This window comes from Streptomyces sp. NPDC020489 (genome assembly GCF_044386545.1).
Classification (GTDB): Bacteria; Actinomycetota; Actinomycetes; order Streptomycetales; family Streptomycetaceae; genus Streptomyces.
On the sequence record NZ_JBIRUZ010000009.1, the window covers coordinates 227,751 to 283,556 of the forward strand.

Genomic DNA, 55,806 nt, shown 5'->3' on the forward strand with positions numbered 1-55,806 from the left:
GATCTCCCGCACCGCCGCGCCCGCCGCGACGAGCCGCTCGACGGCCGCCTCGTACGCCTCGGCCCAGCCCTCGTCCAGTTCGCCTAGCTGGTCGCGCGGCGGGACCGCGATCCGCCACGGGCCCGGCGGGCGGCGGGGAAGAGCCGGTGGTGTGCCGGTCGCCATGTGGGACAAGGCCTGCTCGGCCTCCGGCAGGGTGCGCGCGAAGACCGTCACACAGTCCAGGGAGGCGCAGGCCGGGACGACACCGGCGGTCGGGACCAGACCCCGGGTCGGCTTGAGACCGACGATGCCGTTGAAGGCGGCCGGCACCCGGCCGGAGCCCGCGGTGTCGGTGCCGAGGGCGAGGTCGACGATGCCGAGCGCCACCGCGACGGCCGAGCCGGAGCTGGAGCCGCCGCTGACCCGGGCGGGGTCGTGGGCGTTGCGGACGGCGCCGTGGGGTGAGCGCGTGCCGACCAGGCCGGTCGCGAACTGGTCCAGGTTCGTGGTGCCCAGCACGATCGCCCCCGCCGCGCGGAGACCGGCGACCGCCGGTGCGTCGGCCACCGGCGCGTAGGCGTACGCCGGACAGCCCGCGGTGGTCGGCAGCCCCGCGACGTCGATGTTCCCCTTGACGGCGAGCAGGCGGCCGGCGAGGGGGAGCCGCTCACCGGCGGCGACCCGCTCGTCCATGGTCCGTGCCTCGGCCTCGACCTCCGCCCGGGGGCGCAGGTCGATCCAGATCTCGGGGCGGTCCACGGCGTCGAGCCGGGCATGGGCGGCGCGGACACGCTGTACTGCGGACATCACTGACTCCTCGGGGCCGGGGCCAGGACGAGCAGTGCCGTCCCCGCCTCCACCTGGTCGCCGGGTCTGGCCAGGACCTGCGCCACCACGCCGGCGATCGGCGCGGGCACCCTGGACTCCATCTTCATCGCCTCCAGCGCGAGGAGCGGCTGGCCGGCCGCGACCTGGTCGCCGGGCGACACGTTCACCTGCCACACGGACGCGGCGAACTCGGCCTCGACGAGCCGTCCGCCCGGCGGGACCGTCACCTCGGCGGGGGAAGCGGCCGGGGCCGCGACCGCCTCGGCCCGCGCGAACTCGCCCGCCGCCTCCCACGCGTCCCGCTCCGCGGCGAACGCCACCTGCTGGCGTGCCTGGAACTCCGCTATGGACTCGGCGTGTTCGGCGAGGAAGGCCTGGTGCTCGGCGAGCGAGAAGGTGCCCTCCTCGATACGCGGCACGAACCGGCCGGACGTGATGTCGGCGCGCAGTTCCAGGAGTTCGTCCGCGCCCACCGGATACCACCGGACGCGGTCGAAGAAGCGCAGCAGCCAGGGCGAGCCCGGCTCGAACGCGCCGCGCTGCTGCCAGGGCGACCACACCTGGGTCGTACGGCCCACGAACTGGTAGCCGCCGGGGCCTTCCATGCCGTAGACGCACAGGTACGCCCCGCCGATGCCGACCGAGTTCTCGGCCGTCCAGGTGCGGGCCGGGTTGTACTTGGTGGTCACCAGGCGGTGCCGGGGGTCGAGGGGGGTGGCGACGGGGGCGCCCAGGTAGACGTCGCCGAGGCCCAGGACGAGGTACTCCGCGTCGAAGACCGTGCGGTAGACGTCGGTCACCGACTCCAGGCCGTTGACGCGGCGGATGAACTCGATGTTCCAGGGGCACCAGGGTGCGTCGTCCCGTACCCCGGCCATGTAGCGGGCGATGGCCTCGCGGGTCGCCGGGTCGTCCCAGGACAGGGGGAGGTGCACCGTGCGGGAGGGGACGACGAGCGCGTCGCTCGGGGGGAGGGAGGCGGTGATCTCCCGCACGGTGGCGAGGAGTTCGTGCTGCGGCAGCCGCGCCGGGTCCGTCCGGATCTGGAGGGAGCGGATGCCGGGGGTGAGGTCGGTGACGCCGTCCAGGCAGGCGTCGGCCACCGCTTCCCCCAGGGCGTGGACGCGCATGCGCAGGGCCAGGTCGAGTTGCATGGGCCCGAACTCGACCAGCAGGTTGTCGTCGCCGCTGCGGCGGTAGGTCACGTCGCCGTCGCGGGCGAGGATGCCGCCGTCCACGATCGCCGGGCGCGCCGAGCCGTCGGCCGTCACCGGGACGAAGCGCACCGTGTCGCCCGGTCGCAGCTGGCCCAGCTTCCAGCGCTCGGAGCTGAGCACGGTCGCCGGGCACACGAACCCGCCGAGCGAGGGACCGTCCGGGCCGAGCAGCACCGGCATGTCGCCGGTGTAGTCGACGGCGCCCACCGAGTACGGGGTGTCGTGGATGTTGGACGGGTGCAGGCCCGCCTCACCGCCGTCGGTGCGGGCCCAGCGGGGTGTGGGGCCGACCAGGCGGACCCCGGTGCGGGCCGAGTTGAAGTGGACCTTCCAGTCGGCGGCGTAGAAGTCCCGGATGTCGTCCTCGGTGAAGAACTCCGGTGCGGCGTGCGGGCCTTCCACGGCACCGAGGTGCCAGGTCCGGGTGAAGCGGGGCGGGTCGGCGACCGGCGTCCCCTCGGTCACGGTCCCGCCGTGCAGGACGTCCCCGGTCCGCAGGGCGCGCCCGCCGTGTCCGCCGAAGCGGCCCAGGGTGAAGGTGGCCGCACTGCCGAGGTAGGCGGGGACGTCGAGGCCACCGGCGAACAACACATAGGTGCGCAGGCCGAGTTCGGCAGGGGCCCCGATCTCCAGGACCGAGCCGGCGGGTACGGTCACCGGGCGCCACCGGCCGACCGCGACACCGTCCACGGTGACCGGCGCCGGGGCTCCGGTCACGCACACGGTGGTGGCGTGGCTGAACCTCAACGTCGGCCCCTGGAGGGTGCATTCGAGCCCCGGCGCGCCCTCGTCGTTGCCGAGTGCCCGGTTGCCGAGCCGGAAGGACAGGTCGTCCATCGGGCCGCTCGGGGGCACGCCGACCTGCCAGTACCCGGTGCGGCCCGGCCAGGCCTGCACGGTGGTGAGGGTGCCGCCGGAAGTGACCTCGATCCGCGGGGTGGGGTCGTGGACCTCGGCGAGGGTGGCCGTCGAGTGGGTCGCCCCGGTGAGGCGGGGGTCGGCGAGGGCGGCCCTGAGCAGGCCCAGGTTGGTCTCGATGCCGTCCACGCGGGTGCGGGTCAGCGCCTCGTCGAGCCGGCGGAGCGCGTGCGCGCGGTCCGGGCCGTGGGCGACGATCTTCGCGAGCATCGGGTCGTAGGCGGCGGTCACCTCGGTGCCGGTCTCCACCCAGCCGTCGACCCGCACCCCCGACGGGAACTCCACCCGCGTCAACAGACCAGCGCTGGGCCGGTGTTCGCGCGAGGGGTCCTCGGCGTAGAGGCGGGCCTCGACGGCGTGGCCGCGGGGCGGTCCCGGCTCGCGTACGACGTCCGGTTCACCGAGGGCCAGCCGGAGCATCCAGGCGACCAGGTCGACGCCGTAGATCTCCTCGGTGACGGGGTGCTCCACCTGGAGGCGGGTGTTGACCTCCAGGAAGTAGGCCTCCTCGCGGGCGGTGTCGTAGACGAACTCGACGGTTCCCGCGGACCGGTAGCGGACCGAGGCGCACAAGTCGCGTGCCCCGGCCGCGAGTCGGTGGCGCACGGCCGCGGGCAGACCCGGTGCCGGGGCCTCCTCCAGCACCTTCTGGTTGCGGCGCTGGAGCGAGCAGTCGCGGTCGCCGAGGGTGACGACCCCGCCCTCCCCGTCGCCGAAGACCTGCACCTCCACATGGCGGGCGTGCTCCACGAGCCGCTCCAGGAAGACGCCCGTGGAGGAGAAGGAGGCGGCGGCGACGCGCTGCACGCGCTCCCAGGCGTCGGCCAGTTCGGCGTCGGAGCGACAGGCCGACATGCCGATGCCGCCGCCACCGCCGGTGGCCTTGAGCATGACGGGGTAGCCGATCGCCCGGGCGGCCTCCAGCGCCTCCGCGACCGACCCCAGCAGTCCCGTCCCCGGCGCCGGGGGCACCCCTGCCGCCTCGGCCGCCGCACGTGCCGTGTGCTTGCTGCCGAACAGCTCCAGCTGCTCCGGCGTCGGGCCCACGAACACGATCCCGGCCGCCTCGCAGCGCCGAGCGAACCCCGCGTCCTCCGACAGGAAGCCGTACCCGGGGTGAACGGCCCCCGCCCCGGTGTCCTTGGCCGCCCTGAGCACCAGCTCGGCGTCCAGGTACGACTCCTTCGCGGGCGCGGGGCCCAGCCGCACGGCCTGGTCCGCGAGCCGCACATGGGGGGCCGAGCGGTCCGGGTCGGAGTACACCGCGACCGTGCGCAGGCCCAGTTCGCGGGCGGTGCGGATGATCCGTACCGCGATCTCGCCCCGGTTGGCGACGAGCAGCGTGTCGAAGGTCATGCGCCCGCCCCGGTGATCGTGATCTCCACCGCCGTCGGGTCGAAGCCGTTGCAGGGGTTGTTGATCTGGGGGCAGTTGGAGACGAGGACCAGCACATCGCGCTCGGCGCGCAGGGTCAGCCGCAGGCCGGGGGCCGAGATGCCGTCGACGATGCCGAGGGTGCCGTCCTTCTCCACGGGGACGTTCATGTACCAGTTGACGTTGGAGACCAGGTCGCGCTTGCCCAGGCCGTGACGGGCGCCCTCGGCCAGGAAGTTGTCCACGCACGCGTGCTGCGACCAGGTGTGGTGGCCGTACCGCAGGGTGTTGGACTCCTTGGAGCAGGCGCCGCCGACCGTGTCGTGGCGGCCCACCTCGTCGTCGAGCACGGTCATCAGCGGGGTGTGCTCGTTCGACATCAGCACGCTGCCGGTGGTCAGGAAGAGGTTGCCCCCCGCCTGGACGGTGTCGGGCGCGCTGTAGCGCACGGCGGTGTCGTGGGCGTCGTAGACGAGGAAGTCGACGGCCTGGTTGCCGTGCAGATCGGTGAGGGTGAGGGTGTGGCCGGCCGGGACGACGGCGGACCAGGCCCCGCGGGCGGGGACGACGGTCGTGCTCATGCGAGCCCCCTGGCGGCGAGGAGTTCGGCGGTGTTGAGGAAGGCGCGGCGGCCTTCCGGGGTGGCGTTCCACAGCGGGTCCTCGGGCCCGGTGGGCGCCGCGCGCCAGGCCAGCACCTCCAGCGGGGTGCTGACGTAGTCGGGGCGCGGGTCGACCGGGTGCGGCACGTTGGCGATCAGTACGGTGACGTCCTGCTCGGCGCGCAGGGTGACGGCGGCGCCGGGTCCGGCCGAGCCGGTGAAGTCCAGGGCGCCGTCCTCGTGGATCCGCACGCCCTGGAAGAAGGAGAGCGACGGCGGCAGGTCGCGCGGCTCCAGGCCGTTCTTCGCGGCCGCCAGCTTCAGCAGTTCCCGTCCGGCGGGGGAGCCGGACTGCGGGGCGCCGTCGCCGTACCGCTCGGTGTTGCGGGCCAGCGTGGAGGTGCCGCACAGGGCGTCATGGCGGCCGGAGGTGTCGGCCACCAGGGAGGCGAGGACGCGGCCCTGGTCGGACAGGAGCAGGACGCCCTCACCCAGATAGGCGTTCCACTGCACCTTCACCGTGTCGGCCACGTTCAGCCGCTCCCAGGGCCGGTCCGCCGCGTACAGCAGCAGATGGGCGCAGGCGTCGCCGCGCAGGTCGGTCAGGCGCAGGGCGGTGCCGCGGGCCAGCACCCGGTGCGTGTAGTTGCCGCCCGCCACCGTCTCCGCCCACACCAGCCGGCCGGCCTCGGCGGGCGGTTCGGGCCAGTCGGCCGCCGGGACGACGGGCATCGCCTCCACGCGGGCGCCCTCCTGGGCGCGGGCGTGATCGCGGGCTCCGTACGTGGTCTGTGTCGCCATCGCGGACCTCCGGCTCCGGTGCTGTTTCTGTCGTGCGACAGAAATTAGGAGCGGGGTGGGTCGTGGCGGTTGCCCGGGCATTGCGGGGTGGTTACCGGCCCCTCACCCGGGCCGACCGGTACTTCCCGAAGATCATCGGGCGGGTCGCTGTGCGAGGATCGGCGCATGGCAACGACGGGTGGGCGGCGGGTCGGCAGACCGCGCGCGGCACAGCGGCCGGACAGCGGGCTGGAGCCGCGCGCCGAACTGCTCGCGGCAGCCGCCGAGTTGTTCACCACCCGCGGCTACGCGGCCACCACCACCCGGGCCGTCGCCGAACGCGCGGGCATGCGCCAGGCCTCGATGTACCACTACGTCTCCGGCAAGGAGGAACTGCTCGCCCGGCTGCTGGAGTCCACGGTCACCCCGTCCCTCGGCTACGCCCGGGAACTCCTCGCCGACGGCACGGCCCCGGCCGAGGACCGGCTGTGGGAGCTGTGCCGTGCGGACGTGGAGCTGCTGTGCGGCGGGCCGCACAACCTCGGCGGCCTCTATCTGCTGCCCGAGGTGCGCGCCGAGCGCTTCGCCGGGTTCCATGCCGTGCGCGCCGAACTCAAGGACGCCTACCGGCAGTTGTTCGCCGCCACGGAGGCCGGGAGTGCGCTCGCGAAGAGCGAGCTGGAACTCCGTACCGACCTGGTCTTCGGGCTGATCGAAGGCGTCATCCTGGTCCACCGCTCCGAGCCCGACCGTCCGGTGTCGGTGTTTGCGGAAGCCACCGCGGACGCGGCCCTGCGGATCGCAGGGGTCTGACCAGGACCCTCGTTCACCCGTCACGGTGAGTGGTCCTCGCATGGGTGTACGTCGTGACGCACCGTGTGCGAACGAAGCCTCAGCGTGTAAATGGAGTTGAGAGTACTCCTGTCCCGGGGGCGATTTCAGGGGCTTGCTGAATATGACACAGCGATGATCCGGTCGGACTAAGCTCGCCCGCAGCGCACCGAGTTGAGATGTATTCGTGCGCTTGTTCCCTATGTATGCGCATCCAAACCGATTTGTTTTCCGAGGCCCTTACATGGTGAGTGTTCAATCCCCACCCGGACGCCGTGAACTCCCCTACGCGCGCGTGCTCCTGCTCCCGGCGATAGCGATGGCCGCGGCCACCGGAGCCGCAGCCGCCCTGGTGCCGGAGCCGGCCCGGACGGCCGTCGCCTGGTGCGGCGCCGTCGCCACGCTCCTGGTCCTCGCGACGGCTTCCGAAGTGGTGCGCCGCGGCCGGGCCCTGCGCCACCTGCGGGCCGAGCATGCCCGTAACACTGCGTATCTGGAACGCCGGGTCGCCTCCCACGAGGAGGAGATGCTCCGCCTCGCCAAGGAGATCGCGCCCGCCGCGATCTACCGGTTGCGATGCGGAAATTCCCCCGGGGAGGTGATTCGCGGACTGGGCGACATCGACCCCTCGTACCGCGAACTCCCCGAGTCGCAGGTGCGCCTGCTCAAGACGATGCTCGAGATCATCGATCACGAGGAAGCCCTCCGCGACTCCTCGCAGCGCTCCTTCGTCAGCATCGCCCGCCGCGTCCAGGCGATCGTGCACCAGCAGAACAAGGAACTCCGCGAGATGGAGGAGGACCACGGCCGCAACCCCGAGGTCTTCGACGACCTGCTGCGCATCGACCACGGCACCGCGCTGATCGGCCGCCTCGCCGACTCCATCTCCGTCCTCGGCGGCGGCCGCCCCGGCCGGCAGTGGCCCGACCCCGTCCCGCTGTACAGCGTGCTGCGCGGCGGCATGTCCCGCATCCTGGAGTACCGCCGCATCAAGCTGGACTCCATCGCGCACGTCAACATCCGCGGCATCTCCGTCGAGCCGGTCATCCACGCCGTCGCGGAGCTCCTGGACAACGCCACCCGCTACTCGCCACCGCAGACCAAGGTCCACGTCACCGCCAGCGAGGTGCAGACCGGCGTCGCCATCGAGATCGAGGACGCCGGCGTCAGCTTCAGCGAGGAGGCCCGCGCCAAGGCCGAGGGCATGCTGGAGCGCGCCAAGGCCGGCGTCGACCTCCAGGTCCTCGGCGACTCCCCGCGCCTGGGCCTGGCGGTCGTGGGCCGCCTGTGCACGCAGTTCAACATGCAGGTCTCGCTGCGCTCCTCGGCGTACGGCGGTGTCCGCGCCGTCCTCGTCGTGCCGCGCGAGATGATGACCAGCGATCCGGCCCCTGGACTCGCCCACGGCATCGGCGCCGCCGCCGTGCCCAAGACCGAAGGTGCGCTCGAAGGTCCCAAGCGCGCACCCAAGAAGCGCCGCCCCACCAGCCCCCGCATCCCGGCATCCGTGTCCATGGAGGACGACGTCCCCGAGGTGACCGAGTGGACGGCGAACGGGCTGCCGCAGCGCCGCAGTCGGGTCAAGACCCCGCTCAGCCAGCGGATCGCCGAGCAGGCGGCCATCGAGAAGGCCGAGCGGGAGGGCAGGCCGACCATCTGGTCGACCCCCGCCCCCGAACCCGAGCCGGAGAAGGACGAACCCGAACCCGGACTGTGGGTCGAGGCCTTCTGGAACGGGCTCAAGGGCGGCCCCGACCCGACCGCACCCACCCAGACGACCACCGAGCCGGTCCGCACCGAGGCCGACGACGAGAGGGACCACACGTGATCCAGCAGCGAGCCAACTTCGACTGGATGCTCAAGGATCTCGCCGACGGGGTACCGGGCATCGAGATGATCGTGGTGCTCTCCGCCGACGGCCTGCGCATCGCTCGCTACGGAGGCGACCCCGACGCCGCCGACCGCGTCGCCGCGGCCTGCGCGGGACTGCAGAGCCTCGCCCACGCCGTCGCCCAGGAGATCCCGGACAGCGACGGCCGGATGAAGATGGTCATCATCGAGATCAACGGCGGCTACTTCTACCTGATGGCCGCGGGCGCCAACGCCTATCTCGCCGTCCTGTCCGACGTGGTCGCCGAACCGGGACTGATGAGCAACCGGATGCGCGACCTCGTCGTCAGGATCGGCGCCCATCTGACCAGTCCGCCCAGGCGCAACGGGCAGACCGTATGACTCCTCCGCAACGCCGGCGGCGATTTCCCACGAAAGAAGAACCGCCCCCGAAACCCGTGGGCGAGGGCGATGGCAAGCGCCCCCCGGAACGGCTGTACGTGGTGGCCGGACCGGACGGCGAACGGGCCGACCTCGACCTGGTCGCGTTAATCGTGGCGCGCGCCGACGCGCCGCCCTCCGCCACGCCCGAGCAGACGGCGATCCTCCGGCTCAGCACGGCCCCGATCTCGGTCGCCGAGCTCTCCGCCTATCTGAGCCTGCCGTTCAGCGTGATGACCACCCTGCTCACCGAGATGCTGACGGCCGAGCTGGTGCAGGTGCGCGCCCCGATCGTCCGCCAGGCGCTCCCCGACCGTTCCCTTCTCGAAGCGGTGATGCATGGACTTCAAAGGCTCTGACACCATCCCCGGCCCACGCACGGAGGATCGACTCCCGCACACGGCCCAGGCCGCGGTGAAGATCGTGATCGTGGGCGGCTTCGGAGTCGGCAAGACGACCATGGTCGGCTCGGTCAGCGAGATCAGGCCGCTGACCACCGAGGAGACCATGACCCAGGCCGGGATCGGGGTCGACGACAACTACGGCTCCGAGACCAAGACCGCCACCACCGTGGCGATGGACTTCGGCCGCATCAGCATCACCGACCAGCTCGTGCTCTACCTGTTCGGCACCCCCGGCCAGGAACGCTTCTGGTTCCTGTGGAACGGCCTGTTCGAAGGAGCGCTCGGCGCGGTGGTGCTGGTGGACACCCGGCGCCTGGAGGTCAGCTTCGACGTCATAGGCCGACTGGAGGAGCGCGGCGTGCCCTTCGTCATCGCCGTCAACACCTTCCCCGACGGGCCCCGTTACCCCGTCGCCGACCTGCGCGCCGCGCTCGACCTGTCCGAGGACATCCCGATCGTGGAGTGCGACGCGCGCCGCCGCGCGTCCAGCCGGGACACCCTCATGACCCTGATGCGCTTCCTGCACTCGCTCGCGCTGACGGGCCAGCTCACCTGACCGGAGAGCCGTGCCCATCCCCCGAAACCGGATCCCCTTCGGAGCGACCCCAGTGACGCCTGAAACCCACTTCCCGACCGGAGCCGACCCCCTGGCCGGCCCACCCCCCGGCTGCCCCGCCCACGGCCGCGGACCCGGCGGGCTGCACCGGCTGTACGGCCCCGACGCGGAGGACCTCGAGAGCCTCTACGAGCAACTGCGCGAGGAACACGGCCCGGTGGCGCCGGTCCTGCTCCACGACGACGTGCCCATGTGGATCGTCCTCGGCCACGCCGAGAACCTCCATCTGGTGGGCACGCCCTCGCAGTTCTGCCGGGACAGCCGCATCTGGACCCCGCAGATCGAGGGCATGGTCAAGCCCGACCACCCGATGATGCCGCACATCGCCTGGGCGCCCATCTGCTCCTACGCTGAGGGCGACGAGCACCTGCGGCTGCGCGGGGCCGTCACCGGCGCCATGTCGACCATCGACTACCGGGCCATCCGCCGGCACATCAACCGCTACACCCAGCGCCTGGTCAACGAGTTCTGCGAGCGGGGCGAGGCCGACCTCATCGGCCAGTTCGCCGAGCACCTGCCGATGGCCATCATGTGCGAGATCTTCGGCATGCCCGAGGAGTACGACGACCGCCTCGTCCAGGCCACCCGCGACCTGCTCAAGGGCACCGAGACCGCCAACGCCAGCCAGGCGTACGTCATGGGCGTCCTCCAGGGGCTCGCCCGGCGCCGCCGCGAGGAGCCCGAGGAGGACTTCGCGAGCCACCTCGTCCTGCACCCGGCGAAACTCACCGACGACGAGGTCACCACCCACCTGTGGCTCGTCCTCATGGCGGCCTACGAGGCCACGGTCAACCTCATCGGCAACGTCCTGCGTGCCGTGCTCACCAACCCGGGCTTCCGGGCCCAGCTCAACGGCGGCCAGATGACCGTGCAGGAGGCGGTCGAGCAGTCGCTGTGGGACGAGCCGCCGTTCAGCACGGTCTTCGCCTACTACGCCAAGCAGGACACCGAGTTGGGCGGCCAGCGCATCCGCAGGGGCGACGGTCTGCTCTTCGGCATCGCGCCGGGCAACGTCGACCCCCGGGTCCGTCCCGACCTGAACGCCAACATGCAGGGCAACCGCTCCCACCTCGCCTTCGGCGGCGGCCCGCACGAGTGCCCCGGTCAGGACATCGCCCGTGGCATCGCCGACACCGGCGTCGACGCACTGCTGCTGCGGCTGCCGGACGTCCAACTGGACTGTGCCGAGGACGAGTTGGAGTGGCGGCAGTCGATCTCCTCGCGCCATCTCGTGGAGCTGCCCGTACGGTTCGAGCCCAAGCCGCAGCAGGACGTCATGCAGCAGCCGGGCCACGCCCCGGTCCCGCCGCCGCGGCCCGCCTGGCAGGTCGGCACGGACCGGCCGCAACAGCCGGCCCCGGCGGCCACCGCGACCCCGCCCACCGCGACCCCGCCCCAGCCCGCCGCGGTGCCGCCGGCCCCGACGCCGGAGCCGGTCCGCCCGATGGGCGCCTGGCGGCGCTTCCTGCGCTGGTGGCGCGGCTACTGACCGGGCCCGGGTGGCGTGGCTACCGGCCAGGTCAGGGTGGCGCCGCTACCGACCGGGCCGCCCCGTCGCCCAGTCGTCGTGGGACGACCAGGCTCCCAGCACTCGCGTGCTGCGGAATCGGTGCTCCACCCCCGTCACCGGATCGGTGAACTCCAGTGACCGCGCCAGCAGTTGGAGCGGTCGCCGGAAGTCCCCGGCCGGTACGGGCGGGGCGACCTCGGGGTAGAGGGGGTCGCCGAGGATGGGCAGCCCGAGCGCGTTCATGTGGACCCGCAGCTGATGCGTCTGGCCGGTGCCGGGCGTGAGCCGGTACAGGCCCAACTCCCCGCGCCGCTCGACCAGTTCCACATGGCTCACGGCGTTGGGCTCGCCCGCCACCTCGTGGGCGGTCAGCACCCCGCGCTCCTTGACGATCCGGCTTCGCACGGTCCGGGGCAGGGCGAGCGACGCATCGAACGGCGCCACAGCCTCGTACTCCTTGCGCACCCGCCGGTCCCGGAACAGCCTCTGGTACGCGCCGCGTTCGTCCGGCCGCACCGTGAACAGCAGCAGGCCCGCGGTCAGCCGGTCCAGCCGGTGCGCGGCGCCGAGTTCCGCGATGCCGAGCTCCCGGCGCAGCCGCGCCAGCGCGGTCTCGGTGACATGGCTGCCGCGTGGGGTGGTGGCCAGGAAGTGCGGCTTGTCGACGACGACGATGTGCTCGTCGCGGTGCACGACCTCCAGCGGGAACGGCACCGGCACCTCCGGGGCCGGCTCCCGGTGGAACCACACGTACAGGCCCGGCGCGTACGGGGCGTCGGCCGCCACGGGCTCGCCGTCCGCCCCCACCACCCGGCCGCGCGCGAACAGGTCGTCCACCACACCGGCGCCCGCCCCGCTGAGCCGCTCCACCAGGTGCTCCCGCACGGTCGCCCAGCCACCCTCGCCCGGCAGCCGCACCCGCACGGGGTCCACTCCGTCGCGCTGCGGCAGGGGGGAGGGCGGGGGCGGGGTGCGGCGTCTCATCGGGATCAAGGGTACGGCGGTCCCGGGCGCTGACAGGATGCGGACCATGCCGTACCTCATCGAGCCCGTACTGCCCGCCGGAACCCTCTCCCGCAGCCCGCAGCCGGACCTCCCCGCCGGTGACGGGCTGGTCCTGCGCCCATGGCGGACCGAGGACGCGCCCGCCGTCCACGCCGCCTTCCAGGACCCGCTGATCCAGCAGTGGCACGTCCGCCGGGCCGACTCCGTCGAGGAGGCCGCCGACTGGATCGAGCAGTGGCGCGGGGTCTGGCGGGGTGAGCGGGCCGCCCAGTGGGCCGTCGCCGACGTGGACACCGACCGGCTGCTGGGGAGGGTGGGGCTGCGCGACATCCTGCTCGGCTCCGGGACGGCGGAGGTCGCCTACTGGACCGCACCCGAGGCACGCGGCCGGGGCATCGCCGTCCGCGCCACGGCCGCCCTCACCCGCTGGGCTCTCGACACGATCGGCTTCCACCGCCTGGAACTGCACCACTCCACCAGCAACGGTCCCTCCTGCCGCGTCGCGGCCAAGGCGGGATACGCCCTGGAGGGCACGAAACGCAGCGCCCTGCTGCACCCCGACGGCTGGCACGACATGCACCTCCACGCGCGCGTGCGGGGCGACTGAGTCTGGGGCGAGCCCTGCCTGTCCGAGGGCGGGCTGCCGAGTCAGGTCGCCTCACGCGCGCGTGCTGGGCGACTGAGCCCGCGCCGAGCCCTGCCTGTCCAAGGGCGGGCTGCCCGGTCCCGGCGCCCCACGCGCGCGCGGGGTGCCCGCGCTAGACCAGCACGGGCGCCGTCCGTTTCCGGCGCAGCCGCAGTCGGTAGGCCGCGCCGGTCAGCAGCGTCGCGGTCAGGAACAGCACCGTGAACCACTGGAACCACCAGTGCCCGCCCGCCGGGTCGTACACGGCCGCCCGGGGCCAGGCCAGGTTGACCGTCATGAACAGGCCGTACAGGAGGGCGAGGGCGTTGACCGGGACGCCCCAGCGGCCGAGCGAGAACAGAGGTGCGCCGGTCTCGTCGGTGCCCTCGGAGGTGAAGCGGCCGCGGAGGCGGGCGAGCAGCAGGGGGCCGGTGACCATCGCGTACGCCAGGTACAGCATCACGATGCAGGTCGTGCCGATGGCCAGGAACGCCTCCGGGGAGGCGAAGTTGAGCAGCAGCAGGGCGGCGGCGAGGGCGCCGACCACCAGCGCGGGGGCGGCGGGCATACCGGTGCGGGGGTGCACGCGCGCGAGGCGCCCGGAGAAGGGGAGCCGGCCGTCGCGGGCCATGGAGAACAGCATCCGGCAGGCTGCCGTCTGGATGGCGAGGGTCGCCACCGCGATGGCCACCACCACGTCGACCAGCAGGGCGCGGCCGACCCCGTCCCCCAGGCTGCTCGTCAGGACGTAACTGAGGCCTTCCAGGCCCAGCCGGCCATCGGTGAGGCTGGGCGCGGCGAGCAGGCCGCCCAGGATGATCAGTCCGCCGAGCAGGCCCGCCGCAGCGAGCGCGGTGAGGATGGTGCGGGGCGCGGTGCGCCGTGGGGAGCGGGTCTCCTCGCTCATCTCCCCGGCGCTGTCGAAGCCGATCATCACGTACGCCGCCGTGAACGACCCCACCAGCAGCGCCCCGAACAGGCCCGGCTCCAGGGCCGGACCGGTGTGGAAGGTGATGCCGGGGGTGCGCTTCGAGTGGGTCAGCAGCAGCACGATGATCAGGACAGCGCCGATGATCTCGGCGGTCACGCCGACCCGGTTGATCAGGGACATCACCCGGTTGTCGAGGACGTTCACGAGAGTCGTAAGCGTCAGCAGGAGGACGCCCAGGATCGCCGCGTTGGCCGCGCCGCTCGCCGAGGTGGGCGCCGGGTCGTCGCCGACCAGCTGGAACCCGGACCAGATCGCCGGCATGACCACCTGGAGGGCCAGCGCGGCCGCCGCGACCACCACGATCTGCCCGATGACCATGATCCAGCCCGCGAACCAGCCGAAGGTGGGGTTCGACAGTCGCGTGGACCACTGGTAGATCGCGCCCGAGAGGGGATAGCGGGCGGCCAGTTCCGCGAAGCAGGCCGCCACCAGCAACTGCCCGGCCAGCACCGCCGGCCAGGCCCAGAAGAAGACGGGGCCGCCGAACGCGTACCCGAAGGCGAAGAACTGGAAGACCGTCGTCAGGACGGAGATGAACGAGAACCCGGCCGCGAACGACGCGTACCTTCCCAGGCTGCGGTGGAGTTCCTGGCGGTAGCCGAACTCCGCGAGGGAGCGGTCGGCGGGGGAGTCCGGTGGATCGGGGCGTACCTCGGACGGGGTGGTGGTCGGCACGGCGGCACCTGCCTTCGACGCGTCATTCCTGTCAGGCGACAGAAATTAGGGAAGGCCTGTTTCGCTCGTATGACGCGACCATGTCCAAGGCGGGCCGAAGTCCTCACGCCGGCTGCGCCCCGCCATCGGTGAGGGGCACGCGGAACTCCGGTGCGGACCCGGGCCACAGACCGGGAGCGTTGTCGACTCCGGGTCAGACGCCACGAGTTGAGGGGGAGGGCCGGGGTCGGTGGCGGCGCCGCTGTCCGTCAGGGCCGGGATCGATGACGGCGCCGCTGTCCGTCCGGCCCGGGAGGGCGCTACGCGGAGGGCGCCTCGGTGCCCTCCTGCTCCGCCTCGATCCGTGCGTTCCACTCCCGCTTGGTGGCCTGCCAGCCGTCCTCGTTGTGGCCGAGCCGCCAGTACCCGGAGATCGACAGGTCCTCGCGCGGGATCGCGCGCTCGACGCGCAGCAGGTGCCGCAGCTGCTTCACGAAGTGCGCCTCGCCGTGCACGAACGCGTGCACCCGGCCGGCCGGGAACTCCAGCGCCCGTACGGCCTCGGTGAGCGCCTCGCCGACCCGGCGGTCGCCGCGGTGCAGCCAGACGACCTCGACGTCGGAGTCGATCTTCTGCTCCTCCTCGGGCCCGGAGACCTCGACGAAGGCGTACGCCGTGGCGCCGTCGGGGAGCACCTCCAGGGAGCGCGCGATCGCGGGCAGCGCGCTCTCGTCTCCGACCAGGAGATGCCAGTCGGCGGCCGGGTCGGGGAGGTAGGCGCCGCCGGGGCCCATGAAGTGGACGGTCTCACCCGGTTGGACCCGAGTCGCCCACGGGCCGGCGAGGCCCTCGTCGCCGTGGATCACGAAGTCCAGGGTCAGCTCGCGGTGTTCGGCGTCCCAGTGGCGGACGGTGTACGTCCGGGTCACCGGCCACTGCTCCCGCGGGAACTCCTCGCGGAGGCGCTCCAGGTCGAAGGGCTCCGGGTAGGTCGCGCCCTCCGCCGGGAAGAGCAGCTTCACATAGTGGTCGGAGCAGGTGTCCGGGGCGAAGTCGGCGAGACCGTCCCCGCCGAGGACCACGCGCTGCATGTGCGGAGTGAGCCGCTCGGTGCGGACGACCTGAGCGGAATGCGGCTTCCGCGGCTTGCGTCCGGGTCGTTCTGCCATGGCGGCCTCCCTGCGTCTTCGCTTAGGCTTACCTAAGCTAGCATCTCCCCCTGTGTGACACCCCTTGTGCGAGGGCAAGATTAAGCCAAGGCGGGGGGTGGGAGTTCCCTCGGAAAAACACCTCATTCGCTCGGCGGAGAAGCTGATTTACGGTGCCGTTCCCGGATCGGGCGGCTACCGGCTTCCCGATCCCCGGCCCTCGGCCTCCCCGCCCTCGGCTCCTCGCCCTCGGCCCCGCCGCCCCCGGCTCACGGCCCGCCCGCTCGCCGCCCGCCCCTCACTCTCACCGCGCCAGAGTCGTCAGCAGCCGCTGGAGCGAGCCGCCCAACCCCCAGCGCGCCGCCAGCCTCTCCACCGCCTCCGGATCGCGCGGGTCGCGCGGCAGTGCGGTGTCGACCGGCGGCAGCGGCACGTCGTCCGCGACCTTCACGACCTTGGGCGCCACCGCGAGGTAGGGCCGCGACTCGTCCAGCCGCTTGCGCTGCGAGGGGGTGAGCCTGGCCTTCGGGTCGTCGACGGCCGCCATGATCCCGGCCAGGTCGCCGAACTCCGCCAGCAGCTTGGCCGCCGTCTTCTCCCCGATGCCGGGCACTCCCGGCAGACCGTCGCTCGGGTCCCCGCGCAGCAGCGCCAGGTCCGCGTACCCGCGCCCGTCCACCCCGTACTTCTCACGCAGCCACGCCTCGTCGGTGAGCTGGAGCGTGCCCACGCCCTTGAGCGGGTACAGCACCCGCACCCCGCGCCCGTCGTCCACCAGCTGGTACAGGTCGCGGTCGCCGGTGACGATGTCCACCGGCCCCTTCGCCCGCGCCGTGAACGTGCCGATCACGTCGTCCGCCTCGTATCCCGCGACGCCCACGCGCGCGATGCCGAGCGCGTCGAGGACCTCCTCGATGACGGGGACCTGCGGGGAGAGCGTGTCCGGCACCTCCTCCTCGTCCGGTCCCGCCTCGTGCTCCTCGGCGACTCGGTGCGCCTTGTAGGAGGGGATGAGGTCGACCCGCCACTGGGGGCGCCAGTCGGCGTCCATGCAGGCCACCAGCTCGTCGGGGCGGTGGTCCTTGACCAGGCGGTCGATGAATTCCAGCAGCCCGCGCACGGCGTTCACCGGCGTGCCGTCCGGGGCCTTCACGGACTCCGGCACGCCGAAGTAGGCGCGGAAGTAGAGGGAGGCGGTGTCGAGGAGCATCAGTCGTCCGGTCACGCCTCGCATCATGCCGCACGGCACCGACAGTCACCCGCCGACAGACCCCCCGCCGACGGAGGGGCCGACGCCGGTGGCGATCCTGCGACGGCCCCACGCTGCCTCGCGCTGCCCTGTGCCGCCCCGTGCGACCCCTGTGAACTGGGACACGGGTGTGTTTGGGGTCGAGGCGCATGGGCAGGCGCGGCTGGTCGGAGCGACGCCGGTTGCATCTTCAACCATTCATGGCCTCTCGCCTCCCGTCCCTGCCCCCGAGACAAGAGGTACGTGTGTCAGCCAGGCTTGAGGCCGAACATCTCTACAAGGTGTTCGGCAGACGACCGAGTGAGGCAGTCGAGAGACTGCGCGGCGGAGCCGACCGGGAGGAGCTGCGCGCCGACGGCACCACCGCCGCGGTGGTCGACGCCTCCTTCACCGTGGAACCCGGCCAGATCTTCGTCGTCATGGGTCTGTCCGGCTCCGGCAAGTCCACACTGCTGCGGATGCTCAACGGGCTCCTGGAGCCGACCGCCGGACACGTCCGCTTCGAAGGCCAGGACCTGACCGCCCTCGGCGACCGCGCGCTGCGCGAGGTCCGGGCGAGGAAGATCAGCATGGTCTTCCAGCACTTCGCGCTCTTCCCGCACCGCAGCGTCCTGGAGAACGCCGCCTACGGCCTCGCCGTCCAGGGCGTCGCCAAGGCCGAGCGCCTCGCGCGGGCCACCGAGGCCCTGGAGCTGTGCGGCCTGAAGGGCTGGGAGAAGTCCTGGCCCGACGAGCTGTCCGGCGGTATGCAGCAGCGCGTGGGCCTGGCTCGCGCCCTCGCCACCGACGCCGACCTGCTGCTGATGGACGAGTCCTTCAGCGCCCTGGACCCGCTGATCCGCCGCGACATGCAGGACCAGCTCCTGGAGCTCCAGAAGAGCCTGAAGAAGACCATCGTCTTCATCACCCACGACCTCAACGAGGCCATGCGCCTGGGTGACCGCATCGCCGTCATGCGCGACGGCCGCATCGTCCAGATCGGCACCGAGGAGGACATCCTCGTGCGGCCCGCCGACGACTACGTGGCCTCCTTCACCCAGGACGTCGACCGCTCCCGGGTCCTGACCGCGGGTGCCGTCATGGACACCGACGTCCGCGGCGACGAGATCGGCTGCCGCTGCGAGACTGCGACCCCGGACACCCCGTTCACCGAGCTGTGCGCGATCAGCGCCCGGCTGACGCACCCCGTCGCCGTCGTCGACAAGACCGGCAAGCTCGTCGGACGCGTCACGGGACAGCGCCTCGTCGCGTTCCTCGGCGACGAGCAGTCCGACCCGGTGGTCTGCGACGCGCCCCGGGACAAGGGCGGCGACAAGGCGGTGGCCCATGCCTAGGATCCCGCTCGGCGACTGGGTCAACGACGCGGTCGACTGGCTGCTCGGCCACATGTCCTGGCTCTTCGACTTCCTCAAGACCGTCTTCACCGGCGCCTACGACGGCATCGACGCCGTCCTCCAGGCACCCGAACCCCTGCTCCTCGCGGGCATCTTCGCCGTGGTCGCCTTCTGGCTGCGCGGCACCACGGCCGGACTCCTCACCTTCGCGGGCTTCGCCTTCATCGACTCCCTCGACCTGTGGGACGACGCGATGGTGACCCTGTCCCTGGTCCTCGTCGCCACGATCATCGCCCTGGTGATCGCCGTGCCGCTCGGCATCTGGGCGGCCCGCTCCGACCGGGTCAGCGCACTGGTCCGGCCGGTCCTGGACTTCATGCAGACGCTGCCCGCGATGATCTACCTCATCCCGGCGATCCTCTTCTTCGGCACCGGCGCCTCCGCGGGCATGGTCGCCACCCTGATCTTCGCGCTCGCCCCCGGCGTGCGCATGACCGAGCTGGGCATCCGCCAGGTCGACAAGGAGCTGGTCGAGGCCGCCGAGGCGTTCGGCACCACCCCCCGCGACACCCTGCTCCGCGTCCAGCTGCCGCTGGCCCTGCCCACCGTCATGGCGGGCGTCAACCAGGTGATCATGCTCGGCCTGTCCATGGCCGCGATCGCCGGCATGGTCGGGACCGGCGGCCTCGGCGGCCGGGTCAACGAGGCCATCGGCCAGCTCGACGTCGGCCTCGGCTCCGAGGCGGGCGTCGCCATCGTGATCCTCGCGATCTACCTCGACCGGATGACGAGCGCCCTGGGCGCCCAGGTCTCCCCGCTGGGCCGGCGCGCCGCCGCCAAGGCCCGCGCCGCGCGGGGCCTGCGGATCTGGTCGTACCGCCCCCGTCCGCAGGTCGCCGTCATCGGTGTGGTGGTCCTCGCCCTCGTCGCGGGCGGCATGGGGATGTTCGGCGGCAAGAGCGAGAGCGCCGCGACCGCCGGCGAGGACGTCGGCCAGGGCAAGAAGGTCACCATCGGCTACATCCCCTGGGACGAGGGCGTCGCCTCCACCTTCCTGTGGAAGGAGGTCCTCGAGGAGCGCGGCTTCGAGGTCGAGGCCAGGCAGCTCGACGCCGGCCCCCTCTACACCTCCCTCGCCTCCGGCAACGTCGACTTCCAGACCGACGCCTGGCTGCCCACCACCCACGCCGAGTACTGGAAGAAGTACGGCGACCGCCTCGACGACCTGGGCTCCTGGTACGGCCCGACCTCGCTGGAGCTGAGCGTCCCGTCGTACATGAAGGGCGTCGACTCGCTGGCGGACCTCAAGGGCAGGGCCGCGGACTTCGGCGGGAAGATCACCGGCATCGAGTCCAGCGCGGGCATGATGGGCGTGTTGAAGAGCAAGGTGCTCAAGGAGTACGGCCTGGACAAGGAGTACAAGGTCGTCGACAGCTCCACGCCGGCGATGCTGGCCGAGCTGAAGCGGGCGTACGGCAAGAAGGAACCGATCGTCGTCACCCTCTGGTCGCCGCACTGGGCCTACAGCGACTACGACCTGAAGAAGCTCAAGGACCCCAAGGGCGCCTGGGGCAAGGGCGACGGCGTGCACACGGTGGCCCGCGAGGGCTTCGCCGACGACAACCCGGTCGTGGCGAAGTGGCTGAAGGACTTCCGGATGAGCGACCGGCAGCTCACCGGTCTCGAGGCCGAGATCAACAAGGCCGGCAAGGGCAGGCAGCAGGACGCGGTCCGCGCCTGGCTGAAGGCCAACCCGGGCGTGGTCGACAAGCTGGCCCCGGTCCAGGACACCGCCGCCCCCGCCGAGGCGAAGAACCCGATCGACGTGGCCTGGTTCCCCTGGGACGAGGACATCGCCGTCACCCACCTGTGGAAGAACGTCCTGGAGCGGCGCGGCTACCGGCTGAACCTGAAGCAGATGGACGTCGGCCCGGTCTACACCGGCCTCGCCTCCGGGGACCTCGACCTCAACTTCGACGCCTGGCTGCCGCACGCCCAGGCGAACTACTGGGACCAGAACAAGGACAGACTCGCCGACCTCGGCACCTGGTACGAACCGACCTCGCTGGAGATCGCCGTCCCCTCCTACGTCAAGGGCGTGACGTCCTACGCGGACCTCAAGGGCAAGGCCGACCTCTTCGACGGGAGGATCATCGGCATCGAACCGGGCACCGGCGAGATGAACCTCCTCAAGAAGAAGGTCCTGCCGGGCTACGGCCTGGACAAGGAGTACGAGGTCGTCGACGGCTCCACGCCCGCGATGCTGGCCGAGCTGAAGCGGGCGTACGCGAAGAAACAGCCCGTCGCCGTCGTCCTGTGGTCCCCGCACTGGGCGTACAGCCAGTACGACCTCACCAAGCTGAAGGACGACAGGAAGCTCTTCGGAGAGGGCAACACGATCCGGACCATCGCCCACGAGAAGTTCCCCGAGCAGTACCCCCGGCTCACCAAGTGGATCAAGAACTTCAGGATGAGCGAGGACGAGCTCGGCACCCTGGAGGCCGAGATCAACCGGCGCGGACAGGGCCACGAGGACGAGGCCGTCGCCGCCTGGCTGAAGGAGCACCCCGACATGGTGGAGCGGATGACCCCGCAGTAGCCGCCTCCACCGCAGCCGCCCGAGGGGCGGGCCCCGCACGCGACCTGACGGCGTGTGGCGAGGCCCGTCCCTCGGGTCGTGCCCGGGGCCCGGCCACCCGTACGCCGGCGCACGGAAAGGATCCGGACAACCACAGAGAGCCACGCCGCCCCCATAGCCTCATCCGGCGGTCGCGGTCAACTGGTTCGTCCTGACGGCGCAAACCCCCCACGCCCGGCGCGGAGAGCTGATCTACTGGCCGGAGTTGGCGAGACGACCCACGCGGCGGCTACGGCAATGTGACGGGTGCGTGAAACGGTTTGCCGAACATGCGTAGGGTGCAGACAACTCATCAGAGAATGCGCACGGAACCGACGAGCTAAGGAGGGAGCCGGAGCGATGGGCGACCACAAAGAGCAGCCCCTGCGGGTGGGCGCGGCCGTCAGGCGGCGACGCCGCGCGCTGGAGCTCACCCTCGCCGTCGTGGCCGAACGCAGCGGCCTGTCGGTGCCCTTCCTGAGCCAGATCGAGAACGAACGCGCGCGCCCCAGCCAGACCTCCCTGGAGAAGGTCGCCGACGCCCTGCGCACCACGGCCGTGGAACTCCTCGCCGCCGCCGACCCGGCGTGCAGCGTCGACGTCGTCCGCGCCGAGGACACCGGGCCGCCGTGCCTGCCCCGGGCGCGTTCCCTGGTGCGCGGCCACCATCAGATGCACGCCCAGGAGTTCACCGGCGACCATGACGCCGGCCGCGAATTCCAGTTCCGCAACGACCAGTTGATGTACGTCGCCGACGGCGCGGTGGAGATCGAGGCGGAGGGCCGGGCGTACCGGCTCGGCCGCGGCGACACGTTGTACCTCACCGGCGGGGTGCGGCACCGGTGGCGGGCCACGGTGCCCGAGACCCGGGTCATCGTCGTGGCGGTGGCCGAGCACATCGAGGCGGTCCGGGACCGGCCACGCGCGTGAGGGTCGTCTCCCTGGTCCCCTCCCTCACGGAGGCGGTGGCCCGTACCCTCCCCGGCGCGCTGGTCGGCGCCACGGACTGGTGCACGCACCCGGCGGACCTCGACGTCACGCGCGTCGGCGGCACCAAGAACCCGAAGATCGACCGCGTCCTCGCCCTCGCCCCCGATCTGGTGATCGCCAACGAGGAGGAGAACCGGCAGCCCGACCTCGACGCCCTGCGCGCGGCGGGCGTCGAGGTCCTGGTGACCGAGGTGCGGGAGGTCCCGCAGGCCTTCTCCGAACTGGCACGGGTGCTGCGGGCCTGCGGTGCGCGCGGGCGGCCGCGCTGGCTGGAGGAGGCGGAGTCGGTGTGGTCGGCGCTGCCGGAACCCTCGCGGCGCACCACCGCGGTCGTGCCCGTCTGGCGCCGCCCGTGGATGGTGCTGGGCCGGGACACCTTCGCGGGGGACGTCCTCGCCCGCCTCGGCGTGGACCACCGGTACGCGTCCCACGCCGAGCGCTACCCGCGCGTCCCGCTCGCGGAGGTGCGCGCGGCGGCGCCCGACGTGGTGGTCCTTCCCGACGAGCCCTACCGCTTCACCGCCGACGACGGGCCGGAGGCCTTCCCCGGCCTGCCCTGCGCCCTGGTCAGCGGCAGGCACCTCACCTGGTACGGCCCCTCCCTCATCGAGGCGCCCCGGCTGCTGACCGAGGCCCTGCGAGCAGCTCACCGCTGAGCAGGCCGCGCGCGGTGTGCAGGGCGGCGACCCCCCAGGCGGCGACCAGGACGAGGTACAGCGCCACGGCCAGCGCGTCGAAGGCGACCAGTCCCGTGTGCCGGGCCAGCCCCTCGGCCCCTGTGACACAGGTGCCGACCGGGAAGGTGAACGCCCACCAGGTCATCGAGAACCGCATGCCCGCCCGCCGGGCCCGCAGCACATGCGCGGTGGCGAGCGCGCACCACAGCAGCGCGAACCCCGTGACGGGCACCCCGTACAGCACGGCCAGGACGGCGAAGCCCCCGGCGTAGGGCGCGGCGACGACACCGGGCGCCACGTCCGCGAACGTGTTCACGGCGGTGGTGGACTGCCCGAGCGGGCCCAGCACCAGGAACAGGGTCGGGGTCAGGGCGAGCGGCAGCGGCCCGCCGGTGATCAGCCGGGCGAAGACCAGCGGCAGCATGAGCAGGGTCGCGAACAGACTGATCCCGAACATCGCCACACAGGCCAGCAGCAGGGTCTCCCGCGCCTGCCCGGCCGGCAGATGCGGCACCAGCAGCGGCCCGAGCGCGGCGGACACCATGGGCGCGACGAGCGGCAACAGCCACACGGGAGTCGCCTGCGCGGGTTCGAGGCGATGGCGTACGGCCATGAGGTACGGGACGGCGACGGCGGCCGCGAGCCCGACGGCCGTGCCGAGGGTGAAGAGCACGGCGTCGCCAGCGAGCGCGGCCCGGGTGCCGATCCAGTCGGCGCCGACGGTGAGGGCGCCGCCGCCGACGGCGAGCAGGGCCATGGACAGACAGCCGTAGAAGGGCGCCATGGCGGGGTCGAGGAGGTGGGCGCGGGCCTGGTCGCGATGGCGTGTCCAGTGCAGGGCGCGGGAGCCGAGCAGGATCAGGAGCAGAACGAGGGAGAACGCCCACACGCCGGGGAGGGCGGTACGCAGACCGGGGACGGAGAGCGGCAGTCCGGCTCCGGCGGAGGCGACGACGGCGGTGCCCATGACGGTGGCGTACCAGTTGGGTCCGAGGTGACGGACGGCTCCGGCGCGCGGGGGGCGTGCGGTGGCACGGGGGAGAACGGGCTGGGCTGCGGTGACCATGCCCCGACCCTCTCGCGCCGGTACGACCGCCACCAGGGACGATGTCTCTATGAGGGCATAAGCTGGGTTTATGAGCAGTGCGCAGGACGACTCACTTCCGCCGGTAGGCGGCTCGTTGGCCCACCGGGTGCCGGACCTGGGAGCGTTGGAACTCCTCCTGGCCGTGGCCCGGCTGGGCAGCCTCGGCGCGGCGGCCCGGGAGACGGGCATCACCCAGCCGGCGGCCAGCAGCCGGGTCCGCTCCATGGAACGCCAGCTGGGCGTCGCCCTGGTGGACCGCTCACCCCGGGGCTCCCGGCTCACGGACGCGGGCGCGCTGGTGACCGACTGGGCGCGGCGGATCGTGGAGGCGGCGGAGGCGTTCGACGCGGGGGCGCAGGCGCTGCGGGACCGCCGTGACTCGCGGCTGCGGGTGGCGGCGAGCATGACGATCGCGGAGTACCTGCTGCCGGGCTGGCTGCTGGCCCTGCGCGCCCAGCGCCCCGACACGGCCGTGTCCCTGCTCGCCGGCAACTCGACGGCGGTCGCCGAGCGTCTGCTGTCGGGCGAGGCGGACCTGGGGTTCGTGGAGGGGCTCACGGTCCCGACCGGCCTCGACTCGGTGGTGATCGCCCACGACCGCCTGATCGTCGTCACCGCCCCGGCCCACCCCTGGGCGCGCCGCCGGCGTCCCCTCGCCGCCGACGAGCTGGCCGCGACCCCGCTGATCCTGCGGGAGAAGGGCTCGGGGACCCGTCAGGTGCTCGACGCCGCCCTCGGGGGTCTGGCCCGCCCGCTGATCGAGCTGTCCTCGACGACCGCGGTCAAGGCGGCCGCGGTGAGCGGGGCCGGGCCGTCGGTCCTGAGCGAACTGGCGGTGGGGGAGGAGCTCGCCACGCGGCGGCTGGTCCGGGTGCCGGTGGAGGGGGTCTCGTTGGCGCGGGACCTGCGGGCGGTGTGGCCCACGGGGCACCGCCCGGTGGGACCGGCCCGGGAACTGCTGTCGCTGACCCGGGGGTAGGACCTCAGGAAGCGGCCGCGACCAGCGCCCGCACCACCCGCAGGTCCTCGCCCATCTCCGGATGCCACTGCACCCCCAGCACCCAGTCCGCCGAGGGCAGTTCCACAGCCTCCACGGTGCCGTCCGGCGCGTGCGCGGAGGCCAGCAGGCCGCTGCCCAGACGGTCCACGGCCTGGTGGTGGTAGGTCGGCACCGAGGTCTCCTCCGGGACGATCTCGGCGTACAGGGTCCCCGGGACCGGCTTCACCGGATGCCGGCCGAAGACGCCGACCACCTCCGCATGCCCCTCGATGTGCTGGACGAGGGTGCCGCCGACGGCGACGTTCAGCACCTGCATGCCCCGGCAGATGCCGAGCAGGGGGAGTCCGGCGGCGAGGGCGGCGTCGATGAGGGCCAGTTCCCACGCGTCCCGCGCGTGCGCGGGCGGGCCGGTGCGCGACGAGCGCTCGGCGCCGTAGCGGACGGGGTCGACGTCCGGGCCGCCCGCGATCACCAGCCCGTCCAGGCGTGCCACGGCGGCGGCCGCGTGCTCGGGCGCGTCCGGCGGCAGCATCGCGGCCAGTCCGCCCGCCCGCTGCACGAGCCGCGGGTACCCGGCCGGAAGCAGGGCCGCCTCCAGCTCCCACACGCCCCAGCGCGCCCCCGCCTCCAAGTAGGTGCTGATGCCGATCAGCGGCCTGCCCGCCATGCGCCCTCCCGGACCCGCAAAGGATTGTTCCCATACCTTTGCCGAGACAGGGCCGCGGAGGCAAGGCCCGTCCGCCGGGCGGCCCGCCCCTCACGCCAGGAACCCCCTGAGCAGGGCCGCCGTACCCGCGCAGTGCTCCCGCATCATCTCCCGCGCCCCGTCCGCGTCGCCGTCCAGGACCGCGTCCACCAGCGCGGTGTGCTGCCGCTGGGAGTGCTCCAGGTTGCGCACCAGCAGCGGGATGCAGTCCAGCAGGTCGTTCACGGTGGCCCGGACCGCCGCGTACTGCGCCGTCAGCGTCGGTGAGCCGCACAGCTCGGCCAGCGTCAGGTGCAGCAGGGTGTCCAGGCGCCGGTAGTCCGTCAGCGGGGCGTCCTGGGTGTGGTTCAGCGCCTCACGCAGCCGCGCGGCCTGCTCCCGCGTGAGTCCGTGCGCCGCGCACAGGCCGGCCGCCCCGACCTCCAGCACCTCGCGGAAGCGCAGCACGTCCTCGATGTCGACCTCGGCGATCCGCCGCCGCAGCTCGCTCTCGCCGCCCGCGTCCGTCCTGCGCAGCACGAACGTCCCGCCGTACCGCCCGCGCCGGGACTCCACGAGCCCTTGGTCCTGGAGCACCTTCAGCACCTCGCGCAGCGTGACCCGGCTGATCCCGAGCCGCTCCGCCAGCTCCCGTTCGGCGGGCAGCCGCTCGCCGCCCGGGACCAGGCCCAGCCGTACCACCTGGAGGATCTGCTCCAGCGCCTCCTCGAAGCCGTTGCCCGCCCGCACCGGCCGCAGCACCGGCGTCAACCGGTCCTCCGGTCCGTCGTCCGGATCCCGCGACATCCCGCCGTACCCCCTTCCCAAGCAATGGTTCTCCGCAATACCTTATGGCTTCCGGCCGGGCTGAAAAGACGCGCAGTAGCCGAAGGAGCTCTCCCGTGGCAGACCGCACACCCCCACTGAGCGTCGAGGAGCTCCACGCCCTCGTCGCCGGCGGTGAGATCGACACTGTCGTCCTGGCCTTCCCCGACATGCAAGGGCGGCTCCAGGGCAAGCGGTTCGCCGCCCGCTTCTTCCTCGACGAGGTCCTCCAGCACGGCACCGAGGGATGCAACTACCTGCTCGCCGTCGACACCGAGATGAACACCGTCGACGGCTACGCGATGTCGTCCTGGGACCGGGGCTACGGCGACTTCGCCATGCACCCCGACCTCACCACCCTGCGCCGCGTCCCCTGGAACGAGGGCACGGCCATGCTGGTGGCCGACCTCGCCTGGAACGACGGCTCGCCCGTGGTCGCCGCCCCCCGCCAGATCCTGCGGCGCCAGCTGGAGCGCCTCACCGAACTCGGCTACACCGCCAAGGTCGGCACCGAGCTGGAGTTCATCGTCTTCAAGGACACCTACGAGCAGGCCTGGGACGCGGGCTACCGGGGGCTCACCCCGGCGAACCAGTACAACATCGACTACTCCGTGCTCGGCACCGGCCGCATCGAGCCGCTGCTGCGCCGGATCCGCAACGACATGACGGCCGCCGGTCTCACCGTCGAGTCCGCCAAGGGGGAGTGCAACCCCGGCCAGCACGAGATCGTGTTCAAGTACGACGAGGCCCTGGTCACCTGCGACCAGCACGCCCTCTACAAGACCGGGGCCAAGGAGATCGCCGCCCAGGAGGGCGTCTCCCTCACCTTCATGGCCAAGTACAACGAGCGCGAGGGCAACTCCTGCCACATCCACCTCTCCCTCGCCGACGCCGACGGCACCAACGCGATGGCCGGCCCCGACGGGATGTCGGACGTGATGCGGCACTTCCTCGCCGGGCAGCTCGCCGCCCTCCGCGACTTCTCCCTCCTCTACGCCCCCAACATCAACTCCTACAAGCGGTTCCAGCCCGGCTCCTTCGCCCCGACCGCCGTCGCCTGGGGCCACGACAACCGCACCTGCGCCCTGCGGGTCGTCGGCCACGGCCCCTCCCTGCGCTTCGAGAACCGCCTGCCCGGCGGTGACGTCAACCCCTACCTCGCGGTGGCCGGGCTGGTGGCCGCCGGACTGTACGGCGTGGAGCACCAGCTGGAGTTGCCCGAGGCCTGCGCCGGCAACGCCTACGCCGGCGCGTACGAGCACGTCCCCACCACCCTGCGCGAGGCCGCCGAACTCTGGGAGAACAGCCCCGTCGCCCGGGCCGCCTTCGGCGAGGAGGTCGTCGCGCACTACGCCAACATGGCACGCGTCGAACTCAAGGCCTTCGACGCCGCGGTCACCGACTGGGAGCTGCGCCGCTCCTTCGAACGTCTGTGAAAGGTCCTTCGTTGTCGCACGAGCATGAGCTCCAGGTTCTGAACCCGGCCACCGAGGAGGTGGTCGCCACCGTCCCCGCCGCCACCGCGGCCGACGTGGACGCGGCCGTCGCCCGCGCCGCCACGGCGCAGCACGGGTGGGCCCAGGCGGCCCCCGCCGACCGGGCCCGGCTGCTGCGCCGGTTCGCCGACGTCGTCGACGGGCACGTCGAGGAACTGGCCCGGCTGGAGGTCCGCGAGGCCGGCCACCTCCTCGGCAACGCCCGCTGGGAGGCCGGCAACGTCCGCGACCTGCTGGAGTACGCCGCCGGAGGAGTGGAGCGCCTGAACGGCCGGCAGATCCCGGTGCCCGGCGGCCTCGACGTCACCCTCCTCGAACCGCTCGGCGTCGTCGGCGTCATCGCGCCCTGGAACTTCCCGATGCCCATCGCCGCCTGGGGCACCGCCCCCGCCCTCGCCGCCGGCAACGCGGTCCTCCTCAAACCCGCCGAGACGACCCCGCTGACCGCCCTGCGGCTCGCCGAACTCGCCCTGGAGGCAGGACTGCCGGAGGGCCTCTTCCAGGTGCTGCCCGGCCACGGGCCGGTCGCGGGCACCGCCCTCGTCGAGCACCCCGGCGTCGCGAAGATCGTCTTCACCGGGTCCACCCGCACCGGCCGCGAGGTCATGGAGCGCTGCGCCCGCCAGGTCAAGCCGGTCACCCTCGAACTCGGCGGCAAGAGCCCCAACATCGTCTTCGCCGACGCCGACCTCACCACCGCCCTCGACCCCTTCTCCTTCCTCGACAACTCCGGCCAGGACTGCTGCGCCCGCACCCGGATCCTCGTCCAGGAGTCCGTGTACGACGAGGCCCGCGACCTGCTCGCCGAGGCCCTGAACGCCGTCGTGGTCGGCGACCCGGCCGACGAGAAGACGCAGATGGGCCCGCTGATCTCCCGACAGCAGCTGGACCGCGTACGGGCGTTGGTGCCGGACAGCGCTCCCGCACTGCGCGGCGCCGCGCCCGACGGGCCCGGCTTCTGGTTCGCGCCGACCGTCCTCACCGGCGAGGCACCCGACTCGAAGGCCGCCCGCGAGGAGATCTTCGGCCCCGTGGCCGTCCTGCTGCCCTTCACCGACGAGACGGACGCGATCCGGCTCGCCAACGACACCCCCTACGGCCTCTCCGGCTCCCTGTGGACCCGCGACATCGGCCGCGCCCTGCGGGTCTCCCGCGCCGTCAAGGCGGGCAACCTGTCCGTCAACTCCCACTCCAGCGTTCGCTACTGGACCCCCTTCGGCGGCTACAAGCAGTCCGGCCTCGGCCGTGAGCTGGGCCCGGACGCCCTGACCGCCTTCACCGAGACCAAGAACGTCTTCATCAGCACGGAAGGCCCCGCCCAGTGACCTCTTCGACCGAACAGACCGTGTGCCGTCGCCTCGTCGGCCGTACGGCCGTCATCACCGGAGCCGGCAGCGGCATCGGCCTCGCCACCGCCCGCCGACTCGCCTCCGAGGGCGCCCACGTCGTCTGCGGCGACGTCGACGAGGCACGCGGCAAGCAGGCCGCCGAGGAGGTCGGCGGGATCTTCGTGAAGGTCGACGTCACCGACGCCGAGCAGGTCGAGGCGCTGTTCAGGACGGCGTACGACACCTACGGCAGCGTCGACATCGCCTTCAACAACGCGGGCATCTCACCGCCCGACGACGACTCCATCCTGGACACGGGCCTGGAGGCCTGGAAGCGCGTCCAGGAGGTCAACCTGACCTCCGTGTACCTGTGCTGCAAGGCAGCCATCCCTTACATGCGGCGCCAGGGCAAGGGCTCGATCATCAACACGGCGTCCTTCGTGGCCCGGATGGGCGCCGCCACCTCGCAGATCTCGTACACCGCGTCCAAGGGCGGCGTCCTCGCGATGTCCCGGGAACTGGGCGTGCAGTTCGCACGCGAGGGCATCCGCGTGAACGCCCTGTGCCCGGGGCCGGTCAACACCCCCCTGCTCCAGGAGCTGTTCGCCAAGGACCCCGAGCGCGCCGCCCGCCGGCTCGTCCACATCCCGCTCGGCCGCTTCGCCGAGGCCGAGGAGATCGCCGCCGCCGTCGCCTTCCTGGCCAGCGACGACTCCTCGTTCGTGAACGCCAGCGACTTCCTGGTCGACGGCGGGATCTCCGGGGCGTACGTCACGCCCCTGTAGGGCTGCGCCTACAGTGCCCGGATGAGCATGACGCCGCCGCCCGGCTGGTACCGCGACCCCGAGCGTCCGCACCTGGAACGCTGGTGGGACGGAACCGCATGGACCGAACACCGGCGCGAGCCCCTACCCCAGGGCCCGCCGCCGGTGCCGGTGACGCCGGCCGGCGCCGGCTCCCCGGGGCGCGCCAAGGTCATCGCCCTCACCGCGGCCGGGCTCGTCCTGGTCGCCGCGATCGTGACCGGCGCGACGGTCCTGCGCGACGACGACACCGCGGCGGGCGGCACGCTCCCGGCCGAGTCGATCACCCCCACCTTCGCGCCGACCAGCGAGCCGCCCGCACCGACGGACCCCGCCGGCGAACCCCCCGCCGACGACCCGACCGTGGTGGAGGACCAGCTCAACGGCATCACCGTGCCCCTGCTCGACGGCTGGGTCCGGCCGCAGTACATCAGCGACCACGACGTCCTGATGTCCACCGACGGCACCTACGACTGCCCCGGCGACCCGGGCCTGTGCCGACACGGGCTCGTCATCTCGCGCACGGTGACCGACAACGCCGAGACCTCCCCCGAGGCCCTGGCCAAGGCCGACATCGCCGACGCGGCCGACGACGCCTACGACCGCGACCTCGTCGGCAGGCGGCCCTTCGGCGGCATCGAGTCCCACGAGCTCGTGAAGTCCGGCCCGGTCGCGGTCGCGGGCCGCGCGGGCTACCTCGTCCGCTGGCGCGTCAGGACCGCCGAGGGGCCCGGCGGTTACGTCCAGTCCCTCGCCTTCCAGTCCAGCGTCGGCACCGAGTCCCCCGTCATCGTCCGCTACGTCTTCGACGCCGGCGCGGACGGACCCCCGCTCGCCGACATGGACCGGATCACCAAGGGCATCCGGTCCACCGGCGACACCGACGGCGGGGGCGTCGGCAGCAGCATCGGCCCGACCGACTGACCTGGCCCCGCCCGACGCGTCGACCTACAGGAAGGTCCGCCCCTCGCCGCGGTACGTGGGCACGGTCGCCGTCACCGCGTCCCCCTCGACCAGATGCAGCACCTCGAACCGCTCGCACAGCTCACCGGCCTTGGCGTGCCGGAACCACACCTTGTCGCCGATGAGCAGGTCGTCGGCGGGGGAGCCCAGCAGCGGGGTCTGCACCTCGCCGGGCCCCTCCTGGGGGTCGTACTTCAACCCCTCGGGCAGGTACGGAACGGGCAGCCGGTCCCGCCCAGGCGCGCCGGAGGCCGGGTAGCCGCCGCCGAGCACGGTGACGACACCGACCCCGGGCCGCCGTACGACGGGCTGCGCGAAGAGCGCGGCCGGACGCCCGCTGAACGACGTGTAGTTGTCGAACAGCCGCGGCACGTACAGCCCCGACCCGGCCCCGATCTCGGTGACGGCGTCCTCGGCGGCGGTGGTCTGCACGCTGCCCGTGCCGCCGCCGTTGACGAACTCCAGGTCCGGCACGACGGACCGCACCGCACGCACCACCGCGGCACGCCGCTCGGCGAGTTCCCTGCGCGCGGTGGCCTGCATCAGCCGCACGGCACGCGACCGGAACGGATGCCCGGCGACGGAGTCGCCCACCCCGGCGATATGACCCTCGTACGCCATGATGCCGACGACCTTGAACCCGGGCCGCCGGGCCACCGCGCGGGCGAGGTCGGCGACCTGGGCGGGGGAGTGCAGCGGGGAGCGCCGGGCACCGACCCGGACCCTGCCGCCGAGAAGCTTCAGCGCGGTGTCCAACTCCAGGCAGACACGCACCACTTCGCTGCCGCCGTCCCGGGAGCGGTCGATGAGGTCGAGCTGGGCGACGTCGTCGACCATCACGGCGACGGCGGCGGCGAGCTTGGGGTCGGAGGTCAGCTCGGCGTATCCGGCGCTGTCGGCGGACGGATAGGCGAGCAGGATGTCGTCGAAGCCGGAGCGGGCCAGCCACAGGGACTCGGCGAGGGTGAAGGACATCAGGCCCGCGAAACCGTCCCTGGCCAGCACCCGTTCGAGGAGCGCCCGGCACCGCACGGACTTGCTCGCCACGCGGATCGGCTTGCCGCCGGCCCGGCGGACGAGATCGTCCGCGTTGGCGTCGAAGGCCTCCAGATCCACGAGGGCGAGGGGAGCGTCGAGGTGGGCGGTGGCCCGGTCGTACCGGGCCCGGTCGGCGGCGCGCGCAGTCATGGACGCAGCCTGCCAGACAGGATTACCGCAGGGTAGGGGGACGTTCCGGGCTAAAGCCCCGGGCTCGTGGACTGGTTCCCGTACGGCCGCGGACAACCCGTAGAGTGACGCGCACGCACGTGAGGACGGCACGGCCCGTGACCGGGATGCCGTTCGACCCGTGTGGGTATGCGTGCCCTGGGCGGGCCTCTTCGCGCCGGGCACCACGACGGACCCGGGGACAAGGGAAACGGGGGGCGCATGAGCACGGAAGCGCGGCACGCCTCCATCCCCCCGCGCCCCACGACGCCTCCCCGCCCCACCGAACCACCGACCACGGGCACCGAGCCGACCGGCCCCGCCCGCACCCCGGCCGCCCCCGAGGACCACGCACCGGCCTCGACCCCGGGACGCCCCCCGGTGCCGCCGATGCCGACCACGCGACCGACGCCCGGTCCCACACCCGACGGCACGGACGCGGACGGCGACGGACAGCCGCGCGGCTCCCGGGTGCCGCCCGCGCGAGAGGGCTTCCCTGGACGGGCCGCCCCGGCCGGTGACATGGGGGGCTCCCTTCGACGCGGCGCCCCGACCGGTGACGCGGGAGGCGGCGCGCCCCGACGCGGCGGTCCGGTCGACCCGGCGCGTGACCCGGCAGGCTCGCCCCGCCCTGGCGGCCCCGCGGAAGCGGCGCGGGACGCCACCTCACGGAACCTGCCGCCCGGATTCCCGCGTCTGCGCGTCCCGCCCCCCGCGGACCCCGCGCCCGCCGACCCCGGCCCCCAGACCCCGCCGAGGGTCTCCGCACGCTTCCCGGACGCGGCGCCGAGCGCCCCCGAGGACGCGCGACGGGACCGCACGGCGCCCCGCCGCGACGGCTCAGCCCCGGGCACGAGCGCGGAGACCGCCTTCCGCCCGCGCCCGTACGCGCCCGAGCCGGACGCACCCCGGACCACCTCCACCCCGCAGAGCCGCCCCACGCCACCCCGCCCGTCCGGCGGGCCCACCACCCCGCCGGCTCGCCCCATGCCTCCCGCCACGCCACCTCGCCCGTCCTCCGCACCCGCCGACCGTTCCGCGACCCCGCAGGGTCGCCCCGCCCCGCCCCGGCCGTCCTCCGCGCCCGCCGGTTCCTTCGGCCGTGGCGCGCCTGCCGTCGGTGAGCCGTCGTCGCGGCAGCCCGACCCAGCCCTCTCCGGCCGTGGCGCGTCTGCCGTCGGTGGGCCGTCGTCGCGGCAGCCCGACCCAGCCCTCTCCGGCCGTGGCGCGTCTGCCGTCGGTGAGCCGTCCTCGCGGCAGCCCGACCCGGCCCTGTCCTGGAACGCTCCGCCGGCACCCCGTGACCCGCAGGGCGGCGGGCGGCCCGTCGTATCGTTCGGGGAGCCCGAGGGGTACGACGAGCGGGCCCGGCCGCGCGTGCTCGGTGGGCGGCGGCTGCGGGCGGCCGGTGTGGCCGCCTGTCTCGTGCTGGGACTCGGACTCATCGGCGGCGCGGTGACCGGCAGCTGGCTCGTCGGGGACTCCGCGGCGGCCGGCACGGACAGCACCTTCGCCGCGGCCGCGGGGATGTGGCACAGCGTCCCCGTGGACCGGCTCTTCCCGCCCACCCTGGAGGGCCAGGGCGCCGGACCCGGCGGTGCCGACCGCACCTGGACGCGGATCGCCGTCGCCCCGGACAGCGGCTGCGCGAACGCCTTCGACCCACTGCTGCGCAAGGCCCTCGCCCCGGTCGGCTGCCAGCGCCTGCTGCGCGCCACCTACACCGACGCCACCCAGAGCCATGTGACCACCGTCGGCCTCCTCTTCACCAAGGCGGACGCCGCCGGCATGACCGCGCTCGGTACCCGGTTCGACAAGGAGGGCCTCGGCCGCCGGGCTGACCTCATGCCCCGGCCGTACGCCGCCAAGGACACCGTCGCCGCCGACTTCGGCACCAAGCAGCGGGCCTCCTGGGCGATCTCCGTCCTCACCGACGCCCCCGTCGTCGTCTACGCCGTCTCCGGCTGGGCAGACGGCCGCGAGGTCGACGAGCCGCAGCCCGCCGAGGAGGTCATGCGGCCCGACGCCGACTCGGACATCGCCCAGGCCGGTCTCGGCCACGAGGCCCAGGGCCTCGCCGACCGGGTCGAACGCGGCCTGCGCAAGACCGTCAGCTCGGCCACGGAGCAGCCTTCGTGAACCCCATGACCCGCCGGACCGGCCTCCTCAGCGCCCTCCTCGCCGCCTGCCTGGCGCTCGTGCCGCCCACCGCGGCGCACGCCGACGGCATCCGCGCCCAGCAGTGGGCCCTCGACGCCATGCACACCCAGGAGGCCTGGCAGACCACCAGGGGCAAGGGCGTCACCGTCGCGGTCCTCGACACCGGGGTCGAGGAGGACCACCCCGACCTCGTCGGCAACGTCCTCGACGGCAAGGACATGGTCGGCTTCGGGGCCGGCCGCGGCGATCGGGCCTGGGCCCGGCACGGCACCGCGATGGCCGGCATCATCGCCGGTCACGGACATGGCGTCGGCAACGGCGACGGCGTCATGGGCATCGCCCCCGAGGCCAAGATCCTCCCCGTGCGCGTCATCCTGGAGGACGGCGACCCGGCCCGCGGCAAGGCCCGCAACACCCGCGGCAACGCCCTCGCCGAAGGCATCCGCTGGGCCGCCGACCACGGCGCCGACGTCATCAACCTCTCCCTGGGCGACGACTCCAAGTCCGCCCACCCCGAGCCCGCCGAGGACGAGGCCGTGCAGTACGCCCTGAAGAAGGGCTCCGTCGTCGTGGCCTCCGCGGGCAACGGCGGCGACAAGGGCGACCACATCTCCTACCCGGCCGCCTACCCCGGGGTCATCGCCGCGACCGCCGTCGACAAGTACGGCACCCGCGCCTCCTTCTCCACCCGCCGCTGGTACGCCACGGTCAGCGCCCCCGGCGACAAGGTCGTGATCGCCGACCCCGACCACAAGTACTACGAGGGCTGGGGCACCAGCGCCGCCGCCGCCTTCGTCTCCGGAGCCGTCGCCCTGGTCAAGGGGGCCCACCCGGGCCTGACCCCGGCCCAGATCAAGCAGCTCCTGGAGGACACGGCCCGCAACGCCCCGGTCGGCGGCCGCGACGACTCCCGCGGCTACGGCTTCGTCGACCCGGCCGCCGCGATCAAGGCCGCCGCCAGGCTGAAGCCGGAGGGCCTGCGCTCGGCGTCCTACGGCAAGAAATACTTCGGCCCCGGCCCCGACAGCGCGGAGGCGGACGACGACTCGGCCGGCTGGGCGGCCCCGGTGGCCGGCGGCGCGGGCGGTCTGCTGCTGATCGCGGCGGTCACGCTGTGGCGCGGCCGCCGAGAGCGGTACGAGGACTTCTAGGGCGTCACCGGGAGACGGCCGCGGAGGCCGAGGACGCCGCGCTCCCGTCCGTGAACACGGACACCGCCGCCCGCGCCGCCGCCTCCACGAGCGCGATCCCCCGCTCCTTCGTGGCGTTGCCGTTCGAGAGCACCACCACGAGACAGTCGGTGCCATTCGCGGTGGTCACGCGTCCGATGCTGTTGATGTCCCACAGCCCGGTCGTGGACCGCGGCAGCCAGCCGTTCTTCAGCGCCCACGCCGAGCCGTCCGCCGCGGCCGAGACGCCCCAGTGCTGGTCCGCGGCGATCCGCCCCATCAGCGTCCGGAGATACGTCCGGGACGCCTCGCTCAGCTCCGAGCCGTCCCCGAACACCTGCCGGAGCAGCGTGAGCTGGTCCGCGGCCGTGGTCCGGGTGAGCCCCCACAGCATCCCGTCGCCGCCCTCGGTGCCGGTGAGCCCCAGCCGCTCGTTCGCCGCGTCGAGACCCTCCGCCGCACCGATGAGCCGCCACAGCGCGGACGCGGAGGCGTTGTCGCTGCTCTCGATCATCGCGGAGGCGTACGACTTCTCGGCCGCCGTCAACTGCCGCCCATCGTCCTGCGCCTGGAGAAGCAGCGCCGCCAGGATGTCGACCTTGACGATGCTGGCCGTGTCGAAGACACCGTCCCCGTACGTGGCGCTCTGCCCGGAGTCCAGCTCGAGCACGGCCACCGACAGCTCGGCGGCGTCCGGTACGGTCACCGCCGCCATGGCGTCGGCCAGCAGCGCGTCGAGATCCGCCACCGGCTCCGCCGATGCCTCCGCCACGGGCTCCACCGTTGCCTCCCCACCCGCCGGCCCCACGGTCGGCGACGCGCTCGACGATACGGAGGCGGTGCCGGAGTGCGCCCGCGCCTGCACGTACACGGTCCCGCCGGCGGTGGCGCCGACGATCGCCACCGAGGCGAGGGCGGTGGACATCAGTGTGTGCCGGCGGGCGCGGGCGCGGTGGCCGCGACGGGCTCTGGAGGACTCCATGCCCGTGATGCTCGGGGGGCCGACTGTGCGGGCCGTTAGACGGACGTTAGAGGTGTGTCAGGGAAATCTGAGATTTCGGTGAGGGGCGTCACGCGCAGGTTTCCGGGGCCGCACAAGCCCAGCAGCAACACCCCTATAGGGTCGGTGACCGTGGCGAACAAGAACATTCCCGACCCCGGCTTCTCCGACGACGACGGCTCCGCCGACCCCCGGCTGAGCGCGGCGCTCGCCGCCTGGGCCGAGGACCGCACGGCCGTGGGACCGGTTCTGGAGGCCCTCAAGGGCGCCCGGCTGCTCGTCCCCGTGGTGGCGGTGCTCGGCGAGGTCGAGGAGGACGAGAACGGACTGCGCCGCGAGAAGACCAGCGACATGGCCGTCCCCACCCTCAAGGCCGGCCCCCGCACCGCCCTGCCCGCCTTCACCTCCACCGACTCCCTCGCCCGGTGGGACCCCGCCGCCCGCCCCGTGGCCGTACCCCTGCACCAGGCACTCCAGGCCGCCGCGCACGAGAAGGCGGACACCGTCGTGCTGGACCTGGCCGGACCGGTGCCGTTCGAGCTGACCGGTCCCGCGCTGCTCGCCCTCGCGGAGGGCCGTACGACCACGGACCCGCTGGCCGACCCCGCGGTCCTGGCGGCGGTACGTGCAGCCGTCGCCGCCGAGAGCGCGGTGGAGCGGGCGTACCTCGGACCGGGGGAGGGCGACGGCACCCTCGCCCTGGTCCTCTACCCGGGGACGCCGGAGGACGTGAGCGTCCACGCGGTCGCCCGGCGCCTGGCCGCCGAGGAGACACTGCGGGCCCGCCTGGTGCGCGGCCTCGACCTGGCACTGCTGCCGGCCGGGGCGACGCCTCCGGGCGAGCCCTTGTTCGTGCGGTGAGGTGCGGTGAGGTGCGGTGTCCGCGCGGCCGGTGAGGGCCGCGGGCACCCGCCTCGGGGCGCAGGTGCGGTGAGCGCCTAGCCGTAGACCGGGCCGGTGTACTTCTCGCCCGGGCCCTGGCCCGGCTCGTCCGGGACGAGCGACGCCTCGCGGAAGGCCAGCTGGAGGGACTTCAGACCGTCGCGCAGCGGGGCCGCGTGGAAGGAGCTGATCTCGGTCGCGCTGCCGTCCAGCAGGCCGGCCAGGGCGTGGATCAGCTTGCGGGCCTCGTCGAGGTCCTTGTACTTGTCGCCCTCCTCGGTCAGACCGAGCTTCACCGCGGCGGCGCTCATCAGGTTCACGGCGACCGTCACGATCACCTCGACGGCGGGGACCTCGGCGATGTCGCGGGTCATCTCGTCGAAGTCGGCGGGGGACTCAGGAGGGGTCTCACTCATGTCCCACACGATAGGCCCCGGTGCAGGCCGGTTAGCACCACCCCCGGGTTGCTGCTAACCTTGTGTAACGACCGGCTGGACACTCGCGTGCCCGGCCCACAAGTGGAGGCTCCGATCTCCCACCTGACCGTCCTCCGGGACGGCGGGTCACCCCGGTCAGGCGGCCACCATCGTTCCGTACGGACGATGGAGTCGCCCGAATGTGCGCCCCGCGATCATCGCGGCGGTGCTCCGGCAGTGCTTTGGAGCCCCGTCTTGTGATCGTCCGGGGCATTTTTTGTGCTTCGGCGCGGTTAGGTCTGTCTAGAAGAGACAAACGCGGCTGTCCGCCAGACCGCCGTGTGGTGCTAACCGAGGAGGATCCATCAGCGCCGAGCCCCGCATCAACGACCGGATTCGCGTTCCAGAGGTGCGACTTGTCGGTCCCAGTGGCGAGCAGGTGGGCATCGTCCCGCTGGCCAAGGCACTGGAGCTTGCGCAGGAGTACGACCTGGACCTGGTCGAGGTGGCGGCGACCGCCCGTCCGCCTGTGTGCAAGCTCATGGACTACGGGAAGTTCAAGTACGAGTCGGCCATGAAGGCCCGTGAGGCGCGCAAGAACCAGGCGCACACGGTCATCAAGGAGATGAAGCTCCGGCCGAAGATCGACCCGCACGACTATGACACCAAGAAGGGTCACGTCGTCCGGTTCCTCAAGCAGGGCGACAAGGTCAAGATCACGATCATGTTCCGTGGTCGCGAGCAGTCCCGGCCGGAACTCGGCTACCGACTGCTGCAGCGGCTCGCGGAGGACGTGGCCGACCTCGGGTTCGTGGAGTCGAACCCGAAGCAGGACGGCCGCAACATGATCATGGTCCTCGGTCCGCACAAGAAGAAGACCGAGGCGATGGCCGAGGCCCGTCAGGCGCAGGAGGCCCGCAAGGCCGAAGCGAAGGCGAACCCCGGCAAGTCGCAGAACGCCGCGGACCCCGACGCCGTCAACGCGGACGCCGAGGTCGACGAGGCTCCTGCCGAGGCTCCCGCCGAGGCGTGATCCCGGGGGACGCGAGTCCCACAGGATGTAACCGATACAAGAGCGACGCTCCACCGCGTGCCCGGTTTCGCGACCGGGCACCGGAGCGCCACCCAGAGGAGAGAACGGCGCTATGCCGAAGAACAAGTCGCACAGCGGTGCCAGCAAGCGCTTCAAGATCACCGGCTCCGGCAAGGTGCTCCGCGAGCGCGCCGGCAAGCGCCACCTGCTCGAGCACAAGTCGTCCCGCGTGACGCGTCGCCTGACCGGCAACGCCGAGATGGCCCCGGGCGACGCCGCGAAGATCAAGAAGCTTCTCGGCAAGTGACGTACGCGGCGCGTGATCGGTAGACGATCTCCCCGCGCCGTACGTCTGGACCGGGACCCCATCGATTCCGGGCCGTGTGAGTCCCACCACGGCCCCGCTACAAGGAGTTAAACAAGTGGCACGCGTCAAGCGGGCAGTCAACGCCCACAAGAAGCGCCGGGCGATCCTCGAGGCGGCCTCCGGCTACCGCGGTCAGCGTTCGCGCCTGTACCGCAAGGCCAAGGAGCAGGTCACCCACTCGCTGGTCTACAACTACAACGACCGCAAGAAGCGCAAGGGCGACTTCCGTCAGCTGTGGATCCAGCGCATCAACGCCGCTGCCCGCGCCAACGGCATCACGTACAACCGCTTCATCCAGGGTCTGAAGGCCGCGAACATCGAGGTCGACCGCAAGATCCTGGCCGAGCTGGCCGTGAACGACGCCACCGCGTTCGCCGCGCTGGTCGAGGCCGCGCAGAAGGCGCTGCCGGACGACGTCAACGCCCCCAAGGCGGCCTGACGCCGCGGATGGCCTAGAGCCGACGTGACTGTGCGGACCCGCGGGTTGTTGCCCGCGGGTCCGTTGCGTTGAACAGATGGTGAAAGTGAGTCCGATGAGTGCTGCCCCTGAGCTGATCTCCCCTCGTTCCCCCCGCGTCTCCGCCGCCCGGCGGCTCGCGCGGCGGAACTTCCGGGGGAAGGAGCGGCTGTTCCTGGCCGAGGGGCCGCAGGCCGTCCGGGAGGCGGCCGGGCACAAGGACACACTGGTCGAGCTGTTCGCCACGGTCGACGCCGCGGAGCGCTACGCCGACATCATCGGGTCCGTCCGCGGCACCGGGGCGCGGTTCCATCTCGCCTCCGAGGACGTCATCGCCGACATCTCCACCACCGTCACCCCGCAGGGGCTCGTCGGGATCTGCCGCTTCCTCGACACGCCCTTCGAGGAGATCCTCGCCGCCCGGCCCCAGCTGGTCGCGGTCCTCGCGAACGTGCGTGACCCCGGCAACGCCGGGACCGTCCTGCGGTGCGCCGACGCCGCCGGGGCCGAGGCCGTCGTCCTGACCGACGCGTCGGTCGACCTCTACAACCCCAAGGCCGTACGGGCCTCCGTGGGGTCGCTGTTCCATCTGCCGGTCGCCGTCGGGGTGCCCGTCGAGGACGCGGTCCAGGGGCTGAAGGACGCCGGGGTGCGGATCCTCGCCGCCGACGGGGCCGGGACGGACGACCTCGACGACGAACTCGACCAGGGGGCCATGGGCGGGCCCACCGCCTGGGTGTTCGGCAACGAGGCCTGGGGGCTCCCGGAGGAGACCCGCGCGCTCGCCGACGCCGTCGTGCGCGTTCCGATCCACGGGAAGGCCGAGAGCCTGAACCTGGCGACCGCCGCCGCCGTATGTCTCTACGCGTCGGCCCGTGCGCAGCGCGCCCCCGGAGGGTGCCGCTCCGTCACCCGCGGCTGAGCCCGGCCGCCGGATCGCCGCCGGGCCCACCCTTCGGGCGGACGGCGGGAAACCGGCGGCAGGGGCTAGTAGGGTGACCAGCTCGGGGGCCCCTCAGCCGTCGTGAGAGGTGGGGTACGGGGATGAGTGTCGGCACGAGCAGCGCACCGGGAGCACGGGACGCGCGGCAGGGGGCCGCGCCCGGTCCCGGCGATCCCGCGGGGCTCGGCATCGACCCCGACGTACTGCCCGACGGACTGGTCGTCGCCGACGAGCACGGCCGGGTCATCTGCTTCAACGCCGCCGCCGAACGCATCACCGCCCTCCCCGCCGCCGAAGCCCTCGGACAACGCCTCGACAAGGCCCTGCCGTTAGAGGACCTGGAGGGGCGCCGCTGGTGGCAGGTGACCGATCCCTACGGCGGTCTGGCCATCCGGCGCCGGCAGCCCGAGCGGAACCTGCTCCTGCCCGGCGGCCACGAGGTCCTCGTCTGCGCCCAGTACGTGCGCACCGAACCCACCGGGCCCGTGCACCGCGTCGTCGTCTCCCTCCGGGACACCGAGGCCCGCCGCCGCACCGAGCGCAGTCACGCCGAGCTGATCGCCACCGTCGCCCACGAGCTGCGCTCCCCGCTCACCTCCGTCAAGGGCTTCACCGCGACCCTGCTCGCCAAGTGGGAGCGGTTCACCGACGACCAGAAGCGGTTGATGCTGGAGACCGTCGACGCCGACGCCGACCGGGTCACCCGGCTCATCGCCGAGCTGCTGGACATCTCGCGCATCGACTCCGGACGCCTGGAGGTGCGGCGGCAGCCCGTCGACATCGGGGCAGCCGTGGGGCGGCACATCCAGGCGTACGTCGCCGCCGGGCAGACCGCCGACCGGTTCCTGCTCCGCATCGAGCAGCCGCTGCCCATGCTGTGGGCCGACCCCGACAAGATCGACCAGGTGCTCAGCAACCTCCTGGAAAATGCCGTGCGCCACGGCGAGGGAACGGTCACGATTGACATCACGCCCTCGGCGTCCCCCCGCGAGGGAGAGGACGTCGGCACGTCGGTCACGGTGAGCGACGAGGGGTCCGGCATCCCGGAGGAGTCCATGAACCGCGTCTTCACCCGCTTCTGGCGGGGCAGCAAGCGCGGCGGCACCGGCCTCGGGCTGTACATCGTCAAGGGCATCGTCGAGGCCCACGGCGGCACCATCACCGTCGGCCGCGCCCCCGAGGGCGGCGCCGAGTTCCGATTTACGTTGCCCGTGGCGGCGCCGGCGTATCTCGCCTAGCGGCCCACGGGCGCATGCGTACACCCTCACCCCGTTAGACTCGGCCTTTGGCACCTTTGTGTCCTGCACACGGCTTGAGCGCCGGTCACGGGGACCATCCGCCAGCCAATCGGAAGCACGGGAAGAGATGTCGGCACCGAACAAGTCGTACGACCCTGTAGAGGTCGAGGCCCTGAAACCGGAAGAGATCGAGCGCATGCGGGACGAGGCGCTCGCCGCCTTCGCCGCCGCGGACTCCCTCGACGCGCTCCAGGAGGCCAAGGTCGCCCACACCGGCGGCACCTCGCCGCTGGCCCTCGCCAACCGCGAGATCGGAGCCCTGCCCCCGCAGGCCAAGGCCGCCGCCGGAAAGCTCGTCGGACAGGCCCGCGGCGCCGTGAACAAGGCCCTCGCCGGCCGGCAGGCCGAGCTGGAGGCCGAGCGCGACGCGCGGGTGCTGGTCGAGGAGTCGGTGGACGTCACGCTGCCCTACGACCGCGTACCGGCCGGCGCCCGCCACCCGCTCACCACGCTCTCCGAGCGCATCGAGGACGTCTTCGTGGCCATGGGCTACGAGGTCGCCGAGGGCCCGCAGGTCGAGGCCGAGTGGTTCAACTTCGACGCGCTCAACATCGGCCCGGACCACCCGGCCCGCGGCGAGGCCGACACCTTCTTCGTGCAGGGCCCCGAGGGCGGCACCGAGTCCGGTGTCGTGCTGCGCACCCACACCTCGCCCGTGCAGATCCGCTCGCTGCTGAGCCGTGAGCTGCCGGTGTACGTGATCTGCCCCGGTGTCGTCTACCGCACCGACGAGCTGGACGCCACGCACACCCCGGTCTTCCGCCAGGTCGAGCTGCTGGCCGTCGACGAGGGCCTGACCATGGCCGACCTCAAGGGCACCATGGACCACATGGTCCAGGCCCTGTTCGGCGAGGGCATGAAGACCCGGCTGCGGCCGAACTTCTTCCCCTTCACCGAGCCGTCCGCCGAGATGGACATGGTGTGCTACGTCTGCCGCGGCAAGTCCGTCGGCAACCCCGACCGCCCCTGTCGCACCTGCTCCTCCGAGGGCTGGATCGAGCTCGGCGGCTGCGGCATGGTCAACCCCAAGGTGCTCACCGCCTGTGGCGTCGACCCGGAGAAGTACAGCGGCTTCGCCTTCGGGTTCGGCATCGAGCGGATGCTGATGTTCCGCCACAACGTCGAAGACATGCGAGACATGGTCGAGGGTGACGTCCGGTTCACCCGGCCGTTCGGGATGGAGATCTGATGCGGGTCCCGCTTTCTTGGCTGCGGGAGTACGTCGACCTGCCGGCGACCGAAACCGGCCGTGACGTCCAGGCCAAGCTCATTTCGGCCGGCCTCGAGGTCGAGACCGTCGAGCACCTCGGCGCCGACCTCAAGGGACCCCTGGTCGTCGGCCAGGTGCTGACCATCGAGGAGCTGGAGGGCTTCAAGAAGCCCATCCGCTTCTGCACCGTCGACGTCGGCCAGGCCAACGGTACCGGCGAGCCCCAGGAGATCGTCTGCGGCGCCCGGAACTTCGCCGTCGGCGACAAGGTCGTCGTGGTCCTGCCCGGCGCCACCCTGCCGGGCGGCTTCTCGATCTCCGCGCGCAAGACGTACGGCAAGACGTCCCACGGCATGATCTGCTCCGGCGACGAGCTGGGCATGGGCGACGACGGCAGCCACGGCATCATCGTGCTGCCGCCGGAGACCGAGGTCGGCAAGGACGCCATCGAGCTCCTTGAGCTGGTCGACGAGGTCCTGGACATCGCCGTCACCGCCAACCGCGGCGACTGCCTGTCCATCCGCGGCGTCGCCCGTGAGACCGCCATCGCCTACGGCCTGCCGCTGCGCGACCCGGCGCTCCTCGACGTCCCCGGCCCGAACGCCTACGGCTACCCGGTCCAGATCGCGGAGCCGCTCGGCTGCGACCGCTTCACCGCCCGCACGGTCAGCGGCCTCAGCCCCGAGGCGCGGTCCCCGCTCTGGCTGACGCGCCGGCTTCAGAAGGTCGGCATGCGCCCGATCTCGCTCGCCGTCGACGTCACCAACTACGTGATGATGGAGCTCGGCCAGCCGCTGCACGCCTACGACCGGAAGCTGGTCCAGGGCACCATCGGGGTGCGCCGGGCCGGTGCGGGCGAGGAGATCGTCACCCTTGACGGGGTGAAGCGGAAGCTGCACGCCGAGGACCTGGTCATCACCGACGACCGCGGTCCGATCGGCCTCGCCGGTGTCATGGGCGGCGCCAACACCGAGATCGCCGACCACGAGGAAGGCGAAGGCACGACCGACGTGGTCGTCGAGGCCGCGCACTTCGACGCGGTGTCGATCGCGCGTACCGCCCGCCGGCACAAGCTGTCCTCCGAGGCGTCCCGGCGCTTCGAGCGGGGCGTCGACCCGGCCGCCGCCGCCGCGGCCGCACAGCGGACCGTCGACCTGCTCGTGCTGCTCGCGGGCGGCACCGCCGACGCGGGTGTCACCGAGATCGCCACGCCATCCGCGCCGCACACCATCACCATGCCGGCGAACCACCCGGACAAGGTCGCGGGCGTGGACTACGGCCGTGAGACGGTCGTGCGCCGCCTCCAGGAGGTCGGCTGCGACGTGTACGGGCAGGACGAGCTGATCGTCACCGCCCCGTCCTGGCGTCCCGACCTCGCCGAGGTCAACGACCTGGCCGAAGAGGTCATCCGGCTGGAGGGCTACGAGAACCTGCCCTCCACGCTGCCCAAGCCCCCCTCGGGCCGCGGCCTGACCCACCGCCAGCGGCTGCACCGGCGTGTCGGCCGGGCGCTGGCCGGTGCCGGGTACGTCGAGGCGCCGACCTACCCCTTCCTCGGCGAGCAGGTCTTCGACCAGCTCCTGCTGGAGGCCGACGACCCGGCCCGCCGGGTCGTGAAACTGACCAACCCGCTCAACGACGAGGAGCCCGCGCTGCGCACGTCGCTGCTGCCGGGCCTCCTCGGCGCGCTGCGGCGCAACGACGGCCGCGGCTCGCACGACCTGGCGCTCTTCGAGACCGGCCTGGTCTTCGTCCCGCGCGAGGAGCAGCGGGTCGCCGTCTCGCTGCCCGTCGACCGGCGCCCCACGGACGAGGAGCTCGCCTCGCTGGACGCCGCGCTGCCCGAGCAGCCCCGGCACGCCGCTGTCGTGCTCGCCGGTGCGCGGGAGCAGGCCGGCTGGTGGGGCAAGGGCCGTCCGGCGGACTGGGCCGACGCGATCGAGGCGGCGCGGGTCGTCGCCCGTGAGGCCGGCGTCGAGCTGATCGTGCGCGGCGGACAGTACGGGCCGTGGCACCCGGGGCGGTGCGCCGAGCTCGTGGTGGTCGCCGAGGGCGGGGAGAAGGTCGTCGGCCATGCCGGTGAGCTGCACCCGCGCGTGCTGAAGGCCTTCGGCCTGCCCGCCCGCACCTGCGCGATGGAGCTGGACCTGGACGCGCTGGAGGCGGTCGGCGACGACACGCCGCAGGCACCGGGCATCTCCACGTTCCCGGTCGCCACGCAGGATGTGGCGCTGGTCGTGGACCGGTTCGTGCCGCACGTCGACGTGGAGGCCGCGCTGCGTGAGGGCGCGGGCGAACTCCTCGAGGCGATCCGGCTGTTCGACGTGTACGAGAACGCGGAGCAGCTGGGCGACGGCAAGAAGTCGCTCGCGTACGCGCTGCGGTTCCGGGCGGCGGACCGGACGCTGACGGTCGACGAGGCATCGGCTGCCAGGGACGCCGCGGTGGCCCTGGCGGGCGAGCGTACGGGAGCGGTCCTGCGCGGCTGATGTCGTGTGCCGGGTGCGGGTGAGCTGTGGCTGGTCGCGCAGTTCCCCGCGCCCCTGTGGGGGCGAGCCCCCACACCCCCATCCGTTACCTCACTCGTTTGAGTGAGAACTCCCAGTGATCTGGTCCTTCCGGGTCATGCTGTCGACAGAATCGGACCGGCCCTTCGGGGTCGGTCCTTCTGTGCTGTCTGGGCCTATTGGGGGCCATCGGCATGATCCGTATCAGGGGTCGGCTTCCCCGCAGGGTGCTCTCGCTGGGATTACCCACCGCGTGGGGGGCCGTGGCGGTCTCGTACAAGCTGACCTGTCCGCTCGCCCAGCAGACCGGCTTCGAGGCACGCCTCGCGACCAGTGCCGTGTTCCTCGCTGTCGGCGCCGGGCTGATCCTTCACGTCCGGCATGCGCTGCTGCGCGAACTCCGGCAGATCCGGCAGGTGGCCGGTGCCGCGCAGAGTGCCTTGCTGCGACCGCTCCCGCCGCGCGTCGAAGGGCTGGACATCGCTGCCGCCCAGCTCTCCGCGGACCGCGGTGCCTCTGTCGGCGGTGACCTGTACGAGGTGATCGCCACCGAGTACGGCGTACGGGTCGGCATGGGTGACGTCCGCGGGCACGGCCTCGCCGCTCTCGGTACCGTCGCCGCCGTCCTCGGCAGCTTCCGTGAGGCCGTCCATGACGAGCCCGAACTCGGCGGTGTGCTGCGCCGGTTGGAGCGCGCGCTGGGCAGGCATCTGCGCGAGCGGGCCCGGGACGACGACCCGGTCGCCGAGGAGTTCGTCACCGTACTGCTCCTGGAGATCGGCCGGGACGGCGACGTCTGCGCACTGAACTGCGGCCACCCGTGGCCGTACCTGCTGAGCGGCGCCCGGGTCGACCCCCTGACCCGAGCGGACCCCTTCCCTCCGCTCGGACCGTTCCCCCTCCCGCCCGAACTGCCGCCCATGCACTGCGGCTTCCTGCTCCCCGGCGAAGCCCTGGTCCTCCACACAGACGGAGCCGAGGACGCGCGAGACTCTCATGGCCGGTTCTTTTCCCTGCCGACGGCTTTGGTGAAGGCCGCGGGCGAGCCTCCTCAGGCGGTTCTCGGTTCGGTTTTCGCAGGCCTGTTGCGCCACGCGGCCAGCGCCCCCGCGGATGACATCGCCCTACTGATACTGCGAAACGAACGTTGCCAGCAGCCTGCCCCAGGGGCGCGGCGCGATGACATCAGCGGCTCCGCCGCGCGGGCGCGACCAGCCGTGACGCACCCGCAGCCGACGACGCGCCTCGAACGCAACGGCGCTTAGTCGTACGGCCGAGCCAGCGCGGCGACGCCGTCCGCCCCGCCACGGAGTGTCGGGCAGGCAGCTGGGCGGACGGCGGATGCGGGCCGCCGCACTGTACGAGGGGGAGCCGGCGGCCCGGCCGGCCTCTTGCGAGGCATTTCAGTCAACCGGCTGGAAACTCTCCGCGACAGTGCGCGCACGCTGCGGATTCGAGCACTCCGTTCACACCCCGTGTGAAGCCACACCCACTACTCTGACTGGCACCGAGCCACCCGGGGGCATATATGCAGCCCAATACTCTGCTCGACGCGATCCTGGACGAGGCGGGGATCTCGCACGCGGGGCTGGCCGCACACGTGAACCAAGCCGGCCGTGCGCGCGGACTCGCGCTCCGGTACGAACACACCGCCGTGGCGCGGTGGTTGAAGGGGCAGCGGCCCCGCGGTCAAGTGCCCGACCTGATCTGCGAGGTGCTCGGCGCCCGGCTGCGCCGCACGGTCACCCTCGACGACATCGGGCTCGGCGTCCCCGGTGAACCCGCGACGCCGCACACCACCTCGCTCTCCGGTTTCGTCGAGCGGGCCACCGCCCTGTGGCGCTCCGACGAGCAGCAGCGGCCGCACGTCCTGGGCGCTCCCGCGGTCACCGGCACGCCCGCCGTCATGCCGGTGTGGGAGTGGGAGAACCCGCCCGAGGACGTGGACGTGTCGCGTGGTGGCCGGCACCGGGTCACCGCCGGTGATTTGGAGATGCTGCGGGCCGCCCGCACGCACTACGAGCAGATGTACCGCAAGACCGGCGGCGTGGCGACCCGTACCCGGATCGTCGGCTTCCTCAACGCCGAGGCCGCGCCGCTGCTGCGCGGCAGCTATACCGACGAGATCGGACGCCAACTGCACCGGGCGACCGGCGGGTTGGTGGCGGTCGCGGGGATCTGCGCGTACGACTCCGACGCGCACGGGCTCGCCCAGCGCTACTTCCACCAGGCGCTCAGGCTGGCGAAGGCCAGTGGCGACCGGGGACTTGGCGCGTATGTGATCGCGCTCCTGGTCAACCAGTCGCTGTTCATGCGCGAGCACCGGCAGGCCGTCGCCTTCGCGGAGGCCGCGCTGCGCGCCGCGGGCAAGCACATCACCCCGGCTCTCGCCTCCGACCTGTACGCGATGCAGGCGAAGGCGTACGCGCACCTCGGTGACGGCACGAGCGCGCTGTCCTGCATCCGGCGTGCCGAGCAGGCCGCAGAACGCATCCGGCGGGGATACGAACCCGACGAAACGGGCTATGTCCAGCCGGGACTGGTCAACGTCCAGGTGGCGGAGGCACTGCTCAGCCTCGGTGAACTGGTGGCGGCGCGCGAGCATGCCGCGCAGGCCGTCGACAACCCCGCCCACGACCGCGGCCGGGTGCACCGGCTCGCCATGCTCAGCACGATCGAGCTGCGCCAGGGCAACGCCGACAAAGCGGTGGCCACGGCGGTGCAGATGGCCGAACAGGCCCGCGGGATGGAGTCCCAGCGCCTGCGCGACAGACTCCGCGCGGTGCGCGAGCACCTGGTCCGCAACGGCTGCGCGGGCACGGCCGAGGCAGCCGAACTGATCGACGGGGCGCTGCGCGTACCGTTGTAAACCCCCCTCCACGCACTGCGCCGGGGCGCTGAGGGGTCTCTCGGCGTCTGCTGCCGAACTCTTCCTGCTGCGATATTGCCACTTACTCAGCGGAAGGTGGCAGAACCGTGCAGTGGACGAAACAGAACGAACAAACCGTGTATGAAAACCGCTGGTTCAGCGTCAATCTCGCGGATGTCGAGCTGCCGGACGGCCGGCATCTCGACCACTTCCTGATACGGCTGCGGCCCGTCGCCGTGGCCACGGTGGTGAACGAGGCCAACGAGGTCCTCCTCCTGTGGCGCCACCGCTTCATCACCGACAGCTGGGGGTGGGAACTGGCCGCGGGCGTCGTCGAGGACGGTGAGGACATCGCGTACGCGGCCGCCAGGGAACTGGAGGAGGAGACCGGCTGGCGACCGGGACCTCTGCGCCACCTCATGAGCGTGGAACCGTCCAACGGCCTCACCGACGCCCGGCACCACGTCTACTGGGCCGACGAGGGCGAGTACATCGGTCACCCCGTGGACGACTTCGAGTCGGACCGCCGGGAATGGGTCCCCCTCAAGCTCGTCCCCGACATGGTCGCCCGGGGTGAGGTCCCGGCCGCCAACATGGCGGCCGCGTTACTCCTGCTGCACCATCTTCGGCTCGGGCAGGACGCCTTGCCCTGACATCCCCCACCCGGTCCCGCGCCCGGGGCCTCGCCGGCGGACCACACCGGGGGCGCGGGGTCCGGCACGTACGGCCGCGGCCCGTCCTCGGGTGGCCGACCCCTCCGCGTCCGGTTCCCGCTCGCGGGGGGCGGCCACCCCGGCCTCGCAGCCGCGCGCACCGGACCCCCGCTCGCCCGCGCCCGGAAGGGTGCCGCCGCCTGTGCCCGGCCCCGCCCGACCCGCGCCGGGCCGGCGTCAGCGTCCGAGGGCCTGCCAGATCGCCACGACGAGCGCGCCCACGGCTGTCAGTGCCGCGACGGCGGGCAGCGGCCAACGGGAGTGCTCCAGTGCGACGATGCGTGCGCTCAGGTCATCCAGTTCCTTGTCCGTCTCCTCCGTGCGATGGCTGAGCAGAGCGAGCCCTCCCTCGACGCGCGCATACGCGACATCGAGTCGGCGGCGTAACTCTGCGAGTTCTCCATGGACCACGGGATGCTCCGGTTCGGCGGTCACGAGTCCGCTCCTTTCCGTAGTCATCACATCCCTTGCATGTGCATGAGGAGTCAACTCCCCTGGTGGGCGCGTGGGGAGAGTGTGCGATGGGCATATGCGTGCCCGACGCGCACACGGTGTGTGAATACGGCGGGCCCGGCGCTCCGAAGAGTGCCGGGCCCGTGTTCGTCGCACTGTGTCATCAACACCCTGGAACGGGCACTGTGCACCGCGGCGCGCGCTGTCAGCCGTAGGTGTAGAAGCCGGAACCGGTCTTGCGGCCCAGGCGACCGGCGTCCACCATGCGCAGGAGCAGCGGGGGAGCGGCGTACAGCGGTTCCTTGTACTCCTCGTACATCGAGTGGGCGATGGAGACGATGGTGTCCAGGCCGATCAGATCCGACAGCTTCAGCGGGCCCATCGGGTGGGCGCAGCCCATCTCCATGCCGTTGTCGATGTCCTCGCGGCCGGCGATGCCCGACTCGAACATGCGGATCGCGGAGAGCAGGTACGGCACCAGCAGCGCGTTGACCACGAAGCCGGAGCGGTCCTGGGCGCGGATCGCGTGCTTGCCGAGCAGCTTCTCGGCGAAGGCCTGGGCGCGGCTGATCGTGCCCTCGGAGGTGGTGAGCGCGGGGATCAGCTCGACGAGCTGCTGCACCGGGGCGGGGTTGAAGAAGTGGATGCCGATGACGTGGTCGGGGCGCGAGGTGGCGACCGCCAGCTTCACCAGCGGGATGGAGGAGGTGTTGGAGGCGAGGATCGCGTCCGGGCGGGTCACGACCTGGTCCAGGACCTGGAAGATCTCGGTCTTGACCTGCTCGTTCTCGACGACGGCCTCGATGACGAGGTCGCGGTCGGCGAACTCGCCGAGGTCGGTGGTGAAGGACAGGCGGGCCAGCGCCGCGTCCCGCTCCTCCTCGCTGATCTTGCCGCGCTCGGCGGCCTTCGCCAGGGAGTTGAGCAGCCGGGTCCGGCCGATCTCCAGGGCCTCGCCGGTGGTCTCGGCGACCTTCACGTCCAGGCCGGAGCGGGCGCACACCTCGGCGATGCCCGCTCCCATCTGGCCGCAGCCCACCACTCCGACGCGCTCGATGTCGGTCACATCGTCCCTTTCGCTGGTCTACGGACGTCGCAGGGTCCCGCGGTCACGGTGCCTGCTCCGTTCGTGCACGTTACTGGAAAGTATCGATGATCGATCGGTCGGGTCGGTGCCGCTCGACGGAGGCTCTGCCGCGAGGCGAGGGAAACCCCGGGGTTCGCACGGGTGTACGCGCGGGGCTGAGAGGTTCGGCACCTCTCGGAAACCCGCACGCCCGCCTCGGCGATCGCTCACCGGATGTCCGGGTGCCCCGTGGCAGTCTGAGCCGCGGACAGACGGCGCAGGGGAGGTACGCGTGAGGATGCATCCGAAGTCACGGCTGTCGCGGCGGGCGTTCACGGTGACCGCCTTCTCGGCGCTCATGGCGGCAGGCGGCGCGGTGGCCGCCGGGGCCCCGGCGGCGGGCGGTCCGGAGCCCCGCCGCGGGCGAGCCGCCCGGGAGATGCGGGGCGTGTGGATCGCGAGCGTGGCCAACCGGGACTGGCCGTCCCGGAGCGGGCTGAGCGCCGCCCAGCAGCGGGCCGAGCTGATCGCCCACCTCGACAAGGCGGTGGCGGACCGTCTCAACACGGTGATCCTCCAGGTCAGGCCGACCGCGGACGCGCTGTGGCCCTCGCCGTACGAGCCCTGGGCGCAGTACCTCACCGGCACCCAGGGCAAGTCCCCGGGCTGGGACCCGCTCGGCACGGCGGTACGCGAGGCGCACGCACGGGGCCTGGAACTGCACGCCTGGTTCAACCCGTACCGCGTCTCCAACCAGCCCGACCCGGCCAAGCTCGTCGCCTCGCACCCGGCGCGCCGGCACCCGGAGTGGGTGGTGGCCTACGGCGGGAAGCTCTACTACAACCCCGGACTGCCGGAGGTCCGCGCCTTCGTGCAGGACGCGATCCTGGACGCGGTGGAGAAGTACCCGGTGGACGCGGTCCACTTCGACGACTACTTCTACCCCTACCCGGTGGCCGGCCAGACCTTCGACGACGACGCGGCCTACGACGAACACGGCGGCGGCTTCTCCTCCCGGGCGGACTGGCGGCGGGACAACATCGACCTGCTGGTGCGCGAGACCGCGGACCGGATCAAGGAGACCCGGCCGGGCACCCGGTTCGGCATCAGCCCCTTCGGGGTGTGGCGCAACGCCGCCACCGACCCGCTCGGCTCCGCCACGCGCGCGGGGGTGCAGTCGTACGACGACAACTTCGCGGACACCCGCAAGTGGGTCCGGGAGGGCTGGATCGACTACCTGGTGCCGCAGCTCTACTGGAACATCGGCTTCGCGGCCGCCGACTACGCGAAGCTCGTGCCCTGGTGGGCCGAGGTGGCGCGGGGGAGCAGGACGAAGCTGTACCTGGGCGAGGCGCTGTACAAGGCCGGTGATCCGGCGCAGCCCGCTGCCTGGCAGGACCCCGCCGAACTGTCCCGGCACCTCACCCTCGCCAAGGAGCACCCGGAGGTGCGCGGGCACGTGTACTTCGCCGCCAGGGAAGTGACCGCGGACCGGATCGGCGCCATGGCGCGCGTGGTCGCCGACCACTACCAGCAGCCGGCGAAGCCCTCACGCTGACCTGGGCCCTGTCCGCCTAGGCCCGGTGCAGGTCGTCCCTGTGGCGGATCTCGGTGTCGGGGCCGGGTGAGCACACGCCCGTGTGCCCGTCCTCGAAGCGGACGCGGTACGGGGGGTTGCCCTCCTGGCCCATGACCTCGACGATCTCGCCGATCTTGTCGTGCTGTCCGACCACCCTGCCGTGCTGCACAAGCTGGTCGCCCACGGTTGCGCGCATCTGTCGGTCCTCCTCGCAGGTGCGGGAGCATCGGTCCGTTGCGTTGGGTTTCCGCGTCGGCTTTCCGTGTTGGGTTCAGCGTCGAGTCTACGGCGCGGGGGCCCGGTGGGAACCGGGCGCGTGCGTGCCGCTCAGCCGCGTGCCCGCTGGGTGACGGCGATACAGACGAGCACCGCCGCGGCCGTCAGCGGGGCGGCCGGCGTCAGGTGCTCACCCAGCAGCAGCACCGACCACACCAGTGTGAGCAGGGGCTGGGCCAACTGCAACTGGCTGGCCTTGGGGATGCCGATCGCCGCCATGCCCCGGTACCAGACGACCAGACCGAGGAACTGCGAGCCCGCCGCCACCCACAGCAGCCCGAGCACGCTGTGCGCGGTGAGGTGCGCGGGCTCGTACGACAGCGCCACCGCGGCGGCGGGCGCGGAGAGCGGCAGACACAGCACCAGCGCCCAGCCGATGACCTGCCAGCCCGGCATGACCCCGGCCAGCCGGCCGCCCTCGGTGTAGCCGGCCGCGCACACCAGCAGCGCGCCGAAGAGGTACAGGTCGGCCGAGGTCAGGGCGCCGCCGCTCTGCTGCACGGTGAAGGCGAGGACAGCGGCGGCTCCCGCGAGGGCGGCCGTCCAGAAGGTGCGGGAGGGGCGGGTGCCCATGCGCAGGGCGGAGAACAGCGCGGTGGTGAGCGGGAGCAGACCGACCACCACCGCCGCGTGCGAGGTGGTCGACGTCCGCAGCGCGAGGGTGGTCAGCAGCGGGAAGCCGACGACGACACCGCCCGCGACGACGACGAGCCCCGCCCAGTACCGCCGGGCGGGCACCGGGACGCGCAGCGCCAGCAGACAGCCCCCGGCGATCAGCGCGGCGAGGGCGCTGCGCACCGCGACCAGGGACCAGGGCCCGAAGCCCTCCAGACCCCAGGCGGTCGCGGGGAAGGTGAGGGAGAACGCGACGACGCCGAGACCGGCCAGCAGGGTGCCGGCGGCGCTGGTGGGCCTGCCGGCCGGGGCGGAATCACTGCCGGCCGCTATCGTGATCGGGGCAGTAGCGCTACTCTGTGCTCTCATGCAAGAGCGTAGCAGCGTGGATGGGCTGGCCGAACGGCTGCGGAGCGGACTCGACCGCTACTCTCCTGGTGGAAAGCTGCCGTCGAGCCGGGCCCTGGTCGAGCAGTACCGGGTGAGCCCGGTGACCGTCTCGCGGGCCCTGGCGCAGCTGGCCGCCGAAGGGCTCGTCGTCACCCGGCCCGGTGCCGGGGTGTTCCGCGCCCGGCCCCGGACCACCGCCGCCCCGGCCGGGGACACCTCCTGGCAGGAGGTGGCACTGAGCGCGGACGGCGCGGCCGACACCGTCCCGCGCTCGGTGGACGCCGGCGGTGTCCTGGTCTCGCTCACCGAGCCGCCGCCCGGCGTCATCGAGTTCACCGGCGGCTACCTGCACCCCTCCCTCCAGCCCGAACAGGCCCTCGCCGCGGCGCTCGCCCGCGCCGCGCGCCGGCCCGGCGCCTGGGGGCGGCCACCCATGGAGGGACTCGCGGAACTGCGCTCCTGGTTCGCGCGGGGCATCGGCGGCTCGGTCACGGCGGCGGAGGTGCTGATCGCGGCGGGCGGGCAGTCGGCGCTGACCATCGCGCTGCGGGCGCTGGCGCCGCCCGGGGCGCCGGTGCTCGTCGAGTCGCCCACCTACCCCGGGATGCTGGCCATCGCCCGGGCCGCGGGGCTGCGGCCGGTGCCGGTGCCGGTCGACCCGGACGGGGTCAGGCCGGAGCTGCTCGCCGACGCCTTCCGGGCCACCGGCGCCCGGGTGTTCGTGTGCCAGCCGCTCTTCCAGAACCCCACCGGTGCCGTGCTCGCCCCCGAACGCCGGGGCGAGGTGCTGCGCATCGCGCGGGAGGCCGGCGCGTTCGTCGTCGAGGACGACTTCGTACGACGGCTCGTGCACGCCGACGCGGGTGAGCTGCCGCCTCCCCTGGCCGCCGAGGACCCCGACGGGGTCGTGGTCCACGTCTGCTCGCTGACCAAGGCGACCTCGCCCAGCTTCCGGGTGTGCGCGCTCGCGGCCCGGGGGCCGGTGCTGGAGCGGCTGCGGGCCATCCAGGTCGTCGACACCTTCTTCGTGCCCCGCCCCTTGCAGGAGGCGGCGCTCGAACTCGTGGGCTCGGCCGCCTGGCCGCGTCATCTGCGGGCGATCTCCGCGGACCTGAAGACCCGCCGCGACACCATGACCACGGCTCTCGCCCTGGAGCTTCCCGAACTCGCCCTCCCGCACGTCCCGTCGGGCGGCTACCACCTGTGGCTGCGCCTGCCGGACGGCGCCGACGAGGCCGCCCTCACCGCCGCCGCCCTCCGCGCGGGCGTGGCCATCACCCCGGGCCGCCCCTACTTCAGCGCGGAACCACCGGCGGGACACGTCCGGTTGAGCTTCGCGGCGGTGGCCGGGACCGGCGAGATCGCGGAGGGGGTACGGCGGTTGCGGGCGGCGGGGGACGAGGTGCTGTAGGGGGAGCGGGGGTGCCACGGAGCGCCTCGGAAACCGTTGGCCCGCCCTGCCCCCGCCCTGCGAGGATCCCCGCATGAGCAACCTCGCCGACGGCTACGAGATCTCCGCCGACCCCGACCGCATCGACGCCGCCCGCGTCCACCACTGGCTCTCCACCGACGCGTACTGGGCGATCGGCCGGTCCCGGGACAAGCAGGACCGCGCGATCGCGGGGTCGCTCAACTTCGGGGTGTACGACACGGCTTCGGGGGAGCAGGTGGCGTATGCCCGGATCGTCACCGACCAGGCCACCTTCGCCTGGCTCTGCGACGTGTACGTCGACCCGTCCGTGCGCGGCAAGGGGATCGGGACCGCGCTCGTGGAAGCCGTCCGCGAACACCTCAGGCCGTACGGTCTGCGACGGATCCTGCTCGCCACCCACGACGCGCACGGCGTCTACGAGAAGGCGGGGTTCGCGCCGCTCGCGAACCCGGACCACTGGATGGCCCACCTCTACTAGGCCCCCTCGTTTCGGACGAGTTGTCCGGCAGATCCTGACCGCGCGGTAAGGTCTCGCCAACCCTGCGTAACTCCTGGGTAACCCCTCTTGACCTGCGCACTTTCTCCGCTCACCATCGCCGCATGGCACTCCGGGTCACATTCGTCGCCGCCGCGCGCAGCACTCCCGTCCTCGCGGAACGCTTCGAGGACGACCGGCCGCTGGACCAGGCCGGCTGGGACGAGGTGCAGCGCGCCGCGGGGGAGTTGCTGCCTCTGGCCGCCGCGGAGCTGCGCTACTGCTCGCCGACCCCGCGCAGCCGTGCGACCGGGGACGGCCTCGGCTACGCGCCGCTCGTGCAGCTGGCCCTGCGGGACTGCGACATGGGCCGCTGGCGCGGGCTGACCCTGGGCGAGGCGATGGCGCGCGAGCCGGAGGCGGTGGACGCCTGGCTCGCCGACCCGCGCGGTACCCCGCACGGCGGGGAGTCGCTGCTGGC

50 protein-coding genes and 1 pseudogene (2 of these 51 running past the window's edge) are annotated in these 55,806 nt (G+C 72.6%); 33 read left to right on the forward strand and 18 right to left on the reverse strand.

From position 1 onward, the window contains the following. The 4 genes in view from atzF to ACH41F_RS25050 are tightly spaced (each overlapping or abutting the next) and all read right to left on the reverse strand, a layout consistent with a single transcriptional unit that may run on beyond the window. A protein-coding gene (gene atzF, locus ACH41F_RS25035) for an allophanate hydrolase (protein ID WP_398837610.1) crosses the window boundary here: on the reverse strand, window positions 1-789 show its beginning. 855 nt of this gene lie to the left of the window's left edge; 789 of the gene's 1,644 nt are visible here — the first part of the coding sequence; it begins with the start codon at window positions 787-789; the stop codon falls past the left edge of the window. After that, the gene (locus ACH41F_RS25040; protein WP_398837612.1) at window positions 789-4,301 is read right to left on the reverse strand and encodes a 5-oxoprolinase/urea amidolyase family protein; all 3,513 of its coding nucleotides are present in this window, start codon (window positions 4,299-4,301) and stop codon (window positions 789-791) included. Before ACH41F_RS25040 ends, atzF begins: the two co-directional genes overlap by 1 nt. Beyond that, window positions 4,298-4,900, reverse strand: coding sequence for an urea amidolyase associated protein UAAP2 (locus ACH41F_RS25045; protein WP_391241966.1), 603 nt, complete (start codon window positions 4,898-4,900; stop codon window positions 4,298-4,300). The genes ACH41F_RS25040 and ACH41F_RS25045 overlap by 4 nt, the downstream gene beginning before the upstream one ends. Continuing rightward, entirely contained in the window at window positions 4,897-5,721 is an 825-nt protein-coding gene (locus ACH41F_RS25050; protein ID WP_391241968.1) for an urea amidolyase associated protein UAAP1, read from the reverse strand. The genes ACH41F_RS25045 and ACH41F_RS25050 overlap by 4 nt, the downstream gene beginning before the upstream one ends. A 165-nt stretch (window positions 5,722-5,886) precedes the next feature. On the opposite strand from ACH41F_RS25050, the gene ACH41F_RS25055 reads away from it, so the two are divergent. From ACH41F_RS25055 to ACH41F_RS25080, 6 genes are all read left to right on the forward strand, one after another. Further along, window positions 5,887-6,513 carry a TetR family transcriptional regulator gene (locus ACH41F_RS25055; protein WP_391241970.1) on the forward strand — a complete coding sequence of 209 codons (627 nt, stop codon included), beginning with the start codon at window positions 5,887-5,889 and terminating at the stop codon, window positions 6,511-6,513. A gap of 262 nt (window positions 6,514-6,775) precedes the next feature. After that, entirely contained in the window at window positions 6,776-8,359 is a 1,584-nt protein-coding gene (locus ACH41F_RS25060; protein WP_391241973.1) for an ATP-binding protein, read from the forward strand. After that, the gene (locus ACH41F_RS25065) at window positions 8,356-8,763 is read left to right on the forward strand and encodes a roadblock/LC7 domain-containing protein (protein ID WP_398837615.1); all 408 of its coding nucleotides are present in this window, start codon (window positions 8,356-8,358) and stop codon (window positions 8,761-8,763) included. Before ACH41F_RS25060 ends, ACH41F_RS25065 begins: the two co-directional genes overlap by 4 nt. Continuing rightward, on the forward strand, window positions 8,760-9,161 hold the full coding sequence (locus ACH41F_RS25070; protein ID WP_391241976.1) for a DUF742 domain-containing protein: 402 nt from the start codon (window positions 8,760-8,762) through the stop codon (window positions 9,159-9,161). The genes ACH41F_RS25065 and ACH41F_RS25070 overlap by 4 nt, the downstream gene beginning before the upstream one ends. Beyond that, on the forward strand, window positions 9,142-9,762 hold the full coding sequence (locus ACH41F_RS25075) for an ATP/GTP-binding protein (protein ID WP_391241979.1): 621 nt from the start codon (window positions 9,142-9,144) through the stop codon (window positions 9,760-9,762). The genes ACH41F_RS25070 and ACH41F_RS25075 overlap by 20 nt, the downstream gene beginning before the upstream one ends. Before the next feature lie 52 nt (window positions 9,763-9,814). After that, window positions 9,815-11,311 carry a cytochrome P450 gene (locus ACH41F_RS25080; protein WP_398837617.1) on the forward strand — a complete coding sequence of 499 codons (1,497 nt, stop codon included), beginning with the start codon at window positions 9,815-9,817 and terminating at the stop codon, window positions 11,309-11,311. Window positions 11,312-11,356: 45 nt separating this feature from the next. Here the strand turns inward: ACH41F_RS25080 and ACH41F_RS25085 are convergent, their stop codons facing one another. Further along, window positions 11,357-12,316, reverse strand: a complete 960-nt coding sequence (locus ACH41F_RS25085; protein WP_391241985.1) for a pseudouridine synthase — start codon at window positions 12,314-12,316, stop codon at window positions 11,357-11,359. Window positions 12,317-12,362: 46 nt separating this feature from the next. On the opposite strand from ACH41F_RS25085, the gene ACH41F_RS25090 reads away from it, so the two are divergent. Beyond that, complete coding sequence (locus tag ACH41F_RS25090; RefSeq protein ID WP_391241988.1) at window positions 12,363-12,944, forward strand: GNAT family N-acetyltransferase; 582 nt, start codon at window positions 12,363-12,365, stop codon at window positions 12,942-12,944. Between the two features lie 151 nt (window positions 12,945-13,095). Here ACH41F_RS25090 and ACH41F_RS25095 read toward each other — a convergent pair whose 3' ends face one another. The 3 genes from ACH41F_RS25095 to ACH41F_RS25105 form a co-directional block, all read right to left on the reverse strand. Next, on the reverse strand, window positions 13,096-14,628 hold the full coding sequence (locus ACH41F_RS25095) for an amino acid permease (protein ID WP_391241991.1): 1,533 nt from the start codon (window positions 14,626-14,628) through the stop codon (window positions 13,096-13,098). Between the two features lie 299 nt (window positions 14,629-14,927). Then, window positions 14,928-15,776 carry a siderophore-interacting protein gene (locus ACH41F_RS25100; RefSeq protein WP_391241994.1) on the reverse strand — a complete coding sequence of 283 codons (849 nt, stop codon included), beginning with the start codon at window positions 15,774-15,776 and terminating at the stop codon, window positions 14,928-14,930. Window positions 15,777-16,059: 283 nt separating this feature from the next. Continuing rightward, window positions 16,060-16,989, reverse strand: a complete 930-nt coding sequence (locus tag ACH41F_RS25105; protein ID WP_398837714.1) for a 5'-3' exonuclease H3TH domain-containing protein — start codon at window positions 16,987-16,989, stop codon at window positions 16,060-16,062. Window positions 16,990-17,249: 260 nt separating this feature from the next. Here ACH41F_RS25105 and ACH41F_RS25110 point away from each other — a divergent pair, with 260 nt between their 5' ends. The 4 genes from ACH41F_RS25110 (at window position 17,250) to ACH41F_RS25125 (ending at window position 22,601) form a co-directional block, all read left to right on the forward strand. Continuing rightward, window positions 17,250-18,338 carry a betaine/proline/choline family ABC transporter ATP-binding protein gene (locus ACH41F_RS25110; RefSeq protein WP_391241996.1) on the forward strand — a complete coding sequence of 363 codons (1,089 nt, stop codon included), beginning with the start codon at window positions 17,250-17,252 and terminating at the stop codon, window positions 18,336-18,338. Beyond that, complete coding sequence (locus tag ACH41F_RS25115; RefSeq protein ID WP_398837619.1) at window positions 18,331-20,937, forward strand: ABC transporter permease/substrate binding protein; 2,607 nt, start codon at window positions 18,331-18,333, stop codon at window positions 20,935-20,937. Before ACH41F_RS25110 ends, ACH41F_RS25115 begins: the two co-directional genes overlap by 8 nt. A gap of 378 nt (window positions 20,938-21,315) precedes the next feature. Then, on the forward strand, window positions 21,316-21,885 hold the full coding sequence (locus tag ACH41F_RS25120; protein ID WP_391242002.1) for a helix-turn-helix domain-containing protein: 570 nt from the start codon (window positions 21,316-21,318) through the stop codon (window positions 21,883-21,885). Continuing rightward, complete coding sequence (locus tag ACH41F_RS25125; RefSeq protein WP_398837621.1) at window positions 21,882-22,601, forward strand: helical backbone metal receptor; 720 nt, start codon at window positions 21,882-21,884, stop codon at window positions 22,599-22,601. The genes ACH41F_RS25120 and ACH41F_RS25125 overlap by 4 nt, the downstream gene beginning before the upstream one ends. On the opposite strand, the gene ACH41F_RS25130 is transcribed toward ACH41F_RS25125, so the two are convergent. Continuing rightward, on the reverse strand, window positions 22,549-23,688 hold the full coding sequence (locus ACH41F_RS25130; RefSeq protein WP_398837623.1) for a TDT family transporter: 1,140 nt from the start codon (window positions 23,686-23,688) through the stop codon (window positions 22,549-22,551). The genes ACH41F_RS25125 and ACH41F_RS25130 overlap by 53 nt on opposite strands. Before the next feature lie 70 nt (window positions 23,689-23,758). On the opposite strand from ACH41F_RS25130, the gene ACH41F_RS25135 reads away from it, so the two are divergent. Continuing rightward, window positions 23,759-24,688: a LysR family transcriptional regulator gene (locus tag ACH41F_RS25135; RefSeq protein WP_398837624.1), complete on the forward strand. Its 930-nt coding sequence runs from the start codon at window positions 23,759-23,761 to the stop codon at window positions 24,686-24,688. 4 nt (window positions 24,689-24,692) lie between these two features. On the opposite strand, the gene ACH41F_RS25140 is transcribed toward ACH41F_RS25135, so the two are convergent. After that, window positions 24,693-25,376, reverse strand: a complete 684-nt coding sequence (locus tag ACH41F_RS25140; RefSeq protein ID WP_391242012.1) for a gamma-glutamyl-gamma-aminobutyrate hydrolase family protein — start codon at window positions 25,374-25,376, stop codon at window positions 24,693-24,695. A gap of 90 nt (window positions 25,377-25,466) precedes the next feature. Next, window positions 25,467-26,201: an FCD domain-containing protein gene (locus tag ACH41F_RS25145; protein ID WP_391242015.1), complete on the reverse strand. Its 735-nt coding sequence runs from the start codon at window positions 26,199-26,201 to the stop codon at window positions 25,467-25,469. 95 nt (window positions 26,202-26,296) lie between these two features. Between ACH41F_RS25145 and ACH41F_RS25150 the strand changes: the two genes are divergently transcribed. From ACH41F_RS25150 to ACH41F_RS25165, 4 genes are read left to right on the forward strand one after another with little or no spacing between them, the layout of a single operon-like run. Continuing rightward, on the forward strand, window positions 26,297-27,655 hold the full coding sequence (locus tag ACH41F_RS25150; RefSeq protein WP_398837627.1) for a glutamine synthetase family protein: 1,359 nt from the start codon (window positions 26,297-26,299) through the stop codon (window positions 27,653-27,655). A gap of 11 nt (window positions 27,656-27,666) precedes the next feature. Next, a complete protein-coding gene (locus ACH41F_RS25155; RefSeq protein WP_391242022.1) occupies window positions 27,667-29,040 on the forward strand; it encodes an aldehyde dehydrogenase family protein in 1,374 nt (457 codons plus the stop codon). Then, on the forward strand, window positions 29,037-29,828 hold the full coding sequence (locus ACH41F_RS25160; protein WP_391242025.1) for a 3-oxoacyl-ACP reductase: 792 nt from the start codon (window positions 29,037-29,039) through the stop codon (window positions 29,826-29,828). The genes ACH41F_RS25155 and ACH41F_RS25160 overlap by 4 nt, the downstream gene beginning before the upstream one ends. 27 nt (window positions 29,829-29,855) lie before the next feature. Continuing rightward, window positions 29,856-30,770: a DUF2510 domain-containing protein gene (locus tag ACH41F_RS25165; RefSeq protein WP_398837716.1), complete on the forward strand. Its 915-nt coding sequence runs from the start codon at window positions 29,856-29,858 to the stop codon at window positions 30,768-30,770. Window positions 30,771-30,794: 24 nt separating this feature from the next. Here the strand turns inward: ACH41F_RS25165 and ACH41F_RS25170 are convergent, their stop codons facing one another. Beyond that, the gene (locus ACH41F_RS25170; RefSeq protein ID WP_391242028.1) at window positions 30,795-31,997 is read right to left on the reverse strand and encodes an alanine racemase; all 1,203 of its coding nucleotides are present in this window, start codon (window positions 31,995-31,997) and stop codon (window positions 30,795-30,797) included. 240 nt (window positions 31,998-32,237) lie between these two features. On the opposite strand from ACH41F_RS25170, the gene ACH41F_RS25175 reads away from it, so the two are divergent. Continuing rightward, a complete protein-coding gene (locus ACH41F_RS25175) occupies window positions 32,238-34,154 on the forward strand; it encodes a hypothetical protein (protein ID WP_398837628.1) in 1,917 nt (638 codons plus the stop codon). Between the two features lie 5 nt (window positions 34,155-34,159). Next, window positions 34,160-35,326, forward strand: a complete 1,167-nt coding sequence (mycP, locus tag ACH41F_RS25180) for a type VII secretion-associated serine protease mycosin (RefSeq protein ID WP_398837717.1) — start codon at window positions 34,160-34,162, stop codon at window positions 35,324-35,326. A 4-nt stretch (window positions 35,327-35,330) separates the two neighbouring features. Here the strand turns inward: mycP and ACH41F_RS25185 are convergent, their stop codons facing one another. Next, window positions 35,331-36,326: a serine hydrolase gene (locus ACH41F_RS25185; protein ID WP_398837630.1), complete on the reverse strand. Its 996-nt coding sequence runs from the start codon at window positions 36,324-36,326 to the stop codon at window positions 35,331-35,333. A 150-nt stretch (window positions 36,327-36,476) separates the two neighbouring features. Between ACH41F_RS25185 and ACH41F_RS25190 the strand changes: the two genes are divergently transcribed. Further along, the gene (locus tag ACH41F_RS25190; RefSeq protein WP_398837631.1) at window positions 36,477-37,205 is read left to right on the forward strand and encodes an SseB family protein; all 729 of its coding nucleotides are present in this window, start codon (window positions 36,477-36,479) and stop codon (window positions 37,203-37,205) included. A gap of 77 nt (window positions 37,206-37,282) precedes the next feature. Here the strand turns inward: ACH41F_RS25190 and ACH41F_RS25195 are convergent, their stop codons facing one another. Next, window positions 37,283-37,642 (reverse strand): DUF1844 domain-containing protein, encoded by a 360-nt coding sequence (locus ACH41F_RS25195; protein WP_391242040.1) that lies wholly within the window; start codon window positions 37,640-37,642, stop codon window positions 37,283-37,285. 339 nt (window positions 37,643-37,981) lie between these two features. On the opposite strand from ACH41F_RS25195, the pseudogene infC reads away from it, so the two are divergent. From infC to ACH41F_RS25245, 10 genes and pseudogenes are all read left to right on the forward strand, one after another. Then, window positions 37,982-38,675, forward strand: a pseudogene (infC, locus tag ACH41F_RS25200) (translation initiation factor IF-3). A 112-nt stretch (window positions 38,676-38,787) separates the two neighbouring features. Further along, window positions 38,788-38,982, forward strand: a complete 195-nt coding sequence (rpmI, locus tag ACH41F_RS25205; protein ID WP_003977225.1) for a 50S ribosomal protein L35 — start codon at window positions 38,788-38,790, stop codon at window positions 38,980-38,982. A gap of 115 nt (window positions 38,983-39,097) precedes the next feature. Further along, a complete protein-coding gene (gene rplT, locus ACH41F_RS25210) occupies window positions 39,098-39,481 on the forward strand; it encodes a 50S ribosomal protein L20 (protein WP_391242043.1) in 384 nt (127 codons plus the stop codon). A gap of 94 nt (window positions 39,482-39,575) precedes the next feature. Continuing rightward, window positions 39,576-40,421 (forward strand): TrmH family RNA methyltransferase, encoded by an 846-nt coding sequence (locus ACH41F_RS25215; protein WP_398837633.1) that lies wholly within the window; start codon window positions 39,576-39,578, stop codon window positions 40,419-40,421. 122 nt (window positions 40,422-40,543) lie between these two features. Continuing rightward, complete coding sequence (locus tag ACH41F_RS25220) at window positions 40,544-41,680, forward strand: ATP-binding protein (protein ID WP_391242049.1); 1,137 nt, start codon at window positions 40,544-40,546, stop codon at window positions 41,678-41,680. 127 nt (window positions 41,681-41,807) lie between these two features. Further along, complete coding sequence (pheS, locus tag ACH41F_RS25225) at window positions 41,808-42,929, forward strand: phenylalanine--tRNA ligase subunit alpha (RefSeq protein ID WP_398837635.1); 1,122 nt, start codon at window positions 41,808-41,810, stop codon at window positions 42,927-42,929. Beyond that, complete coding sequence (gene pheT, locus ACH41F_RS25230) at window positions 42,929-45,439, forward strand: phenylalanine--tRNA ligase subunit beta (protein WP_391242055.1); 2,511 nt, start codon at window positions 42,929-42,931, stop codon at window positions 45,437-45,439. Before pheS ends, pheT begins: the two co-directional genes overlap by 1 nt. A 212-nt stretch (window positions 45,440-45,651) precedes the next feature. After that, window positions 45,652-46,722 (forward strand): PP2C family protein-serine/threonine phosphatase, encoded by a 1,071-nt coding sequence (locus ACH41F_RS25235; RefSeq protein WP_398837637.1) that lies wholly within the window; start codon window positions 45,652-45,654, stop codon window positions 46,720-46,722. A 263-nt stretch (window positions 46,723-46,985) separates the two neighbouring features. Further along, the gene (locus ACH41F_RS25240) at window positions 46,986-48,326 is read left to right on the forward strand and encodes a transcriptional regulator (RefSeq protein ID WP_398837638.1); all 1,341 of its coding nucleotides are present in this window, start codon (window positions 46,986-46,988) and stop codon (window positions 48,324-48,326) included. A 107-nt stretch (window positions 48,327-48,433) separates the two neighbouring features. Further along, window positions 48,434-48,979 carry an NUDIX domain-containing protein gene (locus ACH41F_RS25245; protein ID WP_391242065.1) on the forward strand — a complete coding sequence of 182 codons (546 nt, stop codon included), beginning with the start codon at window positions 48,434-48,436 and terminating at the stop codon, window positions 48,977-48,979. 237 nt (window positions 48,980-49,216) lie between these two features. Here ACH41F_RS25245 and ACH41F_RS25250 read toward each other — a convergent pair whose 3' ends face one another. Together ACH41F_RS25250 and ACH41F_RS25255 are read right to left on the reverse strand one after the other, a co-directional pair. Beyond that, the gene (locus ACH41F_RS25250; RefSeq protein WP_391242068.1) at window positions 49,217-49,474 is read right to left on the reverse strand and encodes a hypothetical protein; all 258 of its coding nucleotides are present in this window, start codon (window positions 49,472-49,474) and stop codon (window positions 49,217-49,219) included. A 223-nt stretch (window positions 49,475-49,697) separates the two neighbouring features. Then, window positions 49,698-50,558, reverse strand: coding sequence for a 3-hydroxybutyryl-CoA dehydrogenase (locus tag ACH41F_RS25255; protein WP_391242071.1), 861 nt, complete (start codon window positions 50,556-50,558; stop codon window positions 49,698-49,700). Between the two features lie 298 nt (window positions 50,559-50,856). Between ACH41F_RS25255 and ACH41F_RS25260 the strand changes: the two genes are divergently transcribed. Continuing rightward, the gene (locus ACH41F_RS25260) at window positions 50,857-52,116 is read left to right on the forward strand and encodes a glycoside hydrolase family 10 protein (protein ID WP_398837719.1); all 1,260 of its coding nucleotides are present in this window, start codon (window positions 50,857-50,859) and stop codon (window positions 52,114-52,116) included. 16 nt (window positions 52,117-52,132) lie between these two features. Here the strand turns inward: ACH41F_RS25260 and ACH41F_RS25265 are convergent, their stop codons facing one another. Both ACH41F_RS25265 and ACH41F_RS25270 read right to left on the reverse strand, forming a co-directional pair. Then, window positions 52,133-52,333 carry a DUF1918 domain-containing protein gene (locus tag ACH41F_RS25265; protein WP_391242074.1) on the reverse strand — a complete coding sequence of 67 codons (201 nt, stop codon included), beginning with the start codon at window positions 52,331-52,333 and terminating at the stop codon, window positions 52,133-52,135. Between the two features lie 131 nt (window positions 52,334-52,464). Continuing rightward, entirely contained in the window at window positions 52,465-53,397 is a 933-nt protein-coding gene (locus ACH41F_RS25270) for an EamA family transporter (protein WP_391242077.1), read from the reverse strand. Between ACH41F_RS25270 and ACH41F_RS25275 the strand changes: the two genes are divergently transcribed. From ACH41F_RS25275 to ACH41F_RS25285, 3 genes are all read left to right on the forward strand, one after another. Next, complete coding sequence (locus ACH41F_RS25275) at window positions 53,396-54,829, forward strand: aminotransferase class I/II-fold pyridoxal phosphate-dependent enzyme (protein WP_391242080.1); 1,434 nt, start codon at window positions 53,396-53,398, stop codon at window positions 54,827-54,829. The two genes, ACH41F_RS25270 and ACH41F_RS25275, sit on opposite strands and share 2 nt — an antisense overlap. Window positions 54,830-54,902: 73 nt before the next feature. Next, complete coding sequence (locus ACH41F_RS25280; protein WP_391242084.1) at window positions 54,903-55,328, forward strand: GNAT family N-acetyltransferase; 426 nt, start codon at window positions 54,903-54,905, stop codon at window positions 55,326-55,328. A 122-nt stretch (window positions 55,329-55,450) separates the two neighbouring features. Continuing rightward, window positions 55,451-55,806, forward strand: partial view of a histidine phosphatase family protein gene (locus ACH41F_RS25285; protein WP_391242086.1) — the 5' portion only. It continues 238 nt past the right edge of the window; the window shows 356 of its 594 coding nt (coding positions 1-356); the start codon lies at window positions 55,451-55,453; the stop codon falls past the right edge of the window.

What these genes read in the sequence shown, in the direction of transcription:
- ACH41F_RS25040 (WP_398837612.1), bottom strand. Translation starts at nt 4,301, where the DNA reads ATGACCTTCGACACGCTGCTCGTCGCCAACCGGGGCGAGATCGCGGTA.
- ACH41F_RS25045 (WP_391241966.1), bottom strand. Translation starts at nt 4,900, where the DNA reads ATGAGCACGACCGTCGTCCCCGCCCGCGGGGCCTGGTCCGCCGTCGTC.
- ACH41F_RS25050 (WP_391241968.1), bottom strand. Translation starts at nt 5,721, where the DNA reads ATGGCGACACAGACCACGTACGGAGCCCGCGATCACGCCCGCGCCCAG.
- ACH41F_RS25055 (WP_391241970.1), top strand. Translation starts at nt 5,887, where the DNA reads ATGGCAACGACGGGTGGGCGGCGGGTCGGCAGACCGCGCGCGGCACAG.
- ACH41F_RS25060 (WP_391241973.1), top strand. Translation starts at nt 6,776, where the DNA reads ATGGTGAGTGTTCAATCCCCACCCGGACGCCGTGAACTCCCCTACGCG.
- ACH41F_RS25070 (WP_391241976.1), top strand. Translation starts at nt 8,760, where the DNA reads ATGACTCCTCCGCAACGCCGGCGGCGATTTCCCACGAAAGAAGAACCG.
- ACH41F_RS25075 (WP_391241979.1), top strand. Translation starts at nt 9,142, where the DNA reads ATGGACTTCAAAGGCTCTGACACCATCCCCGGCCCACGCACGGAGGAT.
- ACH41F_RS25085 (WP_391241985.1), bottom strand. Translation starts at nt 12,316, where the DNA reads ATGAGACGCCGCACCCCGCCCCCGCCCTCCCCCCTGCCGCAGCGCGAC.
- ACH41F_RS25090 (WP_391241988.1), top strand. Translation starts at nt 12,363, where the DNA reads ATGCCGTACCTCATCGAGCCCGTACTGCCCGCCGGAACCCTCTCCCGC.
- ACH41F_RS25100 (WP_391241994.1), bottom strand. Translation starts at nt 15,776, where the DNA reads ATGGCAGAACGACCCGGACGCAAGCCGCGGAAGCCGCATTCCGCTCAG.
- ACH41F_RS25105 (WP_398837714.1), bottom strand. Translation starts at nt 16,989, where the DNA reads ATGCGAGGCGTGACCGGACGACTGATGCTCCTCGACACCGCCTCCCTC.
- ACH41F_RS25115 (WP_398837619.1), top strand. Translation starts at nt 18,331, where the DNA reads ATGCCTAGGATCCCGCTCGGCGACTGGGTCAACGACGCGGTCGACTGG.
- ACH41F_RS25120 (WP_391242002.1), top strand. Translation starts at nt 21,316, where the DNA reads ATGGGCGACCACAAAGAGCAGCCCCTGCGGGTGGGCGCGGCCGTCAGG.
- ACH41F_RS25130 (WP_398837623.1), bottom strand. Translation starts at nt 23,688, where the DNA reads ATGGTCACCGCAGCCCAGCCCGTTCTCCCCCGTGCCACCGCACGCCCC.
- ACH41F_RS25135 (WP_398837624.1), top strand. Translation starts at nt 23,759, where the DNA reads ATGAGCAGTGCGCAGGACGACTCACTTCCGCCGGTAGGCGGCTCGTTG.
- ACH41F_RS25140 (WP_391242012.1), bottom strand. Translation starts at nt 25,376, where the DNA reads ATGGCGGGCAGGCCGCTGATCGGCATCAGCACCTACTTGGAGGCGGGG.
- ACH41F_RS25145 (WP_391242015.1), bottom strand. Translation starts at nt 26,201, where the DNA reads ATGTCGCGGGATCCGGACGACGGACCGGAGGACCGGTTGACGCCGGTG.
- ACH41F_RS25165 (WP_398837716.1), top strand. Translation starts at nt 29,856, where the DNA reads ATGACGCCGCCGCCCGGCTGGTACCGCGACCCCGAGCGTCCGCACCTG.
- ACH41F_RS25170 (WP_391242028.1), bottom strand. Translation starts at nt 31,997, where the DNA reads ATGACTGCGCGCGCCGCCGACCGGGCCCGGTACGACCGGGCCACCGCC.
- ACH41F_RS25175 (WP_398837628.1), top strand. Translation starts at nt 32,238, where the DNA reads ATGAGCACGGAAGCGCGGCACGCCTCCATCCCCCCGCGCCCCACGACG.
- mycP (WP_398837717.1), top strand. Translation starts at nt 34,160, where the DNA reads ATGACCCGCCGGACCGGCCTCCTCAGCGCCCTCCTCGCCGCCTGCCTG.
- ACH41F_RS25185 (WP_398837630.1), bottom strand. Translation starts at nt 36,326, where the DNA reads ATGGAGTCCTCCAGAGCCCGTCGCGGCCACCGCGCCCGCGCCCGCCGG.
- ACH41F_RS25195 (WP_391242040.1), bottom strand. Translation starts at nt 37,642, where the DNA reads ATGAGTGAGACCCCTCCTGAGTCCCCCGCCGACTTCGACGAGATGACC.
- rpmI (WP_003977225.1), top strand. Translation starts at nt 38,788, where the DNA reads ATGCCGAAGAACAAGTCGCACAGCGGTGCCAGCAAGCGCTTCAAGATC.
- ACH41F_RS25215 (WP_398837633.1), top strand. Translation starts at nt 39,576, where the DNA reads ATGAGTGCTGCCCCTGAGCTGATCTCCCCTCGTTCCCCCCGCGTCTCC.
- ACH41F_RS25220 (WP_391242049.1), top strand. Translation starts at nt 40,544, where the DNA reads ATGAGTGTCGGCACGAGCAGCGCACCGGGAGCACGGGACGCGCGGCAG.
- pheS (WP_398837635.1), top strand. Translation starts at nt 41,808, where the DNA reads ATGTCGGCACCGAACAAGTCGTACGACCCTGTAGAGGTCGAGGCCCTG.
- pheT (WP_391242055.1), top strand. Translation starts at nt 42,929, where the DNA reads ATGCGGGTCCCGCTTTCTTGGCTGCGGGAGTACGTCGACCTGCCGGCG.
- ACH41F_RS25235 (WP_398837637.1), top strand. Translation starts at nt 45,652, where the DNA reads ATGATCCGTATCAGGGGTCGGCTTCCCCGCAGGGTGCTCTCGCTGGGA.
- ACH41F_RS25240 (WP_398837638.1), top strand. Translation starts at nt 46,986, where the DNA reads ATGCAGCCCAATACTCTGCTCGACGCGATCCTGGACGAGGCGGGGATC.
- ACH41F_RS25260 (WP_398837719.1), top strand. Translation starts at nt 50,857, where the DNA reads ATGCATCCGAAGTCACGGCTGTCGCGGCGGGCGTTCACGGTGACCGCC.
- ACH41F_RS25265 (WP_391242074.1), bottom strand. Translation starts at nt 52,333, where the DNA reads ATGCGCGCAACCGTGGGCGACCAGCTTGTGCAGCACGGCAGGGTGGTC.
- ACH41F_RS25275 (WP_391242080.1), top strand. Translation starts at nt 53,396, where the DNA reads ATGCAAGAGCGTAGCAGCGTGGATGGGCTGGCCGAACGGCTGCGGAGC.
- ACH41F_RS25270 (WP_391242077.1), bottom strand. Translation starts at nt 53,397, where the DNA reads ATGAGAGCACAGAGTAGCGCTACTGCCCCGATCACGATAGCGGCCGGC.
- ACH41F_RS25280 (WP_391242084.1), top strand. Translation starts at nt 54,903, where the DNA reads ATGAGCAACCTCGCCGACGGCTACGAGATCTCCGCCGACCCCGACCGC.